The organism is Rossellomorea sp. ABR4_004 (assembly GCF_056159585.1).
In genome coordinates this window covers 57,672-110,000 of the sequence record NZ_JBSWVM010000004.1, presented here as the reverse complement: position 1 = coordinate 110,000, position 52,329 = coordinate 57,672, and the positions used below count along the sequence as shown (strand labels likewise).

Annotated in this window: 48 protein-coding genes, 2 rRNA genes and 1 riboswitch (2 of these 51 running past the window's edge); of the genes, 45 read left to right on the top strand and 5 right to left on the bottom strand. The window is 43.4% G+C overall.

Annotated elements, in window-relative coordinates:
• The 17 genes from ACXAF2_RS20610 to purD all read left to right on the top strand — a co-directional run.
• Window positions 1-130: ribosomal RNA gene (locus ACXAF2_RS20610) — 23S ribosomal RNA — on the top strand (it extends 2,807 nt beyond the left edge of the window).
• Window positions 131-231: 101 nt separating this feature from the next.
• A 5S ribosomal RNA gene (rrf, locus tag ACXAF2_RS20605) occupies window positions 232-348 on the top strand.
• 545 nt (window positions 349-893) lie between these two features.
• Complete coding sequence (locus tag ACXAF2_RS20600; RefSeq protein WP_475141460.1) at window positions 894-1,544, top strand: peroxiredoxin-like family protein; 651 nt, start codon at window positions 894-896, stop codon at window positions 1,542-1,544.
• Between the two features lie 236 nt (window positions 1,545-1,780).
• Complete coding sequence (locus tag ACXAF2_RS20595; protein ID WP_060671612.1) at window positions 1,781-2,332, top strand: DUF2179 domain-containing protein; 552 nt, start codon at window positions 1,781-1,783, stop codon at window positions 2,330-2,332.
• Complete coding sequence (locus ACXAF2_RS20590; protein WP_475141458.1) at window positions 2,329-2,529, top strand: NETI motif-containing protein; 201 nt, start codon at window positions 2,329-2,331, stop codon at window positions 2,527-2,529. The genes ACXAF2_RS20595 and ACXAF2_RS20590 overlap by 4 nt, the downstream gene beginning before the upstream one ends.
• A gap of 86 nt (window positions 2,530-2,615) precedes the next feature.
• A riboswitch (purine riboswitch) is annotated at window positions 2,616-2,717 on the top strand.
• Window positions 2,718-2,868: 151 nt separating this feature from the next.
• Window positions 2,869-3,348: a 5-(carboxyamino)imidazole ribonucleotide mutase gene (gene purE / locus ACXAF2_RS20585; RefSeq protein WP_299741307.1), complete on the top strand. Its 480-nt coding sequence runs from the start codon at window positions 2,869-2,871 to the stop codon at window positions 3,346-3,348.
• Complete coding sequence (gene purK, locus ACXAF2_RS20580; protein ID WP_475141456.1) at window positions 3,335-4,495, top strand: 5-(carboxyamino)imidazole ribonucleotide synthase; 1,161 nt, start codon at window positions 3,335-3,337, stop codon at window positions 4,493-4,495. Before purE ends, purK begins: the two co-directional genes overlap by 14 nt.
• Window positions 4,492-5,790, top strand: a complete 1,299-nt coding sequence (purB, locus tag ACXAF2_RS20575) for an adenylosuccinate lyase (RefSeq protein WP_475141454.1) — start codon at window positions 4,492-4,494, stop codon at window positions 5,788-5,790. The genes purK and purB overlap by 4 nt, the downstream gene beginning before the upstream one ends.
• A 108-nt stretch (window positions 5,791-5,898) precedes the next feature.
• Window positions 5,899-6,624, top strand: coding sequence for a phosphoribosylaminoimidazolesuccinocarboxamide synthase (gene purC / locus ACXAF2_RS20570; RefSeq protein ID WP_475141452.1), 726 nt, complete (start codon window positions 5,899-5,901; stop codon window positions 6,622-6,624).
• A complete protein-coding gene (gene purS, locus ACXAF2_RS20565) occupies window positions 6,612-6,866 on the top strand; it encodes a phosphoribosylformylglycinamidine synthase subunit PurS (RefSeq protein ID WP_148967193.1) in 255 nt (84 codons plus the stop codon). Before purC ends, purS begins: the two co-directional genes overlap by 13 nt.
• On the top strand, window positions 6,863-7,549 hold the full coding sequence (gene purQ, locus ACXAF2_RS20560; RefSeq protein ID WP_475141450.1) for a phosphoribosylformylglycinamidine synthase subunit PurQ: 687 nt from the start codon (window positions 6,863-6,865) through the stop codon (window positions 7,547-7,549). Before purS ends, purQ begins: the two co-directional genes overlap by 4 nt.
• Window positions 7,533-9,767 (top strand): phosphoribosylformylglycinamidine synthase subunit PurL, encoded by a 2,235-nt coding sequence (purL, locus tag ACXAF2_RS20555; protein WP_475141448.1) that lies wholly within the window; start codon window positions 7,533-7,535, stop codon window positions 9,765-9,767. Before purQ ends, purL begins: the two co-directional genes overlap by 17 nt.
• On the top strand, window positions 9,743-11,164 hold the full coding sequence (purF, locus tag ACXAF2_RS20550) for an amidophosphoribosyltransferase (protein ID WP_475141447.1): 1,422 nt from the start codon (window positions 9,743-9,745) through the stop codon (window positions 11,162-11,164). Before purL ends, purF begins: the two co-directional genes overlap by 25 nt.
• 11 nt (window positions 11,165-11,175) lie before the next feature.
• Window positions 11,176-12,204, top strand: a complete 1,029-nt coding sequence (purM, locus tag ACXAF2_RS20545) for a phosphoribosylformylglycinamidine cyclo-ligase (RefSeq protein WP_475141446.1) — start codon at window positions 11,176-11,178, stop codon at window positions 12,202-12,204.
• A gap of 36 nt (window positions 12,205-12,240) precedes the next feature.
• Window positions 12,241-12,816, top strand: a complete 576-nt coding sequence (gene purN / locus ACXAF2_RS20540; protein ID WP_475141444.1) for a phosphoribosylglycinamide formyltransferase — start codon at window positions 12,241-12,243, stop codon at window positions 12,814-12,816.
• Window positions 12,817-12,952: 136 nt separating this feature from the next.
• Window positions 12,953-14,488, top strand: a complete 1,536-nt coding sequence (purH, locus tag ACXAF2_RS20535; protein WP_475141443.1) for a bifunctional phosphoribosylaminoimidazolecarboxamide formyltransferase/IMP cyclohydrolase — start codon at window positions 12,953-12,955, stop codon at window positions 14,486-14,488.
• Window positions 14,489-14,733: 245 nt separating this feature from the next.
• Entirely contained in the window at window positions 14,734-16,008 is a 1,275-nt protein-coding gene (gene purD / locus ACXAF2_RS20530; protein ID WP_475141441.1) for a phosphoribosylamine--glycine ligase, read from the top strand.
• Here purD and ACXAF2_RS20525 read toward each other — a convergent pair.
• Together ACXAF2_RS20525 and ACXAF2_RS20520 are read right to left on the bottom strand one after the other, a co-directional pair.
• The gene (locus ACXAF2_RS20525) at window positions 15,986-16,075 is read right to left on the bottom strand and encodes an EYxxD motif small membrane protein (RefSeq protein ID WP_348774862.1); all 90 of its coding nucleotides are present in this window, start codon (window positions 16,073-16,075) and stop codon (window positions 15,986-15,988) included. The two genes, purD and ACXAF2_RS20525, sit on opposite strands and share 23 nt — an antisense overlap.
• 194 nt (window positions 16,076-16,269) lie before the next feature.
• Window positions 16,270-16,725 carry a YgaP family membrane protein gene (locus tag ACXAF2_RS20520; RefSeq protein ID WP_475141440.1) on the bottom strand — a complete coding sequence of 152 codons (456 nt, stop codon included), beginning with the start codon at window positions 16,723-16,725 and terminating at the stop codon, window positions 16,270-16,272.
• A gap of 125 nt (window positions 16,726-16,850) precedes the next feature.
• Here ACXAF2_RS20520 and ACXAF2_RS20515 point away from each other — a divergent pair, with 125 nt between their 5' ends.
• The 18 genes from ACXAF2_RS20515 (at window position 16,851) to ACXAF2_RS20430 (ending at window position 42,387) form a co-directional block, all read left to right on the top strand.
• Window positions 16,851-18,590 (top strand): adenine deaminase C-terminal domain-containing protein, encoded by a 1,740-nt coding sequence (locus tag ACXAF2_RS20515; protein ID WP_475141438.1) that lies wholly within the window; start codon window positions 16,851-16,853, stop codon window positions 18,588-18,590.
• A gap of 53 nt (window positions 18,591-18,643) precedes the next feature.
• A complete protein-coding gene (locus ACXAF2_RS20510; protein ID WP_475141436.1) occupies window positions 18,644-19,672 on the top strand; it encodes a DUF3048 domain-containing protein in 1,029 nt (342 codons plus the stop codon).
• A 19-nt stretch (window positions 19,673-19,691) separates the two neighbouring features.
• On the top strand, window positions 19,692-19,991 hold the full coding sequence (locus tag ACXAF2_RS20505) for a YerC/YecD family TrpR-related protein (RefSeq protein WP_475141434.1): 300 nt from the start codon (window positions 19,692-19,694) through the stop codon (window positions 19,989-19,991).
• A 167-nt stretch (window positions 19,992-20,158) separates the two neighbouring features.
• Window positions 20,159-20,845: a heptaprenylglyceryl phosphate synthase gene (pcrB, locus tag ACXAF2_RS20500; protein ID WP_427600747.1), complete on the top strand. Its 687-nt coding sequence runs from the start codon at window positions 20,159-20,161 to the stop codon at window positions 20,843-20,845.
• An 84-nt stretch (window positions 20,846-20,929) separates the two neighbouring features.
• Window positions 20,930-23,155: a DNA helicase PcrA gene (pcrA, locus tag ACXAF2_RS20495; protein WP_475141432.1), complete on the top strand. Its 2,226-nt coding sequence runs from the start codon at window positions 20,930-20,932 to the stop codon at window positions 23,153-23,155.
• Between the two features lie 80 nt (window positions 23,156-23,235).
• A complete protein-coding gene (gene ligA, locus ACXAF2_RS20490) occupies window positions 23,236-25,242 on the top strand; it encodes an NAD-dependent DNA ligase LigA (protein WP_475141431.1) in 2,007 nt (668 codons plus the stop codon).
• Window positions 25,243-25,257: 15 nt separating this feature from the next.
• Window positions 25,258-26,409: a CamS family sex pheromone protein gene (locus ACXAF2_RS20485; RefSeq protein ID WP_475141429.1), complete on the top strand. Its 1,152-nt coding sequence runs from the start codon at window positions 25,258-25,260 to the stop codon at window positions 26,407-26,409.
• Between the two features lie 945 nt (window positions 26,410-27,354).
• A complete protein-coding gene (gene putP, locus ACXAF2_RS20480; RefSeq protein ID WP_475141427.1) occupies window positions 27,355-28,863 on the top strand; it encodes a sodium/proline symporter PutP in 1,509 nt (502 codons plus the stop codon).
• Between the two features lie 264 nt (window positions 28,864-29,127).
• Entirely contained in the window at window positions 29,128-30,720 is a 1,593-nt protein-coding gene (aceB, locus tag ACXAF2_RS20475) for a malate synthase A (protein ID WP_475141425.1), read from the top strand.
• Window positions 30,721-30,918: 198 nt separating this feature from the next.
• The gene (aceA, locus tag ACXAF2_RS20470) at window positions 30,919-32,199 is read left to right on the top strand and encodes an isocitrate lyase (protein WP_475141423.1); all 1,281 of its coding nucleotides are present in this window, start codon (window positions 30,919-30,921) and stop codon (window positions 32,197-32,199) included.
• Between the two features lie 222 nt (window positions 32,200-32,421).
• Window positions 32,422-33,456 carry an N-acetyl-gamma-glutamyl-phosphate reductase gene (argC, locus tag ACXAF2_RS20465; protein ID WP_475141422.1) on the top strand — a complete coding sequence of 345 codons (1,035 nt, stop codon included), beginning with the start codon at window positions 32,422-32,424 and terminating at the stop codon, window positions 33,454-33,456.
• Between the two features lie 14 nt (window positions 33,457-33,470).
• Window positions 33,471-34,700, top strand: a complete 1,230-nt coding sequence (argJ, locus tag ACXAF2_RS20460) for a bifunctional ornithine acetyltransferase/N-acetylglutamate synthase (protein WP_475141420.1) — start codon at window positions 33,471-33,473, stop codon at window positions 34,698-34,700.
• Entirely contained in the window at window positions 34,663-35,472 is an 810-nt protein-coding gene (gene argB / locus ACXAF2_RS20455) for an acetylglutamate kinase (RefSeq protein WP_475141418.1), read from the top strand. The genes argJ and argB overlap by 38 nt, the downstream gene beginning before the upstream one ends.
• Window positions 35,469-36,629 carry an acetylornithine transaminase gene (locus tag ACXAF2_RS20450; protein WP_475141416.1) on the top strand — a complete coding sequence of 387 codons (1,161 nt, stop codon included), beginning with the start codon at window positions 35,469-35,471 and terminating at the stop codon, window positions 36,627-36,629. Before argB ends, ACXAF2_RS20450 begins: the two co-directional genes overlap by 4 nt.
• Before the next feature lie 72 nt (window positions 36,630-36,701).
• A complete protein-coding gene (locus ACXAF2_RS20445; RefSeq protein WP_475141414.1) occupies window positions 36,702-37,766 on the top strand; it encodes a carbamoyl phosphate synthase small subunit in 1,065 nt (354 codons plus the stop codon).
• Entirely contained in the window at window positions 37,759-40,836 is a 3,078-nt protein-coding gene (locus ACXAF2_RS20440) for a carbamoyl phosphate synthase large subunit (protein WP_475141412.1), read from the top strand. The genes ACXAF2_RS20445 and ACXAF2_RS20440 overlap by 8 nt, the downstream gene beginning before the upstream one ends.
• A complete protein-coding gene (gene argF, locus ACXAF2_RS20435; protein ID WP_475141506.1) occupies window positions 40,836-41,786 on the top strand; it encodes an ornithine carbamoyltransferase in 951 nt (316 codons plus the stop codon). Before ACXAF2_RS20440 ends, argF begins: the two co-directional genes overlap by 1 nt.
• Before the next feature lie 151 nt (window positions 41,787-41,937).
• Window positions 41,938-42,387 carry a YueI family protein gene (locus ACXAF2_RS20430; RefSeq protein WP_430315737.1) on the top strand — a complete coding sequence of 150 codons (450 nt, stop codon included), beginning with the start codon at window positions 41,938-41,940 and terminating at the stop codon, window positions 42,385-42,387.
• Here ACXAF2_RS20430 and ACXAF2_RS20425 read toward each other — a convergent pair.
• A complete protein-coding gene (locus tag ACXAF2_RS20425) occupies window positions 42,384-43,451 on the bottom strand; it encodes an AbrB family transcriptional regulator (RefSeq protein WP_475141411.1) in 1,068 nt (355 codons plus the stop codon). The genes ACXAF2_RS20430 and ACXAF2_RS20425 overlap by 4 nt on opposite strands.
• A gap of 290 nt (window positions 43,452-43,741) precedes the next feature.
• Here ACXAF2_RS20425 and gatC point away from each other — a divergent pair, with 290 nt between their 5' ends.
• Genes gatC through gatB form a run of 3 tightly spaced genes read left to right on the top strand, consistent with a single transcriptional unit; the run spans window position 43,742 to window position 46,948 of the window.
• Window positions 43,742-44,032 carry an Asp-tRNA(Asn)/Glu-tRNA(Gln) amidotransferase subunit GatC gene (gene gatC, locus ACXAF2_RS20420; RefSeq protein WP_475141409.1) on the top strand — a complete coding sequence of 97 codons (291 nt, stop codon included), beginning with the start codon at window positions 43,742-43,744 and terminating at the stop codon, window positions 44,030-44,032.
• A gap of 12 nt (window positions 44,033-44,044) precedes the next feature.
• Window positions 44,045-45,505, top strand: coding sequence for an Asp-tRNA(Asn)/Glu-tRNA(Gln) amidotransferase subunit GatA (gene gatA / locus ACXAF2_RS20415; protein ID WP_148967218.1), 1,461 nt, complete (start codon window positions 44,045-44,047; stop codon window positions 45,503-45,505).
• A 12-nt stretch (window positions 45,506-45,517) separates the two neighbouring features.
• The gene (gene gatB, locus ACXAF2_RS20410) at window positions 45,518-46,948 is read left to right on the top strand and encodes an Asp-tRNA(Asn)/Glu-tRNA(Gln) amidotransferase subunit GatB (RefSeq protein ID WP_475141407.1); all 1,431 of its coding nucleotides are present in this window, start codon (window positions 45,518-45,520) and stop codon (window positions 46,946-46,948) included.
• A 231-nt stretch (window positions 46,949-47,179) separates the two neighbouring features.
• Here gatB and ACXAF2_RS20405 read toward each other — a convergent pair whose 3' ends face one another.
• Window positions 47,180-47,335 carry a hypothetical protein gene (locus ACXAF2_RS20405; protein ID WP_475141405.1) on the bottom strand — a complete coding sequence of 52 codons (156 nt, stop codon included), beginning with the start codon at window positions 47,333-47,335 and terminating at the stop codon, window positions 47,180-47,182.
• A 101-nt stretch (window positions 47,336-47,436) separates the two neighbouring features.
• Between ACXAF2_RS20405 and ACXAF2_RS20400 the strand changes: the two genes are divergently transcribed.
• The 6 genes from ACXAF2_RS20400 to ACXAF2_RS20375 all read left to right on the top strand — a co-directional run bounded on the left by ACXAF2_RS20400 (window position 47,437) and on the right by ACXAF2_RS20375 (window position 51,499).
• The gene (locus ACXAF2_RS20400; protein ID WP_148967220.1) at window positions 47,437-47,865 is read left to right on the top strand and encodes a DUF4257 domain-containing protein; all 429 of its coding nucleotides are present in this window, start codon (window positions 47,437-47,439) and stop codon (window positions 47,863-47,865) included.
• The gene (locus ACXAF2_RS20395) at window positions 47,831-47,995 is read left to right on the top strand and encodes a hypothetical protein (RefSeq protein WP_187443184.1); all 165 of its coding nucleotides are present in this window, start codon (window positions 47,831-47,833) and stop codon (window positions 47,993-47,995) included. The genes ACXAF2_RS20400 and ACXAF2_RS20395 overlap by 35 nt, the downstream gene beginning before the upstream one ends.
• 429 nt (window positions 47,996-48,424) lie before the next feature.
• Window positions 48,425-48,991 (top strand): thioredoxin family protein, encoded by a 567-nt coding sequence (locus ACXAF2_RS20390; protein ID WP_475141403.1) that lies wholly within the window; start codon window positions 48,425-48,427, stop codon window positions 48,989-48,991.
• Between the two features lie 182 nt (window positions 48,992-49,173).
• Window positions 49,174-49,554: a helix-turn-helix domain-containing protein gene (locus ACXAF2_RS20385; RefSeq protein ID WP_148967222.1), complete on the top strand. Its 381-nt coding sequence runs from the start codon at window positions 49,174-49,176 to the stop codon at window positions 49,552-49,554.
• A 356-nt stretch (window positions 49,555-49,910) separates the two neighbouring features.
• A complete protein-coding gene (locus ACXAF2_RS20380) occupies window positions 49,911-50,687 on the top strand; it encodes a class I SAM-dependent methyltransferase (protein WP_475141401.1) in 777 nt (258 codons plus the stop codon).
• A 14-nt stretch (window positions 50,688-50,701) separates the two neighbouring features.
• Window positions 50,702-51,499: an arylamine N-acetyltransferase gene (locus tag ACXAF2_RS20375; protein WP_475141399.1), complete on the top strand. Its 798-nt coding sequence runs from the start codon at window positions 50,702-50,704 to the stop codon at window positions 51,497-51,499.
• Between the two features lie 49 nt (window positions 51,500-51,548).
• On the opposite strand, the gene ACXAF2_RS20370 is transcribed toward ACXAF2_RS20375, so the two are convergent.
• Window positions 51,549-52,004, bottom strand: a complete 456-nt coding sequence (locus ACXAF2_RS20370; protein WP_475141397.1) for a DUF2269 family protein — start codon at window positions 52,002-52,004, stop codon at window positions 51,549-51,551.
• A gap of 276 nt (window positions 52,005-52,280) precedes the next feature.
• On the opposite strand from ACXAF2_RS20370, the gene ACXAF2_RS20365 reads away from it, so the two are divergent.
• On the top strand, window positions 52,281-52,329 hold the beginning of the coding sequence (locus ACXAF2_RS20365) for a diacylglycerol kinase (protein WP_148967225.1). The gene runs 866 nt beyond the window's last position; the window shows 49 of its 915 coding nt (coding positions 1-49); its start codon is at window positions 52,281-52,283; its stop codon lies off the right edge, out of view.

The window sequence follows — 52,329 nt, the reverse complement described above, 5'->3', positions numbered from 1 at the left end:
CCCTCGAGATGAGATTTCCCATCACGTATGTGAGTAAGATCCCTAGAAGATGACTAGGTAGATAGGTCAGAGATGGAAGCATGGCGACATGTGGAGTTGACTGATACTAATCGATCGAGGACTTAACCACAAAGAGTCATTTTAAATGAACAACAATTGGTCGGTATTCGGCTTTCTTGACATCAATTCTTTATCTAGTTTTGAAGGAACAACCCTTCAATTGAATATTCGTCTGGTGATAATGGCGAAGAGGTCACACCCGTTCCCATGCCGAACACGGAAGTTAAGCTCTTCAGCGCCGATGGTAGTTGGGGGATCTCCCCCTGTGAGAGTAGGACGTCGCCAGGCAAATGTGAGAAAGAGTAGCTCTTAGGGGCTGCTTTTTTTGTTGTGTGTGAATAGATATGTGGTTTGCATTTTTCTCTCCACCTCAGGGGAGGAGGAGGATATTGGAAAAAGACGCGTAAGTGAGTTGAAATGACGCATAAAAAGAAAAATAGACGCAAAAACTGTCGGCAAAGACGCATAAATTTATAAAACGACGCAATGACTATCAATTCAGACGCAATTATTTAAGTCGGAACCAAAGAATCAACGAAACAAAGGGCACTATTTACAAGTTTATAACTAGAAGTACTGAATTTTCATAGAGCCTACCTATATTTCATTGATTCACAACTAAAAATTGAAAAAAGTATAATTCTACTATTCTTTTAACTACCAATTATCACCTCCCTCTTTCACCACTTGCCAAATCCCCAAATGTAAAAACAAAATAAGTCGTCACAACATCACCTATTCCTTTCCATCACCATATCCAACCAAGCACATCGCTTTTCATTTGAATAACCTGGTCTTATACTATAAACAAGTTCTAAAGGGAGGTTTTTCAAATGACAGCAACCAATATGCTAGAACAGTACAATGAATATATTTCTAAATTTAAACAGAATGCATCTCAGGAAGTACAGGATAAAATGGGAAAAGCAATCAACGAATTGGAGCGCTCTGATGATGGTAAAGGTCTTCGTGTAGGAGAGAAAGCACCGAACTTTACATTACCAGATGCGACAGGCAAAGGAGTCAGTCTGGAAGATGTGCTGAAGAATGGCCCGGTCATCCTTACGTTCTATCGTGGCGGATGGTGCCCATATTGCAATATGGAGCTGCGTGCTTACCAACAGCTAATGGAAGACATTAAAGAAGCAGGTGCCGAGCTGATTGCGGTCAGTCCGCAGACACCTGATGCATCCCTTTCTACAAAAGAGAAGAATGAATTGGATTATTTCGTGTTAAGTGATGAAGGAAATAAAGTGGCAGATGAGTATAAGTTGGTTTACAAGCTGCCTCCTTACTTAGTGGATATCTATAAAGAAAAAGGCCTGGATCTGGAGAAAGCGAATGACAGTGATTCATGGACGCTCCCTGTATCAGCAACATATATTATCAAGCAGGACGGAACGATAGCTTACGAATATACGAAAGCCGATTACAAAGATCGTGTGGAACCTTCTGAAGTGGTTGAGAAGTTAAAATCGTTATAAAATAACAAAGCAAGACGGCTTTATGGCAGCGATGACAAGCTGCCATAAAGCCGTTTTATGTTTTAAACAGGCTAAAATAGGAAAGACACAAAGTAGGACATCAGATTTTCTAAAAATTGTCATCGGAAAATCACTAGTAATTTTTCTTGAACTGGTTCATATTATGGTTCTTTTCTAGTAAAATAGGAACTTAATTTGAGCATACTACAAGTAGTAGTGGAGAGAGGAGCATCACGGTGTTAGACAATAGTTTTGTGATGGTAGCGATTATTTTGATCATCAATGTCGTATACGTATCCTTTTTTACGATCAGAATGATCTTGACGTTGAAGGGTTATCGATATATTGCAGCTTTTGTGAGTACATTTGAAGTAGTGATTTATGTTGTGGGTCTTGGGCTGGTATTGGACAATCTGAATGAGATTCAGAATCTGATCGCTTATGCGGTTGGTTATGGTCTCGGTGTGATTGTAGGGATGAAGATCGAGGAGAAGCTTGCGCTTGGCTATATTACGGTCAATGTGATCACGAAAGAGTATGATAAGGCCCTTCCGAATGAACTCCGTGCAAGGGGCTACGGGGTCACGAACTGGGAAGCCAATGGACTGGAAGGAAACCGGATGGCCCTGCAGATCCTTACTCCGCGAAAGTATGAGATGAAGCTTTATGATACAATTAAAGAGCTTGATCCAAAGGCATTTATCATTGCGTATGAACCGAAAGCGATTCACGGAGGGTTCTGGGTGAAGACAGTCCGAAATATTCGTAAAGGAAAATTAAAAGAATGAGTAAAAAAAAGTTATTATTTGAAGTGCAGGAGAATGAGACGATTACGGATTGTTTAGACCGTATGAAGGAAATGGGTTATATGCCGGTAAGACGGATGGAAAAACCTGTGTTTGAAGAACAAAAAGATGGAACGAAAACAGAGTTTGTCCCTATTAAACAGACAATTGTCTTCGAGGGAAAGAAAATCGAAGAGTAAACGCTTCAAATCCGAACATTAATTTTCAGACTTTTATTATCGTTCGATTATTCGTTGACAGAGCCTCTATATCACGTTATGATGGAGACAAATAAACCGAATACCCTCATATAATAATGGGAATATGGCCCATGAGTTTCTACCTGACTACCGTAAATGGTCGGACTATGAGGGAAAGTAGCTGTCTGGATACGAGCTCGTTTGTGGACCCTATCGGATAAAACGGGACCATCCTCTGTAAAATACCCAGATCAATTGCTTTCTCTCAAAAAGTAGAGAACAATTGATCTGGGTATTTTTGTTAAAAGGGTTTAAACTACGGGAGGTGCCTGTCACATTATGATATCAGTAATCATGGGAAGTACATCGGACTGGGAGACAATGAAGCATGCGTGTGAGGTATTGGAAGAGTTAGAGATTCCGTTTGAGAAACGAGTTGTATCGGCTCACAGGACACCTGATTATATGTTTGAGTTTGCAGAAGGTGCAAGAGCTCGCGGAGTGAAGGTCATTATTGCAGGTGCAGGCGGAGCTGCTCATTTGCCGGGAATGGTGGCTGCGAAGACCACATTGCCTGTGATCGGGGTACCGGTTCAGTCTAAGGCCTTGAACGGAATGGATTCACTGTTGTCGATCGTGCAGATGCCGGGCGGCGTTCCCGTTGCGACTGTGGCGATCGGGAAGGCAGGAGCTACCAACGCAGGACTACTTGCCGCACAGATCCTTTCGATAGAAAATACAGAGTTGGCTGCAACTTTGGAAAATAGAAGAGATGCACTACGGGAAAAAGTGATGGAAAGCAGTGATGACCTTGAATAAGAAGACGATTTTACCAGGACAGATGATCGGGATCATCGGCGGAGGACAGCTTGGACGAATGATGGCCCTTGCTGCGAAACAAAATGGCTTTCGGGTGGCCGTTTTAGATCCGGCACCACAATCGCCATGTGCCCAAGTGGCAGATCTTGTGATCACGGCCGGCTTTGACCAGTATGATGCCCTTTATAGATTGGCAGAAGAGTGTGATGTGATCACATATGAATTTGAAAACATCGATTATGAAGCACTTAAATGGTTGTCGGAGCGTGCCTTTCTACCTCAAGGAGCAGAGCTCATCCGCATTACACAGGATCGCATCATGGAAAAGGAAGCCCTTACACTTGCTGGGGTGAAAGTAGCTCCATATGCTGTGATTAAACAGCAACAGGATATCTATGATAATATAGAAAAGCTTGGCTATCCAGTGGTTCTGAAAACATCCAGAGGTGGTTATGACGGGAAAGGGCAATATGTGATCCGTGAAGAGAGCGGAATAGAAGAAGCCGCTGCTTTATTGGAGAACGGTCCATGTGTATTGGAGAAATGGATACCTTTTGAAAAAGAGTTATCCGTCATTGTGACACGAAATCCCGATGGACAGCAAACCAACTTCCCGGTAGTGGAAAATATTCATGTGGATAATATCTTACATGAAACGATTGCACCGGCAAGGGTAAGTGAAGAAGTAGCAGATAAAGCGATCGAGATGGCGAAGAGAATCAGTGAGACTCTTGATCTAGTCGGAACGCTGGCTATTGAAATGTTCCTGACGGAGGATGGAGACATCTATATCAACGAGCTGGCTCCAAGACCTCATAATTCCGGTCACTACTCAATCGAAGCATGTGACTTTTCACAATTCGCCCAACATATAAAAGCTGTTTGTAACTGGCCGCTTGTTCAACCAACCTTATTAAAGAACGCTGTGATGGTTAACCTATTAGGAGAGCATATCGAGCCTATTATGAAGGCTGTTCCAAAGTATCCAGACTGGTTTATTCATCTTTACGGAAAGGACGTACCAAAGCCGAAACGTAAGATGGGTCATGTCACTCTTTTAACAAACGATGTGGAAGAGACGTTGATGAACATAAACGAAGCTGGAATTTGGAAGGTGCAAGAAAAGATCGGAGGACGACTGGTATGATAGAACGTTATACACGCCCTGAAATGGGAGCAATTTGGACAGAGGAAAATCGTTTTCAAGCATGGCTTGAAGTAGAAATCTTAGCTTGTGAAGCTTGGGCTGAAATCGGGGACATTCCGAAAGAGGATGTTGCGAAGATTCGTGAAAACGCTGGATTCAATGTAGAACGTATTAAAGAAATCGAAGAAGAAACGCGACACGATGTGGTGGCCTTCACAAGAGCGGTTTCTGAAACTCTTGGAGAAGAAAGAAAATGGGTTCATTACGGATTGACTTCTACTGACGTAGTGGATACGGCTCTTTCTTATCAATTAAAGCAGGCTAATGAAATCATTCTTAAAGACTTGGAGCGATTCGTAGAAATCTTAAAGAACAAAGCGATTGAGCACAAGCATACGGTCATGATGGGACGTACGCACGGAGTTCACGCTGAGCCGACTACTTTCGGTTTAAAGCTTGCCCTATGGTATGAAGAAATGAAGCGTAATGTTGAACGTTTCAAAGTAGCAGCAGATGGAGTTGAGTTCGGTAAGATTTCCGGTGCCGTAGGGACGTATGCAAATATCGATCCTTTCGTAGAATCCTATGTGTGTGAAAAGCTTGGCATCACGCCAGCACCGGTTTCCACACAAACACTTCAGCGTGATCGCCATGCTCATTACATGGGGACACTTGCATTGATTGCGACGTCCATCGAGAAGTTTTCTGTTGAGGTTCGCGGTCTTCAGAAGAGTGAAACGCGGGAAGTGGAAGAGTTCTTCGCGAAAGGTCAAAAAGGATCATCGGCGATGCCTCATAAGCGTAACCCGATCGGTTCTGAGAACATGACGGGTATGGCGCGTGTAATCAGAGGATACATGCTGACAGCTTATGAGAACGTGCCTTTATGGCATGAGCGTGATATCTCTCATTCATCAGCAGAGCGGGTAATCCTTCCGGATGCGACGATCGCTTTAAATTATATGCTGAACCGCTTTGGAAATATCATCAAGAACTTGACGGTCTTCCCGGAGAATATGCAGCGTAATATGGATCGCACACTTGGCTTGATCTACTCTCAACGTGTTCTTTTAGCCCTTATCGATAAAGGGATGACACGTGAAGAGGCGTATGATACGGTTCAGCCGAAAGCGATGGAGGCATGGGAGAAGCAAGTGGCCTTCCGTTCTCTTATTGAAGAAGATGCGACCATCACATCCAAGCTCTCGCCGGCTGACATTGATGACTGCTTCGATTACAACTATCACTTAAAACATGTGGATACAATCTTTGAACGTTGCGGCTTAGTGGAGTAAGTCCTTCTGACAAATGAATAAGGCAGGGGTTTTTAGCGGAATCCCTTCCTTTTTTTATGAAAATATAGACTGAAGATTAGCAATATTCGGGATTGAGGGGGATTTCATATGGAAAAAGGAACGCTTTTATATGAAGGAAAAGCGAAACAAATCTTCGAAACGAGCGATGAAGAAATTGTTTGGATTCAGTATAAGAATTCTGCCACTGCTTTTAACGGGGAGAAAAAAGCGGATATCGACGGCAAAGGGGTTTTAAATAATAAGATTTCGAGCTTGCTATTTTCAAAGCTTGCTGAAAAAGGAATACAGAGCCACTTTATTAAACAGTTATCGGATGATGAGCAGCTGGTCAAACGTGTACGGATCATCCCGCTTGAAGTTGTGGTTCGGAATGTGATTGCGGGAAGTCTGTCCAAACGGCTTGGAAAAGAAGAAGGGACGCCCCTTCAAAAGCCGATTATCGAATTCTACTATAAGGACGATGACCTGGGGGATCCGCTTATCACGGATGATCACATTGATTACCTTGAGATTGCTTCAAGGGATGAACGCGCTGAGATAAGGGAAATGGCACTTGGTGTGAATGAGGTACTTCAAGGGATCTTTAAAGAAGCGGGAGTCACACTTGTCGATTTTAAATTAGAGTTTGGAAAAGACCGTAACGGTACGATTTTATTAGGGGATGAAATTTCACCTGACACATGCCGATTATGGGACTCAAAAACAAACCAAAAGCTTGATAAAGATGTTTTCAGAAGAGATATAGGGAGTTTAACAGAAGTATACTCAATAATTTTAGAACGCTTAGGAGGAAACAAGCTATGTACAAAGTAAAAGTTTATATCACATTAAGAGAAAGTGTTTTAGATCCTCAGGGAAGTGTTGTGAAACAAGCGTTGCATTCAATGGAATTCAAAGCGGTTGAAGATGTACGCGTCGGGAAGTATATGGAGCTTACTCTCCCATCCTCTGTTGAAAACGTAGAAGCTGCGGTTGAAGAAATGTGTCACCGACTACTCGCAAACCCTGTCATTGAGGATTATCGATATGAAATCGAGGAGAGTGTGGCTCAATGAAGTTTGCAGTGATTGTATTCCCAGGTTCTAACTGTGACATTGATATGTACCATGCGATTAAAGATGAAATCGGCGAAGAAGTCGAATACGTTTGGCATGATGCCGATAATCTGGAAAACTATGATGCGATTCTATTACCAGGTGGATTCTCTTACGGGGACTATCTTCGTTCAGGAGCGATTGCCCGTTTCTCGAACGTCATGAAAGAGGTCGTGAAAGCGGCAGAGCAAGGTAAGCCGGTTCTGGGTGTGTGCAATGGATTTCAGGTTTTATTGGAAACAGGTCTACTTCCGGGGGCTATGCGCAGAAATGAGAGTTTGAAGTTCATCTGTAAAACGGTACCGTTAACCGTTGAAAATAATGAAACGATGTTTACCAATGGGTATGAAAAGAATGATGTGATTCAAATTCCGATCGCTCACGGTGAAGGAAATTACTTCTGTGACGAAGAAACAATGATCACACTAAAGGAAAACAATCAAATTGTATTCACGTATACCGATGAAAATCCGAACGGAAGCGTTGAAAACATTGCAGGAATTACAAATGAAGCAGGAAATGTTCTAGGGATGATGCCTCATCCGGAACGTGCCATGGACACTTTACTAGGTAGTGAAGACGGGAAGAAACTATTTCAATCGATTGTGAAACACTGGAGGGAAAAACATGTCGTTAATGCTTGAACCAACTTCAACAAAAGTGAAAGAAGAGCAGCTTTATCGTGAGATGGGTTTAACAGACGAAGAATTTTCAATGGTGGAAAACATCCTGGGAAGAACACCGAACTACACAGAGACCGGTCTTTTCTCTGTTATGTGGTCAGAGCATTGCAGCTATAAAAATTCGAAACCTGTACTGATGAAGTTTCCAACGACAGGTGAACGGGTTCTTCAAGGACCTGGAGAAGGAGCTGGAATTGTTGATATTGGCGATGATCAAGCAGTGGTGTTCAAAATCGAGAGTCACAATCATCCTTCAGCCATTGAACCTTTCCAAGGAGCGGCAACGGGTGTCGGGGGTATTATACGAGACGTATTCTCGATGGGGGCAAGACCTGTCGCACTCCTCAACTCTTTACGCTTTGGAGAGCTGGATTCTCCTCGTGTTCAGTATCTATTTAAAGAAGTCGTAGCAGGTATTGCCGGGTATGGAAACTGTATCGGGATCCCAACGGTAGGAGGGGAGGTTCAATTTGACGCCTCTTACGAAGGAAACCCTCTTGTAAACGCTATGTGTGTCGGATTGATCGACCATAAAGATATTAAAAAAGGTCAGGCACATGGTGTCGGCAATACAGTCATGTATGTAGGGGCGAAAACAGGTCGTGACGGCATTCACGGAGCAACTTTCGCATCCGAGGAATTAAATGAAGGATCAGAAGAGAAGCGCCCGGCGGTTCAAGTGGGAGATCCATTCATGGAAAAATTACTTCTTGAAGCGTGTTTGGAACTCGTACAGAACGATGCTCTTGTGGGAATTCAGGATATGGGAGCAGCTGGACTTACAAGTTCATCGGCTGAAATGGCAAGTAAAGCAGGTTCCGGTATCGAAATGAATCTTGACCTTGTCCCTCAACGTGAAAGAGGCATGACGGCATATGAAATGATGCTTTCAGAATCCCAGGAGCGTATGCTGATTGTGGTTGAAAAAGGGCGAGAGCAAGAAATTGTTGATCTTTTTTCAAAATATGACTTAGAAGCAGTTTCGATCGGAAAAGTAACAGATGATAAACGTCTTCGTCTTCTTCATAAAGGAGAAGTCGTGGCAGATGTGCCGGTTGATGCATTGGCTGAGGAAGCACCAGTTTATCATAAGCCATCTAAAGAAGCGTCTTACTATAAAGAGTTTCAAGCAATGGAAACAGTATCTCCAAAAGTAGACGATTATAAAGAAACCCTTAAGGCGCTCTTGCAGCAGCCGACGATTGCGAGTAAAGAATGGGTATACGATCAATATGATCATCAAGTAAGAACAAGTACGGTTGTAAGCCCGGGTTCTGATGCAGCGGTCGTACGGGTACGTGGTACCAGAAAAGCCCTTGCCATGACAACGGATTGTAATTCCCGTTACCTTTACCTGGATCCAGAGGTCGGAGGAAAGATCGCTGTAGCGGAAGCGGCACGGAATATCGTTTGTTCAGGAGCGATTCCACTGGCGATTACGGACTGCTTAAACTTCGGGAACCCTGAGAAACCGGAAATCTTCTGGCAGATCGAGAAGTCTGTTGACGGGATGAGTGAAGCTTGTCGTGAGTTGTCCACTCCAGTCATCGGTGGGAATGTTTCCCTTTATAACGAATCGATGGGTACTGCCGTTTATCCAACACCAGTCGTAGGGATGGTTGGTTTGATTGAGGACGTCGACCATATTACAACTCAAAGCTTCAAAGAAGCTGGAGATGTTATCTTTGTCGTTGGTGAAACTCATGAAGAGTTTGGCGGAAGCGAGCTTCAAAAGCTGACTGAAGGAAAGATCTTCGGTAAAGCACCGAAAATTGATTTGAAAACAGAGCTTCGCCGTCAAATGCAGTTACTTGAGGCAATCCAAAAAGGGCTTGTAGCTTCAGCTCATGATATCGCTGAAGGTGGTCTAGCCGTTGCACTTTCAGAATCTACTTTCGGAACAAAAGGCCTTGGGGCAAACGTTCAGGTTTCTGGGGAAAACATTGTGGCAGATCTGTTCAGTGAAACACAATCCCGTTTCATCGTTTCGGTAAAACCTGAAAATAAAGACGAGTTTGAGAAACTTGTTCCAGATGCGAAGGCAGTTGGAAACGTAGCAGCGAATGGAGCAATCAATGTGTCATCAGAAAATGGAGACATCATTTTACAAGCATCCGTAGAGGAATTAGAGTCAGCTTGGAAAGGAGCCATCCCATGCCTGCTGAAATCAAAGGTTTAAATGAAGAATGTGGAGTATTTGGTATTTGGGGACACCCCAATGCTGCACAAATTACGTATTACGGACTTCATAGTTTACAACATAGAGGACAAGAAGGCACTGGAATTGTCGTTTCAGATGGTGAGAAGTTACGTTGCTTAAAAGGGGAAGGTCTCGTAACGGAAGTGTTCCAGGAGGGTACCATCGAGAAGCTTGAAGGGGATTCAGCCATCGGCCATGTACGATATGCCACAGCCGGGGGCGGAGGCTATGAAAATGTTCAGCCTCTCCTTTTCAACTCACAGAATGGCAGCCTTGCTCTTGCTCATAATGGAAATCTGGTCAATGCGAACGCCTTGAAACATCAGCTTGAAGGACAGGGGAGTATTTTTCAAACAAGTTCAGATACAGAAGTGTTAGCTCACTTGATTAAAAGAAGCGGCTATTTCAACTTGAAAGACCGCGTGAAAAATGCGCTGACCATGTTGAAAGGCGCCTATGCATTTGTGGTGATGACGGAAACAGAAATGATGGTGGCTCTGGATCCCCACGGTCTTCGTCCATTATCACTTGGTAAGCTTGGGGATGCTTACTGTGTAGCTTCTGAAACTTGTGCCTTTGATATCGTAGGGGCTGAATTTGTACGGGATATCGAGCCGGGGGAGCTTGTGATCATCAATGATGAGGGATTGACCTCAGAACGGTTCAGTTTTTCAGGTGGGAATGCGATGTGTACGATGGAATACGTATACTTCTCAAGACCCGACAGCAACATTCAAGGAATCAATGTTCACTCCGCCAGAAAAAGAATGGGAATGGAACTCGCGAAAGAAGCACCTATTGAAGCGGACGTAGTAACGGGTGTACCTGACTCCAGTATTTCAAGTGCGATCGGTTATGCAGAAGCGTCAGGTATTCCATACGAATTGGGTCTTATTAAGAACCGTTATGTTGGGCGCACATTTATACAGCCTTCTCAATCCCTTCGTGAGCAAGGGGTGAAGATGAAGCTTTCACCGGTCAGAGGAGTAGTAGAAGGGAAACGCGTGGTAATGGTAGATGATTCAATCGTTCGTGGAACCACAAGTAGACGAATCGTCAGCATGCTGAAAGAAGCGGGAGCGAAGGAAGTTCATGTGTGCATCAGTTCGCCGCCAATCAAGAATCCATGTTTCTACGGCATTGATACATCGACCCATGAAGAGCTGATCGCTTCTTCCAATTCAGTGGAGGAAATGCGTCAGATCATCGGAGCCGACTCCCTGACCTTCTTGAGTACAGACGGTGTGTTAAAAGCAATCGACCGAAATGATTCGTCAGAAAATCGCGGTCAATGCATGGCTTGCTTTACAGGAAAGTATCCAACGGAAATCTACCCGGATACACTTCATCCACATGAAAAAGAGTTAGTGAAATAGGGGGAATCATGATGGCAAATGCGTATCGTCAAGCAGGAGTAGATATTGAAGCGGGATACGAGTCAGTCGACCGCATTAAAAAGCATGTGAAAAGAACCGCTCGAGAAGGTGTCCTTGGTCAATTAGGCAGTTTTGGCGGAATGTTCGATTTATCTTCTTTGAATTTAAAAGAGCCTGTTCTTGTATCAGGTACGGATGGAGTCGGAACGAAGCTGAAACTTGCCTTCATGGCAGACAAACACGATACGATCGGGATCGATTGTGTGGCCATGTGTGTGAATGACATTGTCGTTCAGGGAGCGGAACCATTGTATTTTTTAGATTATATAGCGACTGGAAAAGCACTTCCAGAGAAGATAGAAGGTATTGTAAAAGGTATTGCGGACGGATGTGAAATGGCTGGCTGTGCACTGATCGGTGGCGAAACTGCCGAGATGCCTGGTATGTATTCTGATGAAGAATATGATATCGCCGGCTTTGCAGTAGGAGCTTGTGAAAAAAAAGAGATTATCACAGGTGAAAAAATTTCTGAAGGAAATGTGTTAGTCGGACTGGGTTCCAGTGGTATACACAGTAATGGGTACTCTTTAGTACGAAAAGTATTCTTCGAAGATCAGTCGTTCTCTTTGGAAGAAGCATTACCGGAAATCGGGACCACACTAAAAGAAGCGTTACTTACACCTACCAAGATTTACGTGAAACCAGTGTTAGCTGCACTGAAGCAATTCTCCATCAAGGGTATGTCCCATATTACAGGCGGTGGCTTCATTGAAAATATCCCGCGGATGCTGCCTGATCATTTGCAAGCGGACATTACAGAAGGAAGCTGGGATATCCCAAGCATTTTCACTGCCCTTGAGCACTATGGGGAAATTCCCCGCAGCGAAATGTACAACATTTTTAACATGGGAATTGGATTTGTATTAGCGGTTGAGGAAAAAGAAGCAGAAGACATTCTTCAATTCTTCAACGAACAGGGAGAAGAAGCCTTTATCATCGGACGTGTGGCCACTGGAAATGGAGTGCGTTTCGTTCGTTGAAATGAAGGATGAGTAAGTCAATATCGGGGGCGAGTCATGAGACAGATTGCCATTTTTGCATCAGGAAGCGGAAGTAATTTTCAAGCATTGGTAGATGCTGTACAAGGCGGAACACTGAAAGCGAATATTAAACTTCTTGTCTGTGACCAGCCGGGAGCGTTTGTGATTCACCGAGCTCAATCAGCAGGGATTCCGACTTTCGTTTTCCGTGCAAAAGATTACGAAAACAAGCAGGCATTTGAACAGGAAATCCTAAATGAACTGACTCATTTGGGTGTTGATTTTATTGTATTAGCAGGTTATATGAGATTGATTGGTCCAACATTACTGGAAAGCTTCGGAGGACGGATCGTGAATATCCACCCTTCTCTTCTCCCTTCCTTTCCAGGAAAAGATGCCGTCGGTCAAGCGATCGATGGTGGAGTGAAGATCACTGGCGTCACCATCCACTATGTAGATGCCGGAATGGATACAGGCGAAATCATCGCGCAGGAAATCGTCCGGGTCACAACAGGCGAAACCAAACAATCACTCCAGGACAAAATCCAGCACGTCGAACACCACCTGTACCCAACCACCCTCAACCACCTCTTCCTTACCACAGGCTACTAAAGCCGGGAAAAGGCGGTTGGTTTATCGTGGTAGTGTGGTAAAGTGGTGAGGGACGGACCTTGGGTTTTGAATCATTTAAATTCAACCAAATAATGAAATAAAATCAGCATTACAGCAGGCAGAGGAGGAGCAGACATTGAAAAAGAGAGCATTGATCAGTGTTTCAGATAAAAGCGGAGTAATCGAATTTGCTAAAGAATTAAAGTCACTCGGGTACGAAATCATCTCGACTGGTGGAACAAAGAAGCTTCTTCTGGAAAGTGACGTTGAAGTGATGGGAGTAGAAGAAGTAACTGGCTTCCCGGAAATATTAGAAGGACGCGTTAAAACACTTCACCCCAATATCCACGGTGGACTCCTCGCAAAACGCGGTGAAGAAAGCCATCGCCAGCAGCTTCAGGAACAAGGAATCGAAGGGATCGACCTGGTATGTGTCAACCTTTATCCGTTTCAACAAACCATCGCTAAACCGAATGTCGGTGTAGAAGAAGCAATTGAGAATATTGACATCGGCGGTCCGACGATGCTTAGGGCGGCAGCAAAAAATCATCAGTATGTTACTGTGGTAGTCGATGCGCTTGACTACGATGAAGTCATCAATGAGTTAAAGCTTCAAGGGGAACTATCGTTAGAAAAACGCCGTAAGCTGGCGGCAAAGGTGTTCCGTCATACGGCTGCTTACGATGCGTTCATTGCTGAATATATGACAGACATTTCAGGGGAAGAAAGTCCTGAGCGTTTTACAAGAACGTACGAGTTAAAGCAAACACTGCGCTATGGGGAGAACCCTCATCAGCAGGCTTCTTTTTACCGAGCACCTCTTGGCTCTGAGTTCTCTGTAGCCATGGCAAGACAGCTCCACGGAAAAGAGCTCTCTTATAATAATATCAATGACGCGAATGCGGCACTTCAAATTGTGAAAGAATTTACGGAACCAGCGGCAGTTGCGGTAAAGCATATGAATCCATGTGGTGTTGGAGTTGGTACGACGATTCATGAAGCATTCTCTAAAGCATATGAAGCCGATTCTACATCTATTTTTGGTGGAATCGTGGCTCTGAACCGCATCGTGGATGAAGAAACAGCCAAGCAGCTTCATGAAATCTTCTTGGAGATTGTCATTGCTCCTGCTTTTAGCGATGAAGCATTTGAGATTCTTTCAAGCAAGAAGAATATCCGCTTATTGACGATTCCTTTTGAATCCACAAACAAAATTGAACGTAAATTAACAACCGTTGAAGGTGGGTTGCTTGTTCAGGCAGATGACACATTTACCCTCAATGATGCAGATCTGAGAGTGGTAACTAAACGTGAGCCGACAGAAGAAGAGTGGGCAAGCATGAAACTGGGATGGAAAGTTGTGAAGCACGTGAAATCAAACGCAATCGTAATAACGGATGCTCATATGACGGTTGGGGTTGGGGCAGGACAAATGAACCGGGTAGGTGCAGCAAACATCGCAATCGAGCAGGCAGGGGAAAAAGCAAAAGGAGCCGCTATGGCATCTGACGCATTCTTCCCAATGGACGACACCGTGGAAGCAGCAGCCAAAGCGGGCATTACAGCCATCATCCAGCCAGGAGGCTCCATCCGGGACGAAGACTCCATCAAAAAAGCCGAACAACACGGCATCACCATGGTCTTCACCGGAATCCGCCACTTCAAACATTAATTTGAGGGACGGACCTCCAACCATAGAAAGAAGTTTTTGTGAAAGCATCGTATAAAGCATGTGGGGGAACGGTTTGTTGGGAACTTGGTGATTGGTCAGAGTAAGAATTGAGGGACGTACCTCACCCAAGCTCATACCCATTACCATACCTCTAACCTCACTTAACTAAAGATCCATTCCACATACCACCTCTCCTTATCTTCAACTCAGGTAGGAGAGGTTTTTTAAAAAGGGGGCATTTCAAAATGAAAGTACTTGTTATCGGTCGCGGTGGTCGCGAGCATGCGATATGTAAGAAGTTAGCGGAAAGTGAAAGTGTGACAAAGGTATTCTGTGCACCCGGAAATGCAGGTATTTCAAGCGTTGCGACGAATCTTCCTTACAATGAATCCGATGTGAATGATCTCATTGCTTTTGCCAAAAAAGAGCATATCGCTTATACCTTTGTAGGTCCTGAAAACCCATTGTTGGATGGTATCGTAAATCGTTTCCAGGAAGAAGGCCTTCACATATTTGGACCGACCAAAGAAGCGGCCATCATAGAAGGAAGCAAATCGTTTTCTAAGGAATTAATGAAAAAGTACAACATTCCAACGGCTAAATACGAAGTGTTCACTAGTGTTGAGAAGTCAATTGAATATGTAAAAGAAGTAGGCGCCCCTATTGTTGTGAAGGCGGATGGATTGGCAGCTGGAAAGGGCGTTGTGGTTGCTGAAACGGAAGAAGAAGCGATAAGCGCACTGGAAGAAATGCTCCTTGATGAAAAATTTGGTGATGCTTCTTCTAAAGTGGTAGTGGAAGAGTGTCTGTTTGGGGAAGAATTTTCTTTGATGGCCTTTGTACATGGTGAATCCGTTTATCCGATGGTGATAGCACAAGATCATAAGCGAGCCTTTGACGGAGATCAAGGACCGAATACAGGCGGAATGGGTGCGTATTCACCGGTTCCACATATTTCGGATGATGTCGTACAAGAAGCGATTTCAACTGTTCTGTATCCAACGGCTAAAGCGATGGTTAAGGAGAATCGTTCGTTTACCGGCATTCTTTACGCAGGGCTGATGCTCACAAATGAAGGTCCAAAGGTCATCGAATTCAATGCCCGATTTGGCGATCCGGAAACCCAGGTCGTACTGCCACGTTTGACTTCTGACTTTGGTCTTGTAGTGAAGAACTTGATCGAAGGCAAGCCTGTGCAATTAGAATGGTCACAAGATGCTGTTCTGGGTGTTGTATTAGCGGCTGATGGCTATCCGGGTGAATATGCAAAAGGAATCGCCCTTCCGAACCTTGCAGAGTCATTTGATGAAGAAACCCTCGTATACCATGCGGGAACCGAACAGAATACTGAGGGTGCCCTTGTTTCAAATGGTGGGAGAGTGTTACTTGTAGCTTCCTCTGCAGCCTCTGTGGAAAAAGCCCAGGCTAAAGTGTATAAAAAATTAGATAAGGTGGATTGGAATGGGTTGTTCTACAGAAGAGATATCGGGAAGAAAGCTATCGAACACGTCTCTTCCTAGTTCTGCGAACATAAACAAAAGCAATGGCAATGATGCCGCCAATCAGGGAAAACAACACATACGACATATCCGTTAAATATTCCCAAAACATAAATGAGCAACTCCTTTATTCATAAAGATAGTAATCATGAGTGCCAGGTCTCACCCCTTTTTGAGGGACGGACCTCGGCACTCTTGCTATTAGCGGAATTAAATCTCGTGAAAATGCCTTTAAATAAAGGAATGGAAGGGAATCACTGCCCCTTTACAATCCTAAAAACCTTAAGAAAGAAGGTCCGTCCCTTTGTCACCCATGTTGTCACCATTTAATGCTGCCTGGACTTCTTTGTTGGTGAGTTCTTCGGGATTGAAGTTGGATTCTTTTTTTGTGTTGTCCAGGGGGTCTTGTTTGTGTTCGTTTGTTGCGTGGTGATCTTTGTGATCTTTTGATTTGTCGGATTTCAGCATGTCTTTAAAGTTCATCATATCCTTCGCTTTGAATCCAGCAAATCCTCCGCCTTCACCATTTCCCTCTGCGCCTTTTTCAAATAGGGCTGTAACAGGGCAGTAGCGAAGAATTCCTTCTCCTACTTTCATGGCACCGATCACAGCCATCACGAGATAAGAGTCCCTCCAAGGACGTCTTGCGAGCTTTGATGTGCTCCAGGCCAGAATCGTGAAACCAACGGTGATGCGGATAAGGGCATTGATAATCCCGATGTTTGATGATACTTTCATTTGTAAACTCCTCCTTAATAGAAAATTCACATAATTGTTGTAAACCGTTAATGCGTTAAATAGTAAAATATGTTAACATAAAATGAAACTTAAACTAATACCATTCCACTAGAGGAGTGTTCACATTGGAACAGCGCTACAGATGGAAGAACAAACAACTAAGAGAACATGTACAAGTACTGAACGGAGAAATCTCTCCGAGCATCCTTTTAAAGAATGCAACGTACCTTCACTCGACTCTAAAGAAATGGGTGCAGGGACACATTTGGGTTTACCTTGATCGAATTGTTTACACAGGCGATCAGCTCCCGGAAAACCTTGAGAATTGCGAAATAGTGGACTGTGAATCACAGTACCTCGTTCCCGGATATATCGAACCGCATGTACATCCGTTTCAGCTTTATAATCCCCAATCTTTTTCCAAGTATGCATCCCAAACCGGTACAACGACATTCGTAAATGATAATCTGATGATGTTTTTGCAATTGGAAAAAAAGAAAGCGTTTTCTTTATTAGGAGAGTTTAATAAAATGCCCGTCACTATGTATTGGTGGACAAGATTCGATTCTCAAACGGAGATGGAAAATGAAGAGGTAACCTTTTCAAATGGTGAAGTGAAATCATGGCTGGAACATGATTCTGTGCTTCAAGGAGGAGAATTGACCGCCTGGCCGAGACTGCTCCAGGGAGATGATCTCATTCTCCACTGGATGCAGGAAGCGAAAAGAATGGGCAAGATCGTTGAAGGACATCTGCCAGGAGCATCTGACAAAACCATTGCCAAGCTTCGCTTACTGGGGATTGATGGTGATCATGAAGCCATGACGGGTGAAGATGTCTATAAGCGGCTTATTCAAGGGCTGACCGTCACATTGCGTCATTCCTCCATCCGGCCGGATTTGCCGGTCCTATTAGACGGGTTAAAAGAAAAGGGCATCGATTCATATGATTCCTTACTGTTTACAACGGACGGATCGACACCAGGCTTTTATGAACAAGGTGTATTGGATTTCATGATAAAAATGGCGATCGATAAGGGCATACCTCCAATCGAAGCATATAATATGGCTAGCTACAACGTCGCCAATTACTATCACATCACTCATTTGCATGGGATGATCGCTACAGGCAGAGTGGCTAATATTAACTTCCTTTCGGCAATAGATGACCCAACTCCGAAGTCCGTGCTCTCAAAAGGGGAGTGGGTACAGAGAGACGGGGAGCAACTAGAAGATTCCACAGAAATAAATTGGGAAACAAACGGATTTAAACCATTATCCCTGAATTGGGAAGTGGGCCACGATGATCTTCAGTTTTCCATGCCCTTTGGAATTGAAATGGTGAACGATGTCATTACCAAGCCTTATTCCATATCCATCAATCCATCTACGGAGGAGCTGGATCTGGATCATGATCAATCGTTCCTCATGCTGCTGGATCGTAAGGGAGAATGGAGAATCAGCACAATGATCAAAGGATTCTCAACGGGTGTCATGGGCTTTGCTTCCTCCTATTCAAATACAGGGGACATCATTCTAATTGGTAAAAACAAGTCTGATATGATAGCTGCCTTTAAACGGCTGAAGGAAATCGGAGGCGGAATTGTTTTGACAGAGAAGGGTGAAGTCATTCACGAAATTCCACTTCCATTAAGCGGCCTTCTCTCTCATAAAGAGATGCCGGAGCTTATTGAAGAAGAAAAAACACTGAAAGGTTTGTTAAAAGAAAGAGGATATCGATTCTCTGATCCCATTTATACATTACTGTTCCTTCAGTCGACTCATCTGCCTTATATACGGATGACACAAAAGGGAATCTATGATGTAATGAAGAAAACGGTACTCTTTCCAACGATAATGCGTTAAAATAGTAAAGTGTAAGGAAAAAGATTTCTATATAAATAGGGGTGTCTAAAAACATGCTGAAAAGAGCTTTGATCATTGCGTTAAGCTCGTTTACACTTGTCGCATGTAGTTCAGATAAAGAGATAAAGAAAGAATCTGATAAAGAAGCAGCAACTCCGGTTGAGACAGGCGTAGAAACGGAAGAGAAAAACCAATCGCCGTTAACAGGTGAGGTACAAGAGAAAGAATCAACGGCGCGCGCAGTTGCTGTCATGGTGAATAATCACCCGAAGGCGCGTCCCCAATCAGGACTTTCAAAAGCAGACATTGTGTATGAAGTCCTGGCAGAAGGTGATGTCACTCGATTCCTGGCCATATATCAAAGCAAAAAGCCTGAAGAAATCGGTCCTGTACGAAGTGCCAGAGATTACTATGTGGAGCTTGCCAAAGGATATGATAGTCTATATGTTGCCCATGGATATAGTCCAGAAGCACAGGAAATGCTGACCAGCGGTTTCATTGACAATTTAAACGGCATGAAATATGATGGAACGCTGTTCAAGCGTGCAAGCTTCCGTAAGGCTCCTCATAATTCCTATATCTCCTTTTCGCATATCCAAAAGGGAGCGGAGCAGAACGGTTTTGATATGGAACGACCGCCGGAAGCATTAAACTTTAGTGATAAAGGGCCGGTAAGCGGAGAAGCATCCCGATCTGTCATGATTTCATATAACAATAATCCGCTGTTTAACGTAGTGTATGATTTCAACGAAGAAGAGGGCAAATACGAGCGTTACTCAAATGGTGAACAGACCATCGATTACGATTCCAAAGACCCTGTTTTAGTTGAAAATCTCTTTATAGTAGAAGCATCTCATACAATAGTCGACGATGCAGGCAGACGGGACATTGATTTTGAATCTGGCGGGAATGCGTACTTGATCCAAGAAGGAAAACTCCGGGAGGTTCAGTGGAAGAACGTAGATGGCAGAATCCTTCCTTTTGAAAATAATAAACCGGTCAGTTTGCGAAAAGGATCTACTTGGATCAATATCATTCCAAGTTCTGAAGGCTTGGCCGGGTCTGTATCATTTCAAGAATAGATGAAAAAGGAGTCTTTTTATGCAAATAAATAAACTAAGAGGCAAGGAGCTGGATCAGTTATTCAATGCTGTTCTATCTCTACAAGATCTTGAAGAGTGTTATCGTTTCTTCGATGACCTTTGCACGATCAATGAAATTCAATCTCTTGCTCAGCGCCTTGAAGTAGCTCGTATGCTGCAGGATGGGAAAACATATCATAAGATTGAAACAGAAACAGGTGCAAGCACCGCAACCATTTCCCGTGTGAAGCGTTGCTTAAACTATGGAAATGATGCCTACGAACTGGTATTGGATCGTGTGCATAAGGATGAAAAATAATAAAAGGGACCGCTGTCTTCATGATGAGCGGTCTTTGTTTTTTGTGTGGGGATTTCATCTGTCTGCCCCCTTGACTCATACAAAGTTTAACAATAGACGAAGTGATGCGGCTCCTTCTTACAAATGATATAATACGTTAGATGGATGTATGAATGGAGGAACAAAGCATGTATGATGTCCAAAAGTGGAGCCATGTATTTAAACTAGATCCGAATAAGACAATCGATGATGGAGATTTAGAAGCTGTATGTGAATCAGGGACAGACGCCATTATTGTAGGGGGAACGGACGGTGTAACCCTTGAAAAGGTTCTTGATTTGATGGCACGAGTGAGACGATATACTGTTCCTTGTATTCTGGAGGTATCTAATTTGGAGTCGATTACTCCTGGCTTCGATTTATATTTCATTCCGATGGTGATGAACAGCCGGGACATGAATTGGGTGACAGGATTGCATCACCAGGCTGTCAAGGAATATGGGGAAATCATGAATTGGGATGAAATCCTTGTAGAAGGATATTGTATATTGAACAAAGACTGTAAGGCGGCACAGGTTACGGAGGCCGATACAGATATTTCGAGTGAAGACGCGGCGGCATATGCCATGATGGCAGAAAGAATGTTCAACCTGCCAATCTTTTACCTGGAGTACAGTGGTACATATGGGAATGTTGAAACGGTGAAAGAGGTAAGAGATTCACTGGAAAACACAACATTATTCTACGGCGGCGGCATTAAAACCGTCCAGCAGGCGAAGGAAATGGCTGCAGTATCAGATGTTGTCGTAGTAGGAAATGCTGTATATGACAATCTGAAAGAGGCATTAAAAACAGTAAAAGCAGTGAAGGGATAAGGATTAAACTGGAGGTCCGTCCCTAAGTAGGATATAATGGAAATACAAATATAGAACGTACGTTCGTTATGGTGGTGTGAGAGTATGCAATTTTTGACTGATCGATTGTTGAATGGAATGAATCCTGAGCAGGCAGAAGCTGTGAAGGCGACAGAAGGGCCGTTACTGATCATGGCAGGGGCAGGCTCGGGGAAGACAAGGGTATTGACGCATCGAATTGCGTATTTGATGGTGGAAAAAGGGGTCAATCCTTATAACATTTTAGCGATTACCTTTACAAATAAAGCAGCGAGAGAGATGAAGGATCGTATTCATAACATACTGGGTGGTGCTTCTGAGAACATCTGGATCTCGACCTTCCACAGTATGTGTGTGAGAATCCTGCGACGTGATATTGATCGCATCGGGATGAACCGTAATTTTACCATCCTTGATTCTACCGATCAGCAGTCGGTGATCAAAGCGATTTTAAAAGAAAAAAATATTGATCCGAAAAAGTTTGATCCCCGTTCGCTTTTGGGATCCATCAGCTCTGCGAAGAATGAACTGACGACTCCTGAAGAATTATCCAAACAGGTAGGGGGATATTACGATCAAGTTGTCTCTGATGTGTATACAGAATATCAGAAGCGTTTACGTAAGAATCAGGCGTTGGATTTCGATGATCTCATCATGACGACGATTCAACTGTTCCAACGTGTACCGGAAGTCCTTGAATTCTATCAAAGAAAGTTCCAATACATCCATGTCGATGAGTATCAGGATACGAACAGAGCCCAATACATGCTCGTTAAACTGCTTGCTTCCCGCTTTCAGAACTTGTGTGTAGTCGGGGATTCCGATCAATCGATTTATCGCTGGCGCGGTGCGGACATTGCCAATATCCTTTCCTTTGAAAAGGATTATCCAAGAGCAACCGTTATTTTCCTTGAACAAAACTATCGTTCAACGAAGAGGATCCTGCAGGCCGCGAATGAAGTGATCCAAAAGAACTCGAATCGTAAACCGAAGAATCTTTGGACGGAAAATCATGACGGTGAAAAGATTTCGTATTTCAGAGCGGATACCGAGCAGACCGAAGCTCAATTTGTGACTGGTAAAATCAAAGAGATGACGGAAAGCGGTAAGAGGAAATATTCCGATTTCGCCATCCTTTATCGAACAAACGCCCAGTCCCGTGTGATGGAGGAAGTTCTGTTAAAATCAAATATTGAATACTCCATCGTCGGCGGAATCAAGTTCTATGACCGTAAAGAAATCAAGGACATTTTGGCGTACTTGAGACTCATCTCAAATCCGGATGATGACATCAGCCTCATGCGTGTCATTAACGTTCCAAAGCGGGGCGTAGGAGCAACCTCAATAGATAAAATTGCCCGTTATGCACAGGATCACGATATTTCCATGTTCAGAGCGTTGGAAGAAGCGGACTTTATCGGGCTCAGTCCGAAAATCACGAAAGCCGTCATAGAATTCAAGGAAATGGTGAAAGGCTATACGGCCATGCAGGAATATCTGTCCGTAACAGAACTTGTAGAAGAAATACTGGAGAAATCCGGCTACATCGATATGTTAAAAGCAGAAAAGTCGATTGAGTCTCAAAGTCGCTTGGAGAACTTGGACGAGTTCCTGTCTGTAACGAAAAGCTTCGAGCAATCCAACGATGACAAGAGTCTTGTCGCATTTTTAACGGATCTGGCATTAGTGGCGGATATCGATAAGCTTGATGAAGATGATCAGCCAAAAGACTCGGTCATTCTGATGACCCTTCATGCTGCAAAAGGACTTGAGTTCCCTGTTGTATTCCTGATGGGAATGGAAGAAGGGGTATTTCCACACAGCCGTTCCCTGATGGAAGAGGTTGAGATGGAAGAGGAACGCCGTCTGGCATATGTAGGGATCACCCGCGCAGAAGAACAGCTCTATTTGACAAATGCTCAAATGAGAACACTCTTCGGGCAGACGAAGATGAACCCTGTGTCCCGATTCATTCAGGAGATTCCTGCTGACCTGCTGGATGACGTGATGGCAGAGAAGAAGAGTGCCTTCACACCTTTCGGGAAATCAGCGGCGAAAGCACCAACGCGTCCTGCCCCGCGTAAGCCTGTTTCACGACCGGTTCAAACAACAACCGGTGGTGAGTCTGTTGCATGGCAAGTAGGGGACAAAGCCCAGCATAAGAAGTGGGGTACAGGTACGGTTGTCAGCGTGAAAGGTTCCGGAGACAGCGTAGAGCTTGACATTGCGTTCCCGAGCCCGATGGGAATCAAGCGTCTCCTTGCCAAATTCGCGCCTATAGAAAAAGCGTAACAATCTAAAGTCGGGAGGGAAGTCCACTCCCGGCTTAAACTCAATCATTCTGAACACTTTAGCAAGAAAGGGTTGTGGAAATGGATCGACAATCAGCCGGAAACCGTATAAACGAACTACATGAATTGTTAAATCAGTATAACTATGAATATCATGTTCTAGATAAGCCATCTGTTACCGATTCTGAGTATGATCAGCTGCTGAGAGAGCTTATCGAACTGGAAGATCGATTTCCAGATTTGAAAACAGCCGATTCACCTTCCCAGCGTGTTGGAGGAGCGATATTGGACGCCTTTGAAAAGGTGGAACATCGGACGCCTATGCTCAGCTTGGGGAATGCCTTCAATGAAGAGGACCTCCGTGACTTTGATCGTCGTGTCCGTCAAGCCGTTGGTGATGACTTTTCCTACGTATGTGAGCTGAAAATCGATGGGTTGGCTGTTTCTCTTCGTTATGAAGATGGTGTCTTTGCTCAAGGGGCGACAAGGGGGGACGGATCGATAGGGGAAGATATTACATCAAACCTTAAGACCATCCGTTCCATTCCGTTGAAGATTTCTGAAAAGATTTCCTTTGAAGTTCGTGGAGAAGCCTTCATGCCTAAAGGTTCCTTCGAAGCGTTAAATAAAATCAAAGATGAAAAAGGGGAAGAGCCTTTTGCCAACCCCCGCAATGCAGCTGCAGGTTCCCTCCGTCAGCTCGACCCTAAAATCGCAGCATCACGAAATCTCGACCTCTTCTTATATGCACTGGCGGATATTGGAGATACTGGGATCGACTCTCACAGTGAAGGGTTAGATAAATTAGAAAGTCTCGGATTTAAAACGAATCCTGAGCGGAAGCAGTGTGCGACAATTGAGGAAGTCATTGATTTTGTCGGCAAATGGACCGATCAACGTCCGAATCTATCATATGACATTGACGGGATCGTGATTAAAGTCAATTCACTGGAGCAGCAGAAACAGCTTGGAACGACTGCGAAAAGTCCACGCTGGGCGATTGCGTTCAAGTTCCCTGCTGAAGAAGTGGTAACCGTTTTGAAAGAGATTGAACTGAGTGTGGGCCGTACCGGCGTTGTGACACCGACGGCGATACTTGCGCCTGTACGTGTCGCTGGTACAACCGTTCAACGTGCGTCCCTTCATAATGAAGATCTTATTAGAGAAAAAGATATTAAAATCGGCGATCATGTCGTCATTAAAAAAGCCGGTGACATCATCCCCGAAGTGGTCAACGTATTAGAAGACAAGAGGACGGGTGACGAACAGGAATTCAACATGCCCACTCATTGTCCTGAATGCGAAAGTGAGCTGGTCAGACTTGAAGGGGAAGTCGCCCTTCGCTGTATCAATCCAAAATGCCCTGCACAGATTCGGGAAGGTCTGATTCACTTTGTGTCCCGAAATGCCATGAACATCGATGGTCTGGGGGAAAAAGTGATCAGTCAGTTATTCAGGGAGAAGTTGATTGAAGATGTGGCAGACTTGTACCGATTAGAGCGTGAGCAGCTACTTCAACTTGAGCGCATGGGTGAAAAATCCGCTGATAATCTTTTGGATGCGATTCAGACCTCAAAAGCCAATTCCCTGGAAAAATTGCTCTTTGGACTTGGAATCCGTCATGTTGGGGCAAAAGCAGCGAAAACATTGGCACAGGAGTTCGGATCAATGGATAAGTTAATGAACTTAGGCAAAGAAGAGCTTATCAATGTAAACGAAATTGGTGATAAAATGGCAGATGCCATTGTGGCCTATTTTGAAAATGATGAAGTGAAAGAACTGATCCAGGAACTGAAGGATGCCGGTGTCAATCTTGAATACAAAGGACCGAAGCCGGTAGCTGCAAGTGAAGTCGACTCTTATTTTGCAGGAAAAACCATTGTGTTAACCGGAAAAATTGAACGATTAAGCAGAAATGAAGCAAAAGAAAAGATCGAATTGCTCGGTGGAAAAGTCACTGGCAGTGTCAGTAAGAAAACCGATCTTGTCATCGCAGGGGAAGAAGCAGGATCAAAGCTTACGAAAGCCAATGAATTGAACATCGAAGTATGGGATGAGGATAAGTTGATGGAAGAACTTAACCGATAAGAGGTGTAACCAGTAATGAAAAAAGGGATTTCGGTCGCTCTCTCCGCACTATTGTTACTAGGGGGCTGTGCTCCGACATTTGAAAAGCAGGATCAGGTCGTTCAGGAAAATCAAGATAGCGAAGCAAAAAAAGCGATCATTCCAAGCTTCCAGATATCCAAGGAATACTACAAGACGATGCTTCCGTATGAAACGAGTAAAACCCGTGGAGTCGTCGTCAATGATTTAGGATCAAGATATGATATCAATGAAATCGAAACGGGCTTGCTAAGGGTAGCACAAAATCGCTTCTCAACGGAAGAATACTTCTTCAAAGAGGGTCAATTCCTCACGAAGAAAACCGTTGATAGCTGGCTTCAACGAAAATATACAAGCGAACAGCTGGAAGAAAAAGGACTTCAAGAATCTGAGAATGTGGGGCTTAACCCTGTCCAGACGGAAGGTGAGAACGCACCAATCTACTTAGCACATGTGATTGAACATAATTACTTAATGAAAAAAGAAGACAACAAGGTCCATCTGGGTGGAGTAGCAATCGCGCTGTCGTTGAATTCTGTTCAGTATGAAACCAATCTCTCATCTGGAACAAGAACAGTCAAAAACATTAGCAATGAAGTCTTAAAGGAACAAGGAGCGAGAATTGCCGACGAAGTCCTCAAACGTCTTCGTCAGAAAGAAGAACTTCAAAACGTTCCGATCATGATCTCGCTTTATAAACAGGCTCCAAAAGAACAGGTCGTCCCTGGCCATTTCTTCGCTTATACAACTGTTGAAGCAAACGAAAGCAATATCCAAAACTGGGAAGGAATCAATGAAGATTTCTACTTATTCCCTTCTCCGGAAGCACAGGAGAATCATCCAAACGATTACAAAGTATTTAACGAGCTGAAAACGGATATCGAAAAATACTTTCCTGTTTACACGGGTCTGACGGGACAAGCACTTTACCAAAACCAGAAACTGTCCAAGATGAAATTCGAGGTAGCCCTGTCCTTTCAAGGAAAAGCTGAAACCATCGGATTTGCCCAGCATCTTTCCGGCATGATCAGCAAGCAGACACCCGACACCTGGGACGTGGAACTACTCGTCTCATCGTCCTATGGACCGGAAGCTCTGATCGTGAAGAAGCCTGGAAGTAAAGAGACGTATTTGCACATTTATGAATAAAAGAGGAAAAGGACTAATCTTATGGATTAGTTCTTTTTTTGTTAAGGATAGGACTGTAGAGGTGTCATAGACATTAGTCGGATCCTGTAGAACGGTCGATAAAATGAAAATAAGGTTGGTATATTGAAACGACGGTCGATAAATCTTTTATAAGGGTTGATAAATCTGATCCATCCTTCGTCTTGTACTTCACGATTTTTACAAAATATGAAACCGAACGTGACGGATATCCGTAATCCATATATAAAATAAAATAAGGAAAGGGGAAAAGGCTGATGGAAATAATCGCATTTGTTTTAGCCGGAGGGGCTTTCTCAATCGTCATGATCCTTCTTGAACAAAACAAGAAATTAGAAAAGAGAGTGAAGGCATTAGAGAACAAACTATAATGATAAAAGACTTGGGGTGACTCAGGCTTTTTTTCCTTTTACAGAGTATCTGCGCCAATTAACCGGTTTCAAAAAGCCACCCTGGAATTTTTCTATTTCCCACAGTTCTCTTCGTGTATATGAATGCATCATTTGTTGCAAAATAATGATGCTAACGTTAGTGAAATAACTGTAATCGTATCAGATTTGTGAACAAAAAGTAACTTAATTTTATAAATTTTTATGAATAGATATAGCTAAAAAAGCGCTTTCATAAAAATATATGCACTTTATGTGAATAATTATTCATACATGTAAATGTATTTAGAAAATTCTGTCTGTTAACCTTTTGAATGTATGTTAGTATTAATAACGTTGTGAACTTGTTACGGAACGTCGCTTCGCAGAATAAACTTTTTCAAACATTATTGAGTGAATAAGTTTACAACCCGTATGCATGGGGTAAAGAACTGTTGGACTTACAATTCGACATGTCTTTTAGCATGGTTCAAAAGTTAGATTAAGCACCTAACGAAAAGCAGTACAAATTTATTGAAAGGAGAATGCTAACTACACAATGGATATAGCTACTTTAGTCACATTTATCGTATATTTAGTTGGAATGCTCGCAATCGGTATTATTTCTTACAAATTAACAAGTAATTTATCGGATTACGTTCTTGGAGGACGTAGTTTAGGACCGGGGGTAGCAGCATTAAGTGCTGGTGCTTCAGATATGAGTTCATGGTTATTACTGGGACTGCCTGGCCTTGCTTATGCAATTGGTTTAGGGTCGATCTGGTTAAGTATTGGGTTAGTAATTGGTGCTTATTTAAACTGGAGATTCGTTGCTTCGAGACTACGCGCTTACACGGAGGTTGCAAACGATTCTATTACGGTTCCGGATTTCTTTGAAAATCGTTTTAGAGATGGTTCCCGTCTCCTTCGTGTCATTTCAGCAGTTATCATCTTGATATTCTTTACCTTTTACACATCTTCAGGTCTTGTAGGCGGAGCACTATTATTCCAGGAAACGTTCGGAATGTCTTACAATCAATCACTTTGGATTGGTGCAGCAGTAATCATTTCTTACACATTCCTTGGAGGATTCTTAGCAGTAAGTTGGACTGACTTCGTACAAGGTATTCTAATGTTCCTTGCATTGATCATTACACCAATCGTTGCGATCGCAGAGTTGGGTGGATGGAATGCTACAGTTGATGCTGTTCGTTCTGTAGACCCGGCGAATCTGGACACAATGAACACGATGACGGTTATGGGAGTCATTTCACTCCTTGCATGGGGCCTTGGTTACTTCGGTCAGCCGCATATCATCACCCGTTTTATGGCACTTAAATCCACCAAAGACGTACCAAAGGCACGTTGGATTGGTATGAGCTGGATGACGTTATCAATGATTGGTGCTGTACTGGTCGGTTTCTCAGGTATCGCCTATTTCGCTGATATGCCATTAATCACAGGTGATGTTGATAATTCTGAGAAAGTATTCATCTTTTTTACAGATGTTCTATTTAACCCATGGGTATCCGGAATTCTGTTAGCAGCGATTCTTTCTGCTATCATGAGTACGATTGATTCCCAGTTACTCGTTTCTTCCAGTGCATTAGCGGAGGATTTCTATAAAGCGATCATCCGTAAGAATGCTTCTGACAACGAACTTGTATGGGTAGGTCGTATCGGAGTGCTTCTAATCGCATTCATCGCGATCATGCTTGCCATTCAAGGTAACCCTGCCAATGGCGGCGGTACGAAGATTCTAGATCTGGTAAGTTACGCTTGGGGCGGATTCGGTGCCGCATTCGGACCAATCATCCTGTTGTCACTTTACTGGAAAGGCATGACACGAAACGGTGCTTTAGCTGGTATGATCACTGGTGCTGTAACAGTCGTTGTTTGGAAACAGCTGACTGCAGCTGGAGTTATTCCATTCGAACTGTATGAAATTGTTCCGGGATTCTTCCTTGCTATGCTGGCAATCGTGATCTTCAGTAAGGTTGGACCACAACCAAGTGCTGAGATCCAAGCTGAATTCGACGAAGCTGTTGCCAAAGACATCGTAAAATAATTTCAATATCAATAAGAGGTCCGTCCCTCGTCACTTAAAAGTGGCTGAGGGACGGACCTCTTTTTTTATTGTGCTTCCTCTTTTTTATTAAAGGGGAAATTGTGATGAATGTCCTCTTTGAGAGTGTTGCGAAATTTGTCGAAAGAAAATTACCAGAAAGTTGTTCCAAATTAAAATACTCTGTTATATAATACAAACATGCTAAATAATCTGTATTATAACAATAGTGATTTGTTTAATACTGCTAAGGAGTGATGGTGTTCAATGTCTACAAAAATGGTTGGTATCAAGGTAACTGGTGAACTTCAGCCAGGCTTTGATGAAATTTTAACCCAGAAAGCATTGCAGTTTTTAGAACAACTGGAGCGCCGATTCGGAGCAAAACGGAGAGAGCTGTTACACAACAGAGAGAAACAGCAGGAACGGATCAATGGAGGGGAACTTCCTCGCTTCTTGCCTGAAACAAAATCGATTCGACAAAGTGAATGGAAAGTGAATCCCATTCCTCAAGCCTTACAGGATAGAAGAGTAGAGATCACTGGACCTGTTGACCGGAAGATGGTCATCAACGCATTGAACTCGGGCGCAAAATGTTTCATGGCATGTTTTGAAGATGCCACTTCACCTACATGGACGAACCTCATTGAAGGGCAAATCAACCTCAGAGATGCAGTACATCAAACAATAGACTTCACGAATCCAAATGGGAAACGCTATGAATTAAACAAAGAACATGCCATATTAATTGTTCGGCCAAGAGGATTACATCTGGAAGAGAAACATATCGAATTGGATGGGAAATCAATATCAGCAAGCCTTGTCGACTTTGGATTATTCTTTTTTCATAATGCAACTCATTTAACCTCAACAAACAAAGGCCCTTATTTCTACTTACCTAAATTAGAAAGTCACGAGGAAGCGCGCTTCTGGAATGACGTGTTTATATTTGCCCAGGAATATATCGGGATTCCTCAAGGAACGATCAAAGCAACGGTCCTGATTGAAACCATCACAGCGGCATTTGAAATGGATGAAATCCTTTATGAACTAAGGGAGCATTCAGCAGGTTTGAACTGTGGGAGATGGGATTATATTTTCAGTTATATTAAAAAACTTCGGGAACAAGAAGATGTGATCCTGCCTGACCGTTCAACGGTGACGATGACAGCACCATTCATGAGATCGTATTCTTTGCTCACGATTAAGACCTGTCACAGGAGAGGTGCACCAGCAATTGGAGGAATGGCAGCTCAGATCCCTGTTAAAAACGATGCTGTTAAAAACGAAGAAGCGTTTAACAAGGTGAGGGCAGATAAAGAAAGAGAAGCGCGGGATGGTCATGATGGCACATGGGTAGCTCATCCTGGTCTCGTCCCTGTTGCCATGGACGTTTTCAATCAGGAAATGAAACATGATAACCAAATTGCAGAGAAAACATTAGATGATTTGGAAGTGACTGAGCAGGACCTTCTTGAAGTTCCTCAAGGATCGATAACTGAGGAAGGTGTACGATTAAACATTAACGTCGGTATTCAATATATTTCTTCCTGGTTGAGCGGCCAAGGAGCAGCACCGATTCACAACTTAATGGAAGATGTTGCAACGGCTGAGATTTCCCGGGCTCAGTTATGGCAATGGATCCGTCATCCGAAAGGGATTCTTGACGACGGGCGAAACATCACCATCGATCTCTATGAACAACTGAAGCAAGAAGAACTGACCAAACTCAAAAGCCAATTGGGAGAACAACTGTACAAAGAGCGCCGGTTCTCAGAAGCCGTCCAACTATTCGACCAACTCATCCAGAACGAACAATTCACAGACTTCCTCACCATCCCTGGCTACCGAATCCTTTAGAGGGACGGACCTGCAAAAAGCATCAACAAAGCAAAATAGGTTGAATACACAAGCCTGATTACTTTATTCAATATTATCACTGCAGTGAATAGAGGGACGGACCTCAAACTAACTGCACATCAGATAAATACAACTTCACCTAAGAACTTCGCTTAATGATTAGAATCAAACCAAAAAAACAAAAGGGAGAGATTATCAATGGTTAAAGCAAATAACGAACGCGTAAAAGCACTACAAGAGAATTGGGAGATGGATCAAAGATGGAAAGGGGTATCCCGAACTTATTCAGCTGAAGATGTCATCCGTTTAAGAGGATCAATTGATATAGAGCATACTCTTGCCCGACACGGTTCTGAAAAGCTATGGAATCTGCTTCACAAAGAAGATTATATCAATGCACTTGGTGCCTTGACAGGAAACCAGGCTGTTCAACAAGTCAGAGCCGGTTTGAAAGCGATCTACTTAAGCGGATGGCAGGTAGCGGCGGATGCTAACCTTGCCGGGCAAATGTATCCCGATCAAAGCCTGTACCCTGCGAACTCTGTACCATCTGTGGTGAAAAGAATCAACCAGGCTCTTCAGCGTGCTGATCAGGTTCACTATGTTGAAGGTGATGAATCGATCGATTGGTTTGTCCCGATTGTAGCCGATGCAGAAGCTGGCTTTGGAGGACAGCTTAATGTATTTGAACTCATGAAGGGTATGATCGAAGCGGGAGCTTCAGCCGTCCATTTTGAAGATCAGCTTTCTTCTGAGAAGAAGTGCGGACACTTGGGAGGTAAAGTATTACTGCCGACACAAACGTCAGTGAAGAATTTAATTTCAGCACGTCTGGCAGCAGATGTAATGGGTGTACCAACATTAATAGTAGCCCGTACAGATGCGAATGCCGCAGATCTAATTACGAGCGATGTTGATCCTTACGATGCGCAGTTCATTACAGGGGAACGCACTCCTGAAGGGTTCTTCCGTACAAGAGCGGGCTTGGATCAGGCGATTGCAAGAGGCTTGGCTTATGCTCCTTATGCAGATCTTGTGTGGTGTGAAACTTCAGAACCGAGTCTTGAAGAAGCCCGTCAATTTGCTGAGGCGATTCATGCTGAACATCCAGGAAAATTATTGGCGTATAACTGCTCACCATCCTTTAACTGGAAGAAGAAGCTGGACGATGAAACGATCGCTAAGTTCCAAAAGGAGCTTGGGAAAATGGGCTATAAGTTCCAGTTCGTTACGCTTGCAGGATTCCATGCCCTGAACCATAGCATGTTCGAGCTTGCGAGAGGGTACAAAGAGCGTGGGATGGCTGCATATTCCCAACTTCAAGAAGCGGAATTTGCCAGCGAGAAATATGGCTATTCAGCTACGAGGCATCAGCGCGAAGTAGGAACTGGCTACTTTGACGAAGTATCGATGGTGATTTCAGGGGGAACATCCTCTACAACAGCCCTTAAAGGTTCAACCGAGGCTGCTCAATTCTAAAAAATTCAATTGCATAAAACATAAATGAAGGTCCGTCCCTCGGGGGTTGCTATTCCCCGAGGGACGGACCTTTCTTTTGGTGATTTGCAATGTAGTACTATCGATGCAAATTTGTGAATAGTTTAACTTTATAGAATATATTTATAAATATACTATTGATTTTATTAATATACATACATATAATTAGAGCTAATTTAAATTTAATCTGTGTGGTGAATAGTTATGAATGTTGGTATTGTTGGTAGTACGGGTTATGGTGGAGTGGAGTTGCACCGGTTGCTGGTGAATCATCCGAGTGTGGATAATTGTATTTTGTATTCATCTTCGTTGGAAGGGACACCTTATGCAAATCAATATCCACACCTCTTTAACCTGTCACATGAAGTAGTGAATCCTATTCATATCGAGGAAATGCAGCAGCTTGATTTCGTTTTTTTGGCTGTTCCTTCCGGTGTATCGAAGGAATTATCCCAGAAGCTCCTCGGTGAAAAGGCGAAAGTGATCGATCTTTCAGGAGACTTGCGTTTGAAGAATCCTCAAGAATATGAAGAGTGGTACAAGGGAGAATCTGCATCTTCAGATGTTTTACAGAAAGCGGTGTATGGTCTCACAGAATGCAATCGACAATCCATTCAAGAGGCGGAATTGATCGCGAACCCAGGCTGCTTTCCGACAGCAATCCTACTAGGATTAGCTCCGCTTTTCCATCATGAGTTTATAGAACCCCATTCCATCATTATCGATGCCAAAACGGGATTATCGGGAGCAGGGAGGAAAGCGACTCAATCCAGTCACTTTTCAGAGACTCAGGAAAATCTACGAATCTATAAGGTTCATCAACACCAGCACACACCTGAAATCGAACAACAATTGAAGGAATGGAGCAGCGAAGCGGGACCCATTACCTTTTCGACTCACCTTATTCCCATGACCCGTGGGATTATGGCTACGATGTATACAGAATTAAAAAGCACATACACCACTGCGCAGTTGCACAACATCTACCAGGACTATTACGAGAAGCATCCCTTCATCAGGATTCGTCCTGTTGGCCAGTTCCCGAGTACAAAGGAAGTGTTCGGCACGAATTTCTGCGATATCGCGATAAAAGTGGATTCGCGGACGAATAGGGTAACGATTGTGTCTGTGATCGATAATTTGCTAAAAGGAGCTGCCGGCCAGGCGGTTCAAAATATGAATATAATGCTGGGGGTGGACGAAACGACAGGACTCCATCACTATCCAATTTATCCATAAGAGGGGGAGAATCAATGAAACTAGTAAAAGAAAAGGCTGTGCAACACATAGCGGGAGGAACGATTCTTTCACCTCTCGGGTATAAGGCAGGGGGGATGCATACCGGTCTTCGATACGCTAAGAAAGACTTCGGGGTCATATACAGTGAAAAGCCAGCACAAGTCGGAGCGGTTTATACGCAGAGTCACTTTCAGGCTGCTCCCTTAAAGGTCACACAAGAAAGCATCTTGAAATCTCACACTCTGCAAGCGATTGTGGTGAACAGTGCGATCGCAAATGCCTGTACGGGTGAACAAGGATTAAAAGATGCATATCAAACAAGGGAGTGGACGGCCAAACGATTTCAAATCCCGGAAGAGTACGTAGCCGTTGCTTCGACAGGAGTCATTGGTGAGTGGCTTCCTATGGAGAAGATTGAAAGGGGCTGTAACGAAATCGAGGTTGATTCGACAGAGGAGGGTGCAGAGTCTTTTCAACAGGCGATCCTAACGACGGATCTTATCGAAAAGACTTCATGCTATGGAGTAAAAATAGATGGAGAAACGGTCACGATCGGAGGATGTGCGAAAGGGTCTGGCATGATTCATCCAAATATGGCGACGATGCTCGGCTTCATTACAACGGATGCAGCGATTCCATCCACCGTCCTGCAAAAAGCACTTAAAACAGCGATCGATCAATCCTTTAATCAGATCACTGTAGATGGAGAAACGTCTACGAATGATATGGTCATTGCGATGGCAAACGGGATGGTAGAGCACAACACATTACATGAGAACCATCCTGATTGGCATCACTTTCAAGTGGGATTAATTCACGTATGTCAAGATCTGGCCAAACAAATTGCCCGGGATGGTGAAGGAGCAACCAAACTTGTAGAGGTGAACGTCACAGGTGCTCAGTCCCACCAAGACGCCAATATTTTGGCGAAAAAAATCGTCGGTTCCAATTTAGTCAAAACGGCACTCTTTGGCGGGGATCCAAACTGGGGAAGGATCGTGGGTGCCATGGGACACAGTGAGGTGAAAATCGAGCCTCATCAATGTGATATTCATATAGGAGAAACACTTGTGTTTTCGAATGGTACTCCACAGCCATTCAATGAAGAGAGTGTTAGTCAGTATATGCAAGCTGAACAGGTGATTATATCTGTCGGATTGCAAGGTGGAGAAGGAAAAGGAAAAGCCTGGGGGTGCGATCTTACGTATGATTACGTCAAAATCAATGCAAGTTATCGAACATAAGCCAGTGATTGCAATCAAACTGGGAGGAAGTGTCCTTTCTAAGCTCTCAACCCTTTTCTATAAAAGTATAAAAGATCTTCAGCAGCACTACCATGTAGTACTTGTTCACGGAGGAGGTCCTGAGATTACGGCTATGCTGAACAAACTGGCCATTGAATCCACTTTCATCAATGGCCATCGAAAAACCACCAAAAAGGTGTTTGGAGTCGTTGAACAAGTGTTAAAGGGCAAGGTGAATAGCGAGTTAACCCATCAACTCAATCTGGCAGGGATAAACGCAATCGGATTAAGCGGGTACGATGCCCAATTGTTAAAGGCCAGCATCCTGGGTGAAGGATCACTAGGTTATGTTGGCAAGATTGAAGAGGTTAACCTTACCCTGTTAAATAATTTGCTTTCGCTGAACTACGTGCCTGTTATCGCTCCCCTTGCCACTACAAGCAATGGGGAAAAGCTGAATGTGAATGCAGACCTGGCTGCATCAGCGATAGCAGAAGCCTTAGAAGTAGAGAGACTGGTCTTTGTCACAGACGTTCCCGGCATTTTAAAAGAAGGGGAAATTGTTTCACGTGTAACAAAGGAAGAGATCCTTCATTATATAAAAACCGGAATCATCCATGGCGGGATGATTCCGAAGGTGCAGGCAGCCCTGTCTGTTCTGCAGCTTAACATTAAAGAAGTAATGATCGTCGGGTGTCAGGACACGATCATTCAAGACGGAGAGATGCTGGGCACACGTATAACAGAAGGAGGAGGGGTCAAGGCAGTATGAGTCATTTATTTCCTACTTATAATCGGTTGGATATTGAATTGGTTTCAGGAAACGGCACGGTTGTTCAAGATCAAAATGGGAAATCCTATTTGGATTTCATTTCAGGTATAGCGGTTTGTAATTTAGGTCACTCTCCTTATGTTGTGAAAGAAGCTCTTGAAAAACAGTTGGATAGACTTTGGCATGTATCCAACCTGTTTCCGATTACGCTGCAGGAAGAGGCAGCTTCACTTCTTGCTTCCGCAAGTGGCTTGGACTCAGTCTTCTTTTGTAACAGTGGAGCTGAAGCGAACGAAGCGGCGATTAAGTTAGCCAAAAAGCATACGGGCAAAACGACGATCCTGACCTTCAAGCAATCATTTCATGGCCGGACCTTTGCGACCATGAGCGCAACGGGGCAGGAAAAGATTCATAGCGGCTTCGGTCCGTTGGTTCCAACCTTTGACTATCTTCCTTATAACGATGAACAGGCTCTTTCGAACGTGGATAGAAATGACGTTGCGGCCATCATGGTGGAAGTGATTCAAGGGGAGGGAGGGGTTAACCCTGGTACTCTTTCCTTTTTACAGGCAGTAGAAACGTTGTGCAAGGAGATGGATGCTTTACTCATTGTCGATGAAGTTCAAACAGGGATCGGTCGTACCGGAGTTCCATTTGCGTATCAACATTATTCCCTTCAACCGGATATCGTCACGACGGCTAAAGGACTGGGAAGTGGTTTTCCCGTAGGTGCGATGATGGGTAAAAAAGATCTTGTTTCCTCCTTTTTGCCAGGAACTCACGGGTCGACATTCGGAGGTAATCCATTAGCGATGGCAGCAGTGAAATCGACTCTTGTAACGATTTTCGATGAAGTGTTCCTGCAAGAAGTGCAAAGTAAATCTGAGTACTTTATGCAGAAGCTGAAGAATCAACTACAGGAATGCCGGAGCGTAATAGAGGTAAAAGGGATCGGCTTTATGATCGGCATCCAATTGGATGTGGAAGTAAAAGAAATCATTGATGAGCTGCGGAACAATGGATTATTGACTCTTCCGGCAGGTTCTCAAGTGATCCGTCTATTACCACCTTTAACGGTCACCTATGACGAGCTCGATCAGGCACTTCACATACTGGGAGACACGCTAAAACAATATCAATCAGCCCGTGTCTACTAATCTATTTTTTTAGGAATGAATGTATAAAAATACTTTAATTTAAATAAATAATCAATCGTAGGAGGCGATCTCATGACAGGTTACTTATGTTTAGAAAACGGAAAGACCTTTATAGGTGAAGTCACAATGGAGGAAGAAGATCCCGTTCAGGGTGAGATTGTGTTTTTCACGGGGATGACGGGATACCAGGAAGTGCTGACCGATCCTTCCTACAAAGATCAAATCGTTGTTTTCACCTATCCGCTCATCGGTCAATATGGCGTGAACGAAGATGACTTCGAGAGCTCACAGCCGCAGGTGAAAGGAGTCATCATGCTCCAATCACCGGTGCTGTATTCCCATTATCATGCCTCTTCTTCCCTTGAAGACTATCTCAAAAAGTGGAAGATTCCATTCATGACAGGTGTGGATACGAGGCAGGTAGTGAAGGCGATCCGAGATGTTGGAACTCAAAATGCGTGTATATCCTATACTGAATCACTTCCTGAAAAAGAGAAACTCACGGGTCAAATCGAAAAGGTAGCTCTTTCTCAGATCCGCAAGATGGGTAGTGGAAATAAGCATATAGCCGTCGTCGATTTCGGTGTGAAGAAATCGATTGTATCCAGTCTGGTAAAGATGGATTGTTTTGTTACCGTCATTCCCTATCATCAGCTTGAGCTTCTGGATCAGATGAATGTTGACGGATTGGTGCTGTCGAACGGTCCGGGAGACCCGAAAGAAATGATGAGTCTTTTACCTAAGCTAAAAGAAAAAATCATGGAGATTCCCACCCTCGGGATTTGTTTAGGGCATCAATTAATCGCTCTGGCACTCGGAGGGAATACCGAACGATTATTATTCGGTCATAGAGGAGCGAATCATCCTGTCATCGACAACCAAACCGGAGAGGTGTTTATCACATCACAAAATCATAATTACGTCGTGAACGGGGCCAGTTTAACAGGAACCGGGTTGGAACCGCGTTTTATGAACGTCAATGACGGTTCCCTTGAAGGGCTTCAACATATAAGCAAGCCTATCCTTTCAGTTCAATTTCACCCTGAAGCGCGTCCGGGTCCGGAGGATGCTTCGTGGATATTCGAACAATTCTATCAAACGATTAAACAACCAGGGAGAGAGAAGATGTATGCCTAAAGATTCCAGTATTCAGAAAATCCTCATCATCGGATCAGGCCCTATCATCATCGGGCAAGCGGCAGAGTTTGATTACTCAGGTACACAAGGGTGCCTTGCCCTGAAGGATGAAGGGTATGAAGTGATTCTCGTGAACCATAACCCGGCGACGATCATGACAGATACGACCTACGCAGATAAAGTGTACTGCGAGCCCTTAACGGTCAAAACATTAACTGCGATTATCGCTAATGAACGTCCCGACGGATTAGTCGCAAATCTTGGAGGTCAAACCGCTCTGAATCTTGCAGTAGAGCTGGATGAAAGAGGGGTTCTTGAGAAATATGGAGTAACACTGCTTGGGACCTCTGTAGATTCGATTCAAAAAGGGGAAGACAGAGAGAAATTTCGAACCTTGATGCACACATTGGGACATCCAACGGCAGAAAGTGCTATCGTACACGATCTTCAAGGGGCTATCCTTTTTTCTGAAAAGATTTCCTTCCCGATCATTGTGCGCCCGGCTTATACATTGGGGGGAAGAGGCGGCGGTATCGCTTCTACCAGGGAGGAATATAGTAAACTCGTTCAAACCGGATTAAAGGCGAGCCCGATTCATCAAGTGCTGGTGGAAAAAAGCATCGCCGGGTTCAAAGAGATTGAGTATGAAGTCATGAGAGATTCGAAAGGAAATTGTATATCCGTCTGCAATATGGAAAATTTCGATCCAGTTGGTGTCCATACGGGTGACTCCATCGTGGTTGCGCCGTCCCAAACCCTGACAGATCAGGAGTTTCATATGCTCCGTACAGCGGCGTTTGATATTATCAGTGCGTTAGAAGTGGTGGGAGGATGCAATATACAATTTGCTTTAGACCCTAACAGTAACCGATACTATGTGATTGAAGTGAACCCAAGGGTGAGCCGGTCTTCTGCTTTGGCATCGAAGGCGACAGGCTATCCCATCGCCAAAATAGCGGTTAAGCTTGCTGTTGGCTATACGTTGAACGAAATCATCAATCCTCTGACAAGAACCACATTTGCAAGCTTTGAACCGGCTCTTGATTACGTTGTCGTCAAATTTCCAAGATGGCCATTCGATAAATTTCCAGAGGCGAATCGGGTGCTCGGAACGAAGATGAAAGCAACGGGGGAAGTGATGGCGATCGAGCGTTCGTTAGAGGCTGCTTTTCATAAAGCTCTTCAGTCGTTGGATCTGTCCTTGGAGAACGTCACGACTGAACTGGCTGGCTTATCACTTGAAGAGCTGGTAGAAAAGATTGGCACGCCAACAGACCTCCGCTTTTTTGAACTGATGGAGTTGTTGAGAAGGAGCTGTTCGATTCACGATCTTCATGAAAAGACAGGAATCGATAAGCTGTTTTTGTCCATCTTGAGTAACTTAGTATTGATGGAAAATAAGCTGAGAACATCCGACTTCACTTCCGATCTTTTGAAAGAAGCAAAGCAATTGCGTTTTGAGGATAAAACCATTGCCGGATTAATGGGGAAACCTGAAGCGTCCATAGAAAAAATGAGGATGGAGAAAGGGATCGTGCCTGCCTTTAAAATGGTGGATACATGTGCAGGTGAATTCGAAGCGATCACGAATTATGCCTACTCTACTTATTATGGAGACAATGAGATTCAACCGTTACAAGGAAAGAAGAAGGTATTGATTGTTGGAGCGGGACCGATTCGAATCGGTCAGGGAGTAGAGTTCGACTACAGTGCCGTTAAGGCGATCCAACGATTGAAAGAGCATGGATACACGACCATCATGGTGAACAATAACCCCGAAACCGTAAGCACGGATTATGAGACGGCAGATCGTTTATATTTTGAACCTATTACGGAAGAATCGGTCCTTTCCATTATCCAGCACGAGAGAGTCGATAGCGTACTCGTTCAATTCGGCGGACAAACGGCATTGAACCTGGCTTCTTTTTTAGAGAAGAGGGGCATCCAATTATTTGGGACATCTTCAGATACCATTGACCGTGTAGAGGATCGTGAACGTTTTTATCAACTGCTGGATGAATTGGAGATCCCTCGTGTGAAGGGGGAAATGTGCCACAGTAAGGAGGAAGCTTTACAAGTGGCACAGCATTTAACCTTTCCACTTCTTTGCCGTCCATCCTATGTGATTGGAGGGAAAGGGATGGTGAAAGTAACGACACAAACCGAGCTGCAGAGGTTCGTACACGGAGCGGATACAGGATACTTTCCTATTTTAATGGATGAATTCAAAGAAGGTCAGGAAATCGAAGTTGACTTGGTGGGTGACGGGGATGGAGTGTATGTTCCCGGAGTCATGGAGCATATTGAACGGGCAGGCGTCCATTCAGGGGACAGCATGTCTATTTTCCCTTCGGAATCCCTGTCAGATGACATCAAGAGAACGATTGAAGGATACGCAGGGAAAATTGTGTCTTCCCTACATTACAAAGGGATCATGAATATTCAATTTTTGCTGCAGGATGATGAAGTATTCATGTTGGAAGTGAACCCGAGAGCAAGCCGGACGGTTTCGGTGGTCAGCAAGGTCCTTGGTTACTCATTAATCGATATGGCCACAGACATCATGTGCAATGAGACGTTGAAGATAGACGCCTTTAACCCTCCTTCAGAAATAGACGTTGTTGGAGTGAAGTATCCTGTATTTTCATCACATGCCCTGCCGGAAATCGATCAAACACTCGGGGCAAATATGAAATCAACGGGAGAAGGATTATGTCTTGGTAATACGGTTGAAGAAGCCCTTTATAAAGTATTTGAAGGCTTGCATGAGGCTGTAGAAACTGGTGGGACGGTTTATATCGATAGTGACCAGAAAGAATTAAAACAGTATCAGACTTCTACGGAAACGTCGTTTAGTGACTGGATTGAAACAAGCGATGCCTCTGTATATTTCAGTCATGAAGAAACGGATGAAATGAAGAAGAGGAGAATTGCTGCTTTAGAAGCAGGGATCACCGTGTTAACAGAAGCAGAGACCCTGTTGGCTTTTATTCGAAGTATGAAAGTGAATAAAGTGACCCCCATTCCATTGCCACAATCAAAATCCATACAGGGAGTGAGCAGAGTATGATGAATTCAAGTGTTTCGACGTCGCCGGTAAAGGTTTCCTTGAAAGGGAGAGATCTTGTCACGTGGTTGGATTACTCAACGGAAGAAGTACATGAGCTCTTATCACTTGCTCAGTACTTGAAGAAAAATCCCTATTCAAAGGTGTTGGAAGGAAAGACACTTGGGATGATTTTTGAAAAGTCGTCCACAAGAACCCGTGTCTCTTTTGAAGCGGGTATGCTCCAGATGGGAGGTCATGCCATCTACCTGAATGCACGTGATATACAACTGGGTAGAGGAGAGTCGATCGCAGATACGGCACGGGTCCTTTCATCTTATGTGGATGGAATTATGATCCGTACGTTTGAAACTGAGAAGGTTATGGAACTTGCCCAGTACGCGAATGTCCCAGTCATCAACGGACTTTGCGATACGTACCATCCTTGTCAGGCATTGGCCGATGTACTCACGATCTTGGAGCTTGCGGGAACGCTAAAAGGATTGAAGGTTGTGTATATAGGGGACGGGAATAATGTGGCACACTCCTTTATGATTCTATGTGCGAAGCTTGGAATGGATGTCGTCGTTTCTTGTCCTGAAGGATATGAACCCGTTAACGAAATTATCGGAAAGACAGTTGAGCTTGCCGAAATGAACGGCGGAAGCTTTACACTCTCTTACGATCCGGTTGAAGCGGTTAAGAACGCGGATATCGTATACACCGATGTATGGGCAAGTATGGGGCAGGAGGAAGAAGCAATCAATCGCCTTCAAGACTTCAAGCCTTATCAAGTGAATGAACAGCTGCTACAGCATGCTGCACCCCAAGTGAAATTTCTCCATTGTCTTCCGGCGCATCGTGAAGAAGAGGTGACAGCGGCTGTTATTGACGGACCATGTTCTGCCGTATTTCAGCAAGCGGAAAATCGACTACATGTACAGAAGGCTATATTGCAATCACTGTTTGTATGAAGTTAAAAAGGTCCGCTTCTGGATGGAGGCGGACCTTTTTGTTGCCTGAAAGCATTTCCATAAGAGAAAATAAGACTGAACCAAACAAACACATGTAAACATATAGTGTAGGAGAAACTGTAATTAGACCGTTTTGGAGGTGCTTGTGGTTTTGAGTAAACCAACGATTGATGATTACCTGGATAATGGAATATATGGCCAGAAGCAAACGAAGCCTGATGAAAGAAGAAAGTTTTTAGGGAGCCTGCGGGAACGAATCGTCATTGCCCTGACTCAGAGTCAGGTAAGGGAAAAGGGAGTATACAAGGAAGTTCAGGAATCCCTGAAGAAGCACCCTGAGGCGAAGCTTTTATTAAATGGTAATATGAGCTACTCCTTCTTATCTAAATACATCAAGCTCGCTGATACGTATCATGTCTCGTTTTCAATGGTGACAAATAAGGAGATCGAAACCGATATTGGTCTAGTCCTCGCTTATGATCATGCCATTGATAAAGAGGAAATCTATGTGAAGAAAAAAAATGAAAAGAACTCTGAAGCCGAAACGAAACAAAAGCCAAAGAAAAGCCTTTTTTCATCGATTAAAAAGAAGCTTTTTTAATACTGTGTGCCTTTTTTGAAAAATGAGAGTTTGAACAGCCCTTTCAAAATCGCTGGGATGATAAATAGAATAAACAATATCCGAAATAAGTGATATCCGGTAATGATGGAAAGATTCGCGTTGACGGCTTGTCCCACTAAGGCCATTTCAGCCATTCCCCCCGGAGCCAAGCTAATAAAGGCAGTAAGAAATGTCATGTCATGCCAGCGACTTAATATAAAGCTAAGGCCCGCGCAGCATAATAGCAGGCAGACGGAAGTAAACAAAGACCAAAGGATGAACTTGGACAACTCTTTAGATGAAGAGAAATTCATCATGAAACTAAAGTAGATCCCGAGGGATAATTGAGCAAGAATGATGAACGGATCGGGCATTGGGGGTACAGAAAACCCAGCCACCATGAAGCCGCCAATGACTAAAATCGGTCCCAGCATTGCAGGGGTGGGTAAATCGGTTCTTTTAGCCACAATCCCTGATAGAATGGCAATGATGAAGAATAAGATGAAGACCCATTGGAATGAGGGTACTTCGAATGGTAGTGAAGCATTCCCTGAACTGGATCCACCACCTCCTGTTAAAAGGGGGCTGAACACCAGAAACGGTACAATGAAGATGACCGATAATAAACGGATCACCTGCAGGACTGTCACAACCGTTAAGTCTATATTCTTCATTTCTTCTCCAAGGGCCACCATCTGCGAAAGTCCTCCCGGTATACTTCCTGTAATGGTTGAGGAAAGACCGACCCCCGTCATTTTAGACGTAATATAAGCAAGTACCATACTGAAGACAATGATGGCAATCGTCATCGTCAGCATGGAAGGAAGCTGAGTGAAGATTTCAATCATGGTTTCCTGACTGAAGGTTTGGCCAATGGCATAGCCCACTATGATTAATCCAAGATCTCTGAAATAAGAGGGCCATGCTAAATCGAGCTTCGTCCATTTATTGATGAAGAAGACTGAAGTCATAGAACCGAGAAGCCAGGACAGGGGGAGGTGTAGAAGTGTAAATACCCCGCCGCCCGCAATTCCAACGACAAAGGCTAATAAAATAGGATGCATTCTAAAAATCCTCTCATTTTAAGTACTCTATTTAAAGGTAATCAATTGGAGGGGAGGAAGCAAATGGAATGCGTTAACGATCATTTCACCGCGTGATCCCCCACCCAAGGTCCGTCCCTCACAAAATGGCACATCCTATCCCCGATTCGTGGTAGAATGAATGGAGGTATGGACAAGAATCAGCCATGCTCCTAACAATCGTTATCTCTTATCATAGTTGCTTTAATGAAGCGAATTTTGGTATTATCAATAGTATTGTGAGTGTTCGAACATATACGGAGGTGAAGAAGATGACTAGAATTTCTGAAGAGCAAGTAAAGCATGTTGCCCACCTTGCACGACTAGCCATCACAGAGGATGAAGCGAAAAAGTTTACAACTCAATTAGATGCGATCATCGGGTTTGCCGAGCAGCTGAATGAATTGGATACTTCAAATGTGGAAGCGACGAGTCATGTGTTGGATATGAAGAACGTTATGCGTGAAGATAAGCCTGTTGAAGGACTGCCACGTGAAGAAGTATTAAAGAACGCACCAGACAAACATGATGGACAAGTACGCGTTCCATCGATCTTGGACTAAGGAGGGGACCTCATGTCATTATTTGACCATAAATTATCAGAGCTTCATGAGCTTTTACATAAGAAAGAAGTATCTGTCACAGATCTAGTGGACGAATCATACAAACGTATTGATGCCGTCGAAGATAAAGTAAAAGCATTTTTGACATTAGATGAAGAAAATGCCCGCAATAAAGCGAAAGAAATGGATGCAAAGCTTGGTACAGACGAAAGTAAGGGTCTTCTTTTCGGAATGCCGATCGGGATTAAAGATAATATCGTCACAAAAGGACTCCGTACTACATGTGCCAGTAAAATCCTTGAAAACTTCAATCCGATTTATGATGCCACGGTCATCAATAAATTACATAGTGCCGATACGATTACGATCGGAAAACTGAATATGGATGAGTTCGCGATGGGTTCATCCACTGAGAACTCCGGTTTCCAGAAGACGAGCAATCCATGGAATCTGGAAACGGTTCCTGGCGGATCTTCAGGTGGTTCAGCAGCATCCGTTGCAGCTGGAGAAGTACCTTTCTCACTTGGCTCAGATACAGGCGGATCGATTCGCCAGCCGGCAGCATTCACAGGTACTGTCGGTTTAAAACCTACGTACGGACGGGTATCCCGTTTCGGTCTTGTAGCATTCGCTTCTTCACTCGATCAAATCGGACCGATCACTCGTAACGTAGAAGATAATGCATACTTACTGCAAGCGATCGCTGGTCTTGATCCGAATGATTCTACTTCAGCGAATGTTGAGGTTCCGAACTACGCGGCAGCTCTGACAGGTGATGTGAAAGGCTTAAAGATTGCTGTGCCAAAAGAATATTTAGGTGAAGGTGTCGGTGAGGAAGCACGTCAAGCAGTGCTTGCTTCATTGAAAGTGTTGGAAGGCATGGGAGCTACATGGGAAGAAGTTTCTCTTCCTCATTCTAAATTTGGTGTTTCAACGTACTACCTATTAGCATCGTCGGAAGCATCTGCCAACCTTGCACGTTTCGATGGTGTCCGTTACGGTTACCGCACTCCGAACGCAGAGAACCTTCTTGATCTTTACAAGAAAACCCGTGCAGAAGGATTCGGGGACGAAGTGAAGCGTCGTATTATGCTTGGAACGTTTGCATTAAGTTCTGGATACTATGATGCTTATTACAAAAAAGCACAGCAGGCCCGTACACTGATCAAGAAAGACTTTGAAGATGTATTTGCGAAATATGATGTCATTATTGGACCAACAACACCAACTCCTGCTTTCAAAATTGGAGAGAAAATTGATGATCCATTAACGATGTATGCAAACGATATTTTAACGATTCCAGTAAACCTTGCAGGTGTACCGGGAATCTCTGTACCTTGTGGATTCTCTTCAACAGGATTGCCGCTTGGATTGCAAATCATCGGGAAGCATTTTGACGAAAGCACGATTTATCGCGTAGCGCATGCGTATGAGCAAGCTACAGATTTCCATACAAAAAGACCACAACTGTAAGGGGTGAAATCAATGAACTTTGAACCAGTAATCGGACTAGAGGTCCACGTAGAATTAAAAACGGACAGTAAGATGTTTTCTCCGGCACCGAACCACTTCGGAGCAGAGCCAAACACAAATACGAACGTAATCGACCTTGGGTATCCTGGTGTACTTCCAGTGGTAAACAAGCGTGCCATTGAGTTCGGTATGAAAGCAGCGATCGCATTGAACTGTGAAATCGCAACGGATACGAAGTTTGACCGTAAAAACTATTTCTATCCGGATAACCCGAAAGCGTACCAGATTTCCCAATTTGACAAGCCGATCGGTGAAAACGGCTGGATCGAAATTGAAGTGAACGGTGAGAAGAAACGCATCGGAATCACTCGTCTTCACCTGGAAGAGGATGCTGGAAAGCTGACGCACTCAGGCGACGGTTATTCCCTTGTCGACTATAACCGCCAAGGTACTCCTCTTATTGAAATTGTATCTGAGCCGGACATTCGCACACCGGAAGAAGCGTATGCATATCTTGAGAAACTGAAATCCATCATTCAATATACGGGGGTTTCCGATTGTAAGATGGAAGAAGGGTCGCTTCGTTGTGACGCCAACATTTCCCTCCGCCCAATCGGCCAGGAGAAGTTCGGAACGAAAGCTGAACTTAAAAACCTGAACTCCTTTAATTTTGTTAAAAAAGGATTGGAGTATGAAATCGTCCGTCAGGAAAAGGTTCTTTTATCAGGAGGCTTGATCCAACAGGAAACGCTTCGTTTCGATGAATCAACAGGTAAAACGATTCTCATGCGTGTAAAAGAGGGATCGGATGATTACCGTTATTTCCCTGAACCTGATTTATTACATCTTCACATCGATCAAGAGTGGATGGACCGCATCCGTGCAGAGATTCCTGAGCTTCCGGATGAGCGTAAAAAGCGCTATGTAGAAGATCTAGGCTTACCTGCGTACGATGCCATGGTTCTGACATTAACGAAAGAAATGTCTGATTTCTTCCAGGAAACCGTTGAGGCTGGAGCGGATGCGAAGCTTGCGTCCAACTGGCTGATGGGAGAAGTTTCAGCTTACTTAAATGCAGGGCAAAAAGAACTTGAAGATGTTAAATTGACTCCTCAAGGACTGGCAGGCATGATCGAGTTAATCGAAAAAGGAACGATTTCTTCCAAGATTGCGAAGAAAGTGTTCAAAGAACTAGTGGAAAACGGTGGAGATCCGGAACAAATCGTAAAAGATAAGGGTCTTGTTCAAATTTCTGACGAAGGTGCCTTACTCAAGATCGTGACGGAGACACTGGATGCCAATCCACAATCCATCGAAGATTACAAAAACGGGAAAGACCGCGCCATCGGCTTCCTCGTTGGTCAAATCATGAAAGCAACAAAAGGACAGGCCAACCCGCCGCTTGTTAACAAGCTGTTGCTTCAAGAAATCCAAAAACGTTAATAAAATAAGCATAACCCCTGGGACCTTATATTCCCAGGGGTTATGTTTATATGGAAGAGGGACGGACCTTGAAATAAATTCAAGGTCCGTCCCTCTTTTTGATTCAAGTTATCCCGGGAACTATGGTTCTTATGAGTTGTTGTTGTATGATAACGCGATGTTGGAAATGGAAAGATGGAGGTTTTTACACTCATTCGTTCTTTTTCTAGGGGGAGTACTCGCTCCTGAGTGTTATATTTGTTTCTTCTTTGCTTTCTCCAATATCTGTTTAGCCAGGCGGTAATACGTATCCGCTTCGACTTTTGATTCAGCTCTCTTTAGCTGCATCATATAGTTTTGGAATCGAAGTTTGTCGACTGACGAGACTTTCATCACAATTTTTCTCATTTTGGCACTCCTTTAATGGACAAAATTGCGTCCAAATATCTATTCTGAATTTTCTGTAAATAATGTATAATAATAGTAAATGATTCCAGAGGGTGGATAGAATGTCCTTATTCGAAGTGATCTTGTTGCCAATGTTAATGGGTGGTATTGGAGGCTTAGGACATATTCTGGTTTTCAAAAATGGTCATTTCACTTTTCCGCGAAAATTTATCGATGACCAAGGTGAGAAGCACTATCTTTTTGGCTCAACAAAGGATATTATCATAGGCATTCTAGCAGGGTATCTGTCAGTATTACCGGTTGTTGAAACGGTCCCGATCTGGTATGTCATCTATATTAGTTTATTATCAGGTATCGGGGGAAGTTCCGTCATCACACGAAAAATCGAACAAAATTTAGCAAGTACCAAAGCGTCTTATATCCAAGAGCTATCTCATTATCAGCTCGAACCGACCTCTAAGGGAGGATCTCCAAACCATAATGAGGTGAAACCTGTTGGCGAAGTGGAAGAAAAAAAGAATCAAGGTTGAACTGCCACCAGAAGACTATGAAAAAGCAAATCAGTATCTAAAAAGACTGAAGGAGGCAGATAGCCTAGTCGAGCTGAACTACTACTATAATAAAGTGGCAAAAATAATTGAGAAATCACAAGATGTCTAAGATGGGTCAATTGAAGAGTAGTCCTATACCTATTTAATTTATCCAAAGAATGTGAGGATGAAACTGACAATTGAGTCAGCTTTTTTTCTGTAAAGGAAAGATGTATGAAAGATACTTCTCTTCGCATACTTAGTTATTTCCATCCCCCTCTGGAAAAATAATAGTCCAGGAGTAGCGATATGCTATTCCTTTTTTTAGATTAAAGGATAAAAAGAAAAGGAAGTTCATAAGAACCTGTAAATCTGCCCGTTACGGTGCTTTTCTTATATTATATTCCTACAGGCATAATCGTACAATTGAAAATTTCAATAGAATGAAAAGTATATTTTCCTTGTGGAATACGACAAACATGAATATGCTATAAAGAGAATTTAAGAGAAAAGTTGTTTGTGCTTCACTGGAATGTGTGGCGCTGGAGGAGGAAGAAACATGAACTTGGAACAATGGTTCACTAAAGGAATGACACCTGAAGATTACTTGGAATATATGAGTGTACATAAAGAAAATACAGAAGCAATCAAGAGAAATTTTACGATTCCACAGGATGACATAGAGGTATTGAATAAACTTGGAGACCATTCTTTACGGGTGATTGCCATCACGGAGGATTGGTGTGGAGACGCAATGCTGAATATACCCATTCTGTTAAAAGTCGCAAAATCCGCTGACATGGACGTTCGCATGATTTTACGGGACAAAAACCTTGAACTGATGGATCAATACTTAACGAATGGCATATCGAGAGCGATCCCCATTTTCATTTTTATCGATCGTGATGGGAATGAAAAGCTGGTATGGGGGCCAAGAGCTCCAATGGTAAAGAAGATCGTGGATGACGAACGGGCGAAGATGCCGCCGAAGGATCATGAGCTTTTTCCGGAAAAGCAGAAGGAAATGATACACCGCTTAACCTCTCAATATACGACAGATAAAGAAATATGGCAGGAAGTGTATGAAAGCTTAAAAACGAGTCTTGTCCAGAATGTGCTGATGTAAAACGAAACGAATAGTAGAAGACATCCGGTCGATTACTGGAGTCTTCTTTTCTTTGGGGCATGGTGACTTCATACTCACTCAAAATTGGATGGTAAAAAGTACCCGGGGGCATGGGATTTTTTGCCGGTTCACGAATGGCGGAATTCGCGTTAATATGGTATAGGATGAGGAGTTGAAGCATCATGATTCACCAAAAGACAAATACAATTGTTATAGAAGCGCTAAATAAATTTCCCCATAAAATTCACATTAAACTGGGAGAAATCCTGCGTGAACGAGGATTGACACAAGGCGATCTTCATCGCTTAACCGGGCTAAGAGTGGCTACGATCAATGAGCTAGTGAATTTCAAGAAGAAATCCTTAACGGTGGCTCATCTTGTTTCCATTATGATCGCCCTTAGAATTACAGACATTCGTGATCTCATTGAAATAGAATTTGATCAAGAAGTTCAAGACTACTTCAATGAAGAAAATCAACGAATGAAAAATGGATTTACTCCAGACCTGACAAAAACCGCTGAAACAAACGTAAAGCGAATCGCAGCTGGAGCAAACAATTAAACACCATTCCACCTCAAACGGTCATTCCAGATGACCGTTTTTTTTAGGTTAGGGACGGACCTCTATTTCATATCAAAATTCCCCTATCAAATGATATAAATATAATATAAACTCAAGGTTTACAACCAGGCAAAACAGGATAATTCCTTAAAGTAAGAGTTTATCTACAAGATTTTTACTTATAACGCTATAAAGATCGTCAAGGTCCGTCCCTGGCAGTGTCAATGGCAGGAGTTTTGGCACAGGGTACAGAATGTAGTAGGTATGGTGTTGTTGGCAGGGTTTTGTGATGGAGTTGACATGAAATCGTAATGCTCGTTTGTGGGAAATTCAATTATGATAGGGGAAGAGAGTAAATGGAAGTTAATTTTGGTCATGTGACCTCTCGTTATGCTGAGTCTTGTGATGATATTCCGCATCAATTTTTTGATACGTTAAAGGTTAGGGGAATTGTGTGGGAAGGAAGAAAAGTAGCTGAAATTGGTTCGGGTACCGGTGCTTTGACGCGAAAGCTGCACAAGCGTGGGGCAGAAGTGATCGGGGTCGAGCCGTCCATTGAGCTTAGGAAAGCTGCCAAGGCATTAGAGAGTAAGCAATATTTGGACATCCCATATCTTACAGGTACAGCTGAATCTACGAATCTGCCAGATCAGTACTATGATATCACAATGATTCACAGAAGCTGGCATTTATTCGACCGTCCAAAGGCGATCAGCGAAATGAAGCGGATATTGAAGGGAAAAGGGACGTTCATTGTGAGTGATTCAAGTTTCGTTCCGGATCATGAAGTGGCAAAGGATACGATGACGTTTTTAAATGAATATATAGATATGACCCCACCGGGATCAAAAGCTGAATCAGTCAATCAATTGAATGGAATTCCTGTTGAATGGCTGTTAGAATGGCAGGAAGCTGACTTTAACTTGAAAGATTTTTACACATTTTATTACGCAGTCGACTTTACGTTACAGTCCTGGTGTGAGCGAGTAGGTTCTTTATGCCTCACTCATTTAGAAGATAGTGAGAAAGAGGGACTACTGCAATCATTACATACGTTCCTTTCCGGGCGTTACGATGCTCTTCATGAGTTTACTCTTCAGCACCAGTTTACAGTCTGCCTGATGAAAAAGTAGAAAGAGTGATCGGATTGGAAGCAGTAAAAAAATATGTAAACTATTTAAATATGGATATTGAGCGGCCTACATTAAACTATTTGCAACGACTTATCCAGCAGCACTTGATCAGGATCCCATATGAGACCTTTAGTAAATTCTATTACTTTTCTCAAGGTGATTCCTTTGTGCCTTCCTTGCATACTTTCGCAGAGAATCTCCACTCTAAAGGGTGGGGAGGCACCTGTTTTACATTAAACATCAACTTTGGAAGACTGCTGAAAAAGTTAGGCTTCCATTGTCAGTTTGTCAGAGTGCAACCGGGTCACCTTGGTTTAATGATTACCATTGATAATCGTAAGCTTTATGTGGATGTTGGGTATGGATCCCCGATCATGAAGCCTGTTGAGCTTGAAGCGAGGCAGAAGCATCTTCTTCACGGTTTCGGGGAAGAAATCATTTTTACCCAGAAAGACATTCGTGAATTCGAAGTGGATCGACGTTCAAACGGCAAATCCTTTGTAAAAAAAACCATTGAGTGGATCCCGTTAGAAGAAGGAGAATTAGAGTCAGATATTGAAGCATCTTACTTGGATTCTGATGACAACATTACAATGAGAAGAATCACGGCAGTCCGCTTCCAGGGCAATCAATGCTACTTCCTTCGCAATCAGACCTTGAAAGTGATGACCTACCGAAACATCCGTGAATATCAAATGAAAGATTTTGATAAATGGAAAGATATCGTCGGGGAAGTCTACCACTTTGATGCGACATCCCTGCAGGAGTCCATCCAGTTTTTACAACAACGGAATATCAAACTGTTCCCATAGGCCGTCTGGAATATCGTGTTGATATTCTGGATGGTTTTTTTGTATATACTTAAGGTTTCATAATCATAAAAATGAATAGTAGAATCCCGAGAGTGGATGCCATATAAAAGTAACGGTCAACTTTCACTAAATGACGTTGGATTTCTTCGGGTGGCGCTCCTGTAAGGTGTTCATTCTCCGGCAAAGATATCCATTCGCTGATTTTTTTGGAGAGAGGTGTGATAAAAACAATGACGATGATTTGAATGAGAATATAAAGAATAACAGACCCCAGAATCCACACCTGCGCAAAACTTCCATAATCCCCATTATAAAATAGGATGAATCCTGATAAAACGGCAATGCTTCCGCCGATTTTAGGGAAATATTCCAATCGCTTATTCAATTCCACCGTCACCTTTAATTGTTCAATGCTTTTGTCAGGCCTGGTCAAAACATGAGCAAAGAAAGTAGGCCCAACCCCAACAATGGCAGACAGTACATGTAAAAGAATCAACCATTCCATCTGAGCACCTCCATGATGAGTAATCTATAAAGATTACGAAGGAGAGTGCCGATTTATGTATTTTTTATAACAACAATCGAGGGGTGTGCTTGACCATTTTCATTTTTCATTAGATTTTTCCAGCGAAAAGAGTTATGATATTGACCGGTAGACGCTTTATAATAAATAACCTGCGGAATAAAAATTGCATGAATAAAAATAATAAGTATATGATGTTAAAAGATGGAATATAAAAGGACGAGTCTTTGGAATTAATACAGATTAGGATGATGGGGTATGAAACGAGCAAGAATTATTTATAATCCTACTTCTGGTCGAGAGCTAT

Excerpts from the sequence above, each read along its gene's own strand:
- purN (WP_475141444.1), top strand. The coding sequence starts at position 12,241 with ATGAGACAGATTGCCATTTTTGCATCAGGAAGCGGAAGTAATTTTCAA.
- purK (WP_475141456.1), top strand. The coding sequence starts at position 3,335 with ATGACCTTGAATAAGAAGACGATTTTACCAGGACAGATGATCGGGATC.
- aceB (WP_475141425.1), top strand. The coding sequence starts at position 29,128 with ATGTCTACAAAAATGGTTGGTATCAAGGTAACTGGTGAACTTCAGCCA.
- purD (WP_475141441.1), top strand. The coding sequence starts at position 14,734 with ATGAAAGTACTTGTTATCGGTCGCGGTGGTCGCGAGCATGCGATATGT.
- argJ (WP_475141420.1), top strand. The coding sequence starts at position 33,471 with ATGAAACTAGTAAAAGAAAAGGCTGTGCAACACATAGCGGGAGGAACG.
- ACXAF2_RS20425 (WP_475141411.1), bottom strand. The coding sequence starts at position 43,451 with ATGCATCCTATTTTATTAGCCTTTGTCGTTGGAATTGCGGGCGGCGGG.
- gatC (WP_475141409.1), top strand. The coding sequence starts at position 43,742 with ATGACTAGAATTTCTGAAGAGCAAGTAAAGCATGTTGCCCACCTTGCA.
- ACXAF2_RS20525 (WP_348774862.1), bottom strand. The coding sequence starts at position 16,075 with ATGTCGTATGTGTTGTTTTCCCTGATTGGCGGCATCATTGCCATTGCT.
- argF (WP_475141506.1), top strand. The coding sequence starts at position 40,836 with ATGAATTCAAGTGTTTCGACGTCGCCGGTAAAGGTTTCCTTGAAAGGG.
- gatA (WP_148967218.1), top strand. The coding sequence starts at position 44,045 with ATGTCATTATTTGACCATAAATTATCAGAGCTTCATGAGCTTTTACAT.
- argB (WP_475141418.1), top strand. The coding sequence starts at position 34,663 with ATGATTACGTCAAAATCAATGCAAGTTATCGAACATAAGCCAGTGATT.
- ACXAF2_RS20485 (WP_475141429.1), top strand. The coding sequence starts at position 25,258 with ATGAAAAAAGGGATTTCGGTCGCTCTCTCCGCACTATTGTTACTAGGG.
- ACXAF2_RS20600 (WP_475141460.1), top strand. The coding sequence starts at position 894 with ATGACAGCAACCAATATGCTAGAACAGTACAATGAATATATTTCTAAA.
- ACXAF2_RS20390 (WP_475141403.1), top strand. The coding sequence starts at position 48,425 with ATGAACTTGGAACAATGGTTCACTAAAGGAATGACACCTGAAGATTAC.
- pcrB (WP_427600747.1), top strand. The coding sequence starts at position 20,159 with ATGTATGATGTCCAAAAGTGGAGCCATGTATTTAAACTAGATCCGAAT.
- ligA (WP_475141431.1), top strand. The coding sequence starts at position 23,236 with ATGGATCGACAATCAGCCGGAAACCGTATAAACGAACTACATGAATTG.
- ACXAF2_RS20385 (WP_148967222.1), top strand. The coding sequence starts at position 49,174 with ATGATTCACCAAAAGACAAATACAATTGTTATAGAAGCGCTAAATAAA.
- ACXAF2_RS20510 (WP_475141436.1), top strand. The coding sequence starts at position 18,644 with ATGCTGAAAAGAGCTTTGATCATTGCGTTAAGCTCGTTTACACTTGTC.
- argC (WP_475141422.1), top strand. The coding sequence starts at position 32,422 with ATGAATGTTGGTATTGTTGGTAGTACGGGTTATGGTGGAGTGGAGTTG.
- purC (WP_475141452.1), top strand. The coding sequence starts at position 5,899 with ATGGAAAAAGGAACGCTTTTATATGAAGGAAAAGCGAAACAAATCTTC.
- purE (WP_299741307.1), top strand. The coding sequence starts at position 2,869 with ATGATATCAGTAATCATGGGAAGTACATCGGACTGGGAGACAATGAAG.
- ACXAF2_RS20445 (WP_475141414.1), top strand. The coding sequence starts at position 36,702 with ATGACAGGTTACTTATGTTTAGAAAACGGAAAGACCTTTATAGGTGAA.
- ACXAF2_RS20380 (WP_475141401.1), top strand. The coding sequence starts at position 49,911 with ATGGAAGTTAATTTTGGTCATGTGACCTCTCGTTATGCTGAGTCTTGT.
- gatB (WP_475141407.1), top strand. The coding sequence starts at position 45,518 with ATGAACTTTGAACCAGTAATCGGACTAGAGGTCCACGTAGAATTAAAA.
- putP (WP_475141427.1), top strand. The coding sequence starts at position 27,355 with ATGGATATAGCTACTTTAGTCACATTTATCGTATATTTAGTTGGAATG.
- ACXAF2_RS20590 (WP_475141458.1), top strand. The coding sequence starts at position 2,329 with ATGAGTAAAAAAAAGTTATTATTTGAAGTGCAGGAGAATGAGACGATT.
- ACXAF2_RS20520 (WP_475141440.1), bottom strand. The coding sequence starts at position 16,725 with ATGAAAGTATCATCAAACATCGGGATTATCAATGCCCTTATCCGCATC.
- purS (WP_148967193.1), top strand. The coding sequence starts at position 6,612 with ATGTACAAAGTAAAAGTTTATATCACATTAAGAGAAAGTGTTTTAGAT.
- ACXAF2_RS20400 (WP_148967220.1), top strand. The coding sequence starts at position 47,437 with ATGTCCTTATTCGAAGTGATCTTGTTGCCAATGTTAATGGGTGGTATT.
- purM (WP_475141446.1), top strand. The coding sequence starts at position 11,176 with ATGGCAAATGCGTATCGTCAAGCAGGAGTAGATATTGAAGCGGGATAC.
- purF (WP_475141447.1), top strand. The coding sequence starts at position 9,743 with ATGCCTGCTGAAATCAAAGGTTTAAATGAAGAATGTGGAGTATTTGGT.
- purB (WP_475141454.1), top strand. The coding sequence starts at position 4,492 with ATGATAGAACGTTATACACGCCCTGAAATGGGAGCAATTTGGACAGAG.
- ACXAF2_RS20440 (WP_475141412.1), top strand. The coding sequence starts at position 37,759 with ATGCCTAAAGATTCCAGTATTCAGAAAATCCTCATCATCGGATCAGGC.
- ACXAF2_RS20450 (WP_475141416.1), top strand. The coding sequence starts at position 35,469 with ATGAGTCATTTATTTCCTACTTATAATCGGTTGGATATTGAATTGGTT.
- ACXAF2_RS20370 (WP_475141397.1), bottom strand. The coding sequence starts at position 52,004 with ATGGAATGGTTGATTCTTTTACATGTACTGTCTGCCATTGTTGGGGTT.
- purL (WP_475141448.1), top strand. The coding sequence starts at position 7,533 with ATGTCGTTAATGCTTGAACCAACTTCAACAAAAGTGAAAGAAGAGCAG.
- purQ (WP_475141450.1), top strand. The coding sequence starts at position 6,863 with ATGAAGTTTGCAGTGATTGTATTCCCAGGTTCTAACTGTGACATTGAT.
- ACXAF2_RS20405 (WP_475141405.1), bottom strand. The coding sequence starts at position 47,335 with ATGAGAAAAATTGTGATGAAAGTCTCGTCAGTCGACAAACTTCGATTC.
- aceA (WP_475141423.1), top strand. The coding sequence starts at position 30,919 with ATGGTTAAAGCAAATAACGAACGCGTAAAAGCACTACAAGAGAATTGG.
- pcrA (WP_475141432.1), top strand. The coding sequence starts at position 20,930 with ATGCAATTTTTGACTGATCGATTGTTGAATGGAATGAATCCTGAGCAG.
- ACXAF2_RS20505 (WP_475141434.1), top strand. The coding sequence starts at position 19,692 with ATGCAAATAAATAAACTAAGAGGCAAGGAGCTGGATCAGTTATTCAAT.